Origin of the sequence: Aquincola sp. J276, from assembly GCF_024700035.1 — a bacterium.
GTDB lineage: Bacteria > Pseudomonadota > Gammaproteobacteria > Burkholderiales > Burkholderiaceae_C > Aquincola > Aquincola tertiaricarbonis.
This window is the reverse complement of the sequence record NZ_JAJONC010000001.1, coordinates 3,773,265-3,816,059: the sequence shown is the minus strand read 5'-3', so window position 1 is coordinate 3,816,059 and position 42,795 is coordinate 3,773,265. Positions and strand designations below refer to the sequence as shown.

Here is a 42,795-nt window from a genome sequence, read left to right as displayed (position 1 = left end):
CCAAGCTGGAGAAGTACGGCCTGATGCCGTCCGACGTGGCTACCGCCATCAATGCGCAGAACGCGCAGGTCTCGGCCGGCCAGCTGGGCGCGCTGCCCGCCACGCCGGGCCAGATGCTCATCGCCACCATCACCGCGCGCAAGCTGCAGACGGTGGAGCAGTTCCAGAACGGTGCTCAAGAGCAGCCCTGACGGCGCGCTGGTGCTGATGAAGGACGTGGCCCGGTGGAGTTGGGCGCCGAGAACCTCACCATCACCACGCGGCTCAATGGCCAGCCGCCCGCCGGCTTCCGCGTCATCCTTGTCCAGCGGCGCCAATGTGCTGGACGTGGCCGAGGCGGTCAAGGCCATGATCGAGGAGCTGCGGGCCCAACTTCCCGCCCGGCCTGACGCCGGTGCTCAACTACGACACCACGCCCTTCATCAGCGCTTCCATCGACGAGGTGGTCAAGGCGCTGTTCGAGGCCATGCTGCTGGTGGTGCTGGTGATGTTCGTGTTCCTGCAGAACCTGCGGGCCACGCTGATCCCGGCGATCGCGGTGCCGGTGGTGCTGCTGGGCACCTTCGGCGTGCTGGCGGCCTTCGGCTACTCGATCAACACGCTGACGATGTTCGGCCTGGTGCTGGCCATCGGCCTGCTGGTGGACGACGCCATCGTGGTGGTAGAAAACGTCGAGCGGGTGATGCGCGAGGAGGCGCCGCCCGCGCTGGAGGCCACGCGCAAGTCGATGGAAGAGATCACGCCGGCGCTGGTGGGCATTGCGCTGGTGCTGTCGGCGGTGTTCATCCCGATGGCCTTCTTCGGCGGCTCCACCGGCGTGATCTACCGCCAGTTCTCCATCACCATCGTGTCGTCCATGGTGCTGTCGGTGCTGGTGGCGCTCACGCTCACGCCGGCGCTGTGCGCCACCTTCCTCAAGCCGCATCCGCATGGCGAGGGTGGCGAAGGCACGCCGCGCCGCGGCCCGCTGGGCCTGCTGGACCGCCTGTTTGCGCGCTTCAACCGTGGCTTCGACCGCACCGCCGACAGCTACCAGCGCGGCATCGGCGGCATCATCAAGCGGCCCAAGCGCATGCTGGTGGTGTACCTGGCCATCGCCGCCGGCATGGCACTGCTGTTCGCGCGGCTGCCCACTCCTTCCTGCCCGACGAGGACCAGGGCATCCCGCGGGCGCAGATCGCGCTGCCGCCCGGCGCCACCGCCGAGCGCGTGCGCAGGCCGTGCTGCGCGAGGTGGAGGCCTATTTCGCGCAGCAGCCCGACGTACTCACCTTCGGCTCGGTCAGCGGCCTGGATGGCGACCAGGCTCCGGCCTGCGCCTTCCTGCGCCTGAAGGACTGGAGCGAGCGGCCCAAGCCCGAGCAGAGCGCCTCGGCCATCGCCCGCAAGGCCTAGCAGCGACCTGTCGCGCATCCGCGATGCGCAGATCCTCGTGGTGCTGCCGCCGGCGGTGCGCGGCCCGTTTCCAACGCCGGCTTCAACTTCTTCCTGAAGGACGTCAACGGCCTGGGGCACGAGGCGCTGCAGCGCGCACGCCAGCAGTTCGTCGACCTGGCGGCGCAGCGCAGCGAGCTCGCGCACCCGCGCCAACGGCCTGGACGACACCGCCGAGTTCGTGGTGGACATCGACGACCGCAAGGCCGGCGCGCTGAGCCTGGCCACCGCCAACATCAACAGCACCCTGTCCAGCGCCATGGGCGGCACCTACATCAACGACTTCCTGGAGAACGGCCGCGTCAAGCGCGTGTACATGCAGGGCGATGCACCCTTCCGCATGGCACCCGACGACTACCGCCAATGGACGGTGCGCAACAACGAGGGCCGCATGGTGCCCTTCAGCGCCTTCGCCAGCCACCGCTGGGGCTTCGGCTCGCCGCAGCTGCAGCGCTCACAACGGCAGCCCGGCCGAGGAGATGGTGGGCGACGCAGCGGTGGGCGTGAGCTCGGGCACCGCGATGAACATCGTCGAGGACCTGGTGAAGGAGCTGCCGCCCGGCATCGCGCTGGACTGGACCGGCGCCTCCTTCCAGGAGCGGCTGTCGAGTACGCAGGCGCCGCTGCTGGCCGCGGTGTCCATCCTGTTCGTGATTCCTGTGCCTGGCGGCGCTGTACGAGAGCTGGTCGGTGCCTTTCTCGGTGATCCTGGTGGTGCCGCTCGGGCGTGCTGGGGGCGCTGCTGTTCACCTCCGCCCGCGGGCTGACCAACGACGTGTACTTCCAGGTGGGCCTGCTCACCACGCGGTGGGCTTGTCGTGCAAGAACGCGATCCTGATCGTGGAATTTGCCAAGCAGCTGCAGGAGCAGGGCAAGTCGGTGGTGGAAGCCACGCTGGCCGCGGTGCGGCTGCGGCTGCGGCCCATCCTGATGACCTCGCTGGCCTTCGGCTTCGGCGCCCGCCGCTGGCCATCGGCACCGGCGCCGGCGCGCGGAGGCCGCCAGTCCATCGGCACCGCGGTGCTGGGCGGCATGGCGGTGGGCACGGCGCTGGGCATCTTCTTCGTGCCGCTGTTCTTCGTGTGCATCCGCAGCTTCTTCGCCAGAGCGGCTGCCCGTGCCGAAGCCACGCCGCCGGCCAAGCTGGAAGGGAGCCACGCATGGATCGGCTGACCCTGCTCCCCGCGGCCCTGGCCGCCGCGCTGCTGGCCAGCGGCTGCGCCAACCTGGCGCCGCCCTACAGCCGGCCCGCGGCACCGCCTAAGTCCAGCCGACTGGTCGGCCGCGGTGCGCCGGGCACCGTGCCGGCGGCCAGCGCCGCAGGACGTGCCTGCCGCATCGGCCCCCACATCACCCGCTGCGCCCAACCAGGCCAATGCGCCGGGGCCGACCGTGGCGGCCGATGCCGCCGCCGCGCTCGCCTGGCGCGAGTTCTTCACCGAGCCGCGGCTGCGCAGCACCATCGAGCTGGCGCTGGCCAACAACCGCGACCTGCGGGTGGCCGCGCTCAACATCGAGCGGGCGCGCGCGCAGTTCCGCATCCAGGAGGCGGCCGGCCTGCCCGCCGTCAATGCCACCGGCAGCGGCAACAACCAGCGCCAGCCGGCCAGCGTGTCAGCGAGCGGCGAGGCGCGCACCACCAGCACCTACAGCGCGCAGCTGGCCATCTCGGCCTACGAGCTGGACTTCTTCGGCCGCGTGCGCAACCTCAGCGACGCGGCGCTGCAGACCTTCTTTCCACCGAGCACAACCGCCGCACCACGCAGATCGCGCTGGTGGCCGACACCGCCACCGCCTGGCTCAACCTGGCCGCCGACCAGCAGCGGCTGCTGCTGGCCCGCCAGACGCTGAAGGCCCGGCAGGACGCCTACGACCTGACGCGCCGCGCCTACGAGCTGGGCGGCCAGTCGGGCCTGACGCTGGCACAGGCGCAGACCACGGTGGACAGCGCCCGGGTGGACGTGGCCGCCTCTCACCACGCAGGTGCAGCAGTCCCGCAATGCGCTGGAGCTGCTGGCCGCGGGCCCGGTGCCGACGGCGCTGCTGCCCGACGGCGCCATCGAGCGCCCGGTGGCCGCCCTCGTGGAGCTGCCGGCCGCGCTGCCCTCCAGCGTGCTGCAGCAGCGGCCCGACGTGATGGCCGCCGAGAGCCTGCTGCGTGGCACCCAGGCCAGCATCGGCGCGGCACGGGCGGCCTTCTTCCCGCGTATCACGCTCACGGCGGCGGCCGGCGTGGCCAGCGACGAGCTGTCGGCGCTGTTCGGTGGCGGCAACGGCGCTTGGAGCTTCGTGCCCTCGATCAGCCTGCCCATCTTCAATGCCGGCAGCAACCAGGCCAACCTGGACGTGGCCACCGCCCAGCGCGACATCCAGCTGGCCACCTACGAGAAGACGCTGCAGGTGGCCTTCCGCGAGGGTTGCCGATGCGCTGGCCCAGCGCAGCACGCTGGCCGAGCGGCTGGCCTCGCAGCAGTCGCTCACCGAGGCCACCGGCCGCACGCTGCTTTGTCTCAGGCGCTGTTCCGCAGCGGTGCCTACAGCTTCCTGGAAGTGCTGGATGCGCAGCGTTCGCTCTACACCGCGCAGCAGGCGCTGATCACGCTGCGGCTGGCCGAGCAGGCCAACCGGCTCACGCTGTACCGGGTGCTGGGCGGCGGCTGGCGGGGAGGGCACGGGCGGTTGAAGGCCACGCGCGGCGCGGGCGGTGCTTTACACCGCGCCAACCTCGGCGTTTCCGGCTTGGCTTAGCATTTCGCCCATGTTCCGCACCGCCTCATTGCGCGTCCGTCCGTTGCAGTCGTCCCCTGGTCGCGGCCCTGCTGGCCGTGGCGCTGCTGGCCAGCGGCTGCGCCGCCACGCAGAAGCAGCGCCACACCACCTACGAGACCTTCCAGTCGGACGACACGCATGCACGCCGTTTCGACGTCAGCGATGCGCAGGCCCGCGAGGCTGCGCGGCGCGCGCTGCTCAGCCAGGGCTACCTGCTGGGCCAGGCGAAGAACGACTTCGTCAACGGCCGCAAGAACTTCCAGCCCGAGCGCGAGACGCATGGGAGATCGACCTGCGGGTGGTGTGCACCCCGAGGGCGGCGACAACACGACGGCGGTGGTGTTCGTCAGCGCGCTGCAGGACCGCTACACGCTGAAGAAGAGCAGCACCTCGGCCAGCCTGGGCGTGGGCGCCATCGGCCCGCTGTCGCTGCCGTTTTCCGCCAGCGACGACTCGATGGTGAAGGTGGCCAGCCAGACCATCGCCGACGCGGTGGTTCTACGAGCGCTTCTTCGCGCTGATCGACCGCTACATCGACCGCACCGGCCCCACGCCTGCCACCGCCGCCTCGGCGGCCGCGGCCGACCACTGAAGCCGCCACCGATGCGACGCCGCCCGTTGGCCCGAGCCGCCGCCGCGCTGGCCGGGGCCCTCGGGCTGCTGGCCTTGATCCTGGCCCTGAACACCTGGCGCCAGCCCTCGCGCCAGGTGGCGGTGCTGGCCGTGGCGCTGGTGGCGGTGGATGCGTAGGCCGTGGCCGGCCGCCTGGCCGCCGCGGTGCGGCTGCGCACCGTGTCCGTCGACGGCCAGCCCGATGCAGCCGCGGCCGAGTTCCTGAAGCTGCACGACTGGCTGGCCGCCAGCTATCCGCAGGCCCACGCCGCGCTGCGCCGGGAGACCGTGGGCGGCTACAGCCTGCTCTACACCTGACGGGCACCGATGCCGGCGCGCGGCCGATGATGCTGATGGCCCACCAGGACGTGGTGCCCATCGCACCCAACACCGAGCGCGACTGGCAGGCCGAGCCCTTCGCCGGCACGGTCCGCGACGGCTTCGCGGGCCGCGGCGCCTGGGACGACAAGGGCAACCTGGTGGCGATGATGGAAGCGGTGGAGCTGCTGGCACGCCAGGGCTTCCGCCCGCGCTACACGCTGTACCTGGCCTTCGGCCATGACGAGGAGACCGGCGGCGAGCGGGGGTGCCGCGCAGATCGCCGCGCTGCTGAAGTCGCGCGGCGTGCGGCTGGACTTCGTCATCGACGAAGGCCTGCTCATCACCGACGGCGTGCTCAAGGGCCTGGATGCCCGCTGGCGCTGGTGGGCGTGGCGGAGAAGGGCTACGTCAACCTGCAGCTGACCACGCATGGCACGCCCGGGCATGCGTCGATGCCGCCGCCGGCCACGGCCATCGGCACGCTGGCGCAGGCGCTGCAGCGCATCGAATCGCAGCCGATGCCGGCCGGCATCCGCGGCGTGGCGGCGGAGATATTCGCGCGCATCGCGCCGGAGATGTCGGCGCCGATGCGGGTGGTGCTGTCCAACCCAGGGCTGTTCGGCCCGCTGGTGCGCCACCAGCTGGAGCAGGGGCCCCAGCACCAATGCGATGCTGCGCAGCACCAGCGCGCTGACGGCGGTGGCCGCCGGCAACAAGGCCAATGTGCTGCCGGGCGAGGCCACCGCCAACGTCAACGTGCGGCTGCTGCCGGGCGACACCGTGGCCGCGGCGGTGGACCATGCGCGCCAGGTGGTGGCGAATCCGGCGGTGGAGGTGGCGACGGCGCCGGGCATGCAGTCGGAAGCCTCGCCGGTCTCGCCCGTCGAGTCACCGAGCTACCGGCTGGATCGAACGCACCGTGCGCGAGCTGTTTCCGGGCACGGTGGTGGCGCCAGGGCTGATGATCGGCGCCACCGACTCACGCCACCTGCTAGGTCTGGCGGACCAGGTCTACCGCTTCTCGCCGGTGCGTGCCCGGGCCGAGGACCCGCCGCGCTTCCACGGCATTAACGAGCGCATCTCCACCAGCAACCTGGCCGAGCTGGTGGCCTTCTACCACCGGCTGCTGGTGGCCGATGCGCAGGCCGGCTTGCAGGCCGGCGTCCAACCGGTCAGGTGACCACCGTCGGCGTCTTGCGGCCGGTGATCTCGGCGATGCGGGCCACGTTGCGCGCCACTGCGATCAGCGGCGCCAGCGCGGCCTGGGTGTCCTCGCCCTGCCGGGCCACGTCGGCCTCGTAGCGCTCCAGGTACACCCGCAGCGTGGCGCCTTCGGTGCCGGTGCCCGACAGGGCGCACCACCACCCGCGAGCCATCGTCGAACAGGATGCGCACGCCCTGCTTGGCCGACTTGCTGCCGTCCACCGGATCGACGTAGCCGAAGTCGTCGGCCTGCCTCACCCGCCGGCCTTCCAGCACCTGGCCGGCCAACTGCGGCAGGGTTGCGCGCGCAGGCCGCTCATCAGCTTGTCGGCCGCGGCGGTGTCGATGCCTTCGTAGTCGTGGCGGGAGTAGTAGTTGCGGCCGTACTGCGCCCAGTGCGACCGCACCAGCTGCTCCACCGACTGGCCGGTGGCCGCCAGCACGTTGAGCCAGAACAGCACCGCCCACAGGCCGTCCTTCTCGCGCACGTGGTCGGAGCCGGTGCCGTAGCTCTCCTCGCCGCACAGCGTCACCTTGCCGGCGTCCAGCAGGTTGCCGAAGAACTTCCAGCCGGAGGGCGTCTCGTAGCAGGGCACGCCCAGCGCCGCGGCCACGCGGTCGGCGGCCATCGAGGTGGGCATGGAGCGGGCGATGCCGGCGATGCCCTCGGCATAACGCGGCGCCACCGTGGCATGCGCGGCCAGCAGGGCCAGGCTGTCCGACGGCGCCACGGGGAAGTTGCGGCCCACGATCATGTTGCGGTCGGCATCGCCGTCCGACGCAGCGCCGAAGTCGGGCGCGTCGGCCGCCGCCATGTGGGCGATCAGGTCCTCGGCATTCACCGGGTTGGGGTCGGGATGCAGGCCGCCGAAGTCCTCCTTCGGCTCGGCGTTCACCACCGTGCCGGCGGGCGCGCCCAGCACGCCTTCGATCAGCGCCCTGGCATAGGGGCCGCCCACCGCCCACATGGCGTCGTAGCGCATGCGGAAGCCGCCGGCAAACAGCTTGCGGATGGCATCGAAGTCGAAGCACTCGGCCATCAGCGCGGCATAGTCGGCCACCGGGTCGATGACCTCCACCACCATGCCTTCGATGCGCCGCTCGCCCAGGGTGTCGATGTCGATGTCGGCCGCGTCGCTGATGCGGTACTGCGTGATCTGCTGCGTGCGGGCGTGGATGCCGTCGGTGATCTTCTCGGGCGCCGGGCCGCCGTTGCCCACGTTGTACTTGATGCCGAAGTCGCCATCGGCGCCGCCCGGGTTGTGGCTGGCCGACAGCACGATGCCGCCATAGGCACCGCGGGCGCGGATCACGCAGCTGGCCGCGGGCGTGGACAGGATGCCGCCCTGCCCCAGCAGCACGCGCCCGAAGCCATGGGCCGCCGCCATGCGCAGGATGACCTGCACCGCCTGGCGGTTGTGGAAGCGGCCGTCACCCCCAGCACCAGCGTGCTGCCCTGCGCCCCCTCCAGGCCGTCGAACAGCGCCTGCACGAAGTTCTCGAGATAACGCGGCTGCTGGAAGACGGTGACCTTCTGCGCAGCCCGGGAGGTGCCCGGTTTCTGTCCGTCGAATGGTTGGGTGGTGTGGGTGACGATGGTCATGGAAGCTCCTGGACCCGGGCCTGGAATGGACTGCGTGGCGTCCGGTGTCGTCGATTGTGAGGGGGCCGCCCGGCGAAGCCTGGCTTGAGCAAACGGCAAGCCCGTGCGCGGGCAGCGGCATGGTGCGGCGGCTAGGATCGGTGCCCCTTTCCATGCCGCCTTCCTGGCCGCCACGCAGGTTACATGCTCGTATCGGATGGTCTGCCCCCGCCCGCCCGCACCCATGCCATGGCCGCCATCATCCTGGGGCTGGTGCTGGCGGTGCTGGACGGCACCATCGTCAACCTCGCGCTGCCCGGCATCGCCCGCGACCTGAACGCCACCGCCGCGCAGGCGGTGTGGGTGGTCAACGGCTACCAGCTGGCCACGCTGGCGCTGCTGCTGCCGCTGGCCACGCTGGGCGACCGCATCGGCTACCGCCGCGTGTACTTCGCCGGCGTGGCGGTGTTCACCGCCGCATCGCTGGCCTGCCTGCTTAGCGGCAGCCTGTGGGCGCTGGCGCTGGCGCGCGTGGTGCAGGGCATGGGCGCGGCCGGGATCATGAGCGTCAACACCGCGCTGGTGCGGCAGATTTACCCCAAGGCGATGCTGGGCCGCGGCGTGGCCATCAACTCGCTGACGGTGGCCGGCGCCTCGGTGGCCGGGCCGACGGTGGCGGCGGCCATCCTCTCGGTGGCGCCCTGGCCGGCGCTGTTCGTGCTGAACATCCCGCTGGGGCTGCTGGTCATCTTCCTGGGCTACCGGGTGCTGCCGCACAACCCGGCGCCCACGCCGGAACATCCCGCGCCGGCCGCGCCCGCGCCGCTGGACGTGCTGCTCAACATCGCGATGTTCAGCCTGGTGTTCCTGGGCGCCGACCTGCTGGGCGCCCGCCACGGCGCTGCCGGCGGCAGCCTGGCGCAGGGCCTGGGGCTGCTGGGGGCCGGGCTGTTGCTGGGCGCCTTCTACCTGCGCCGGCAATGGCACCAGCCGGCGCCGCTGATGCCCATCGACCTGCTGCGCATCCCGCTGTTCAGGCTGTCCATCGGCACCTCGGTGTGCGCATTCGCGGCGCAGATGCTGGCCTTCATCGCGCTGCCCTTCCTGCTGCTGGACGGCCTGGGCCGCAGCCACCTGGCGGCCGGGCTGCTCATCACCGCCTGGCCGCTGGCCATTGTGGTGGTGGCACCCATTGCCGGGCGGCTGATCGGCCGCTTCCACAACGGGCTGCTGGGCGGCATCGGCCTGGCGCTGATGGCCCTGGGCCTGGGGCTGCTGGCGGCGCTGCCGGCCGTCCCGTCGGATGCCGACATCGTCTGGCGCATGCTGCTGTGCGGCGCGGGCTTCCGGGCTGTTCCAGTCACCCAACAACCACACCATCGTCACCTCGGCGCCGCCGCGGCGCTCGGGCGCGGCCAGCGGCATGCTGGGCACCGCGCGGCTGACGGGGCAGACGCTGGGCGCGGTGCTGCTGGCTGGCATCTTCAGCCTGCTGGGCGCGCAGGACGGCCGCGGGGCAGTGGTTGCGCTAACCCTGGCGGCCGGCTTCGCGGCCGCGGCGGGACTGCTCAGCCTGCTGCGTGTGCGGCACGCCGGCTGAAGCCCGCCGCGGTTGGCGGCTTCAGTGCAGGGCCGGCTCGGGCACTGCGCGGGGCTGCGCCGGCCGGGCCCGCAGGGCCACCAGCGCCTCCACCCGGCGCAGCAGCTCGCGGTCGTTCCAGGGCTTGCGGAACAGGCCGTAGAGGCCCTGGCAGTCTCGCACATGGGCCTGCAGCTCGTCATGGCCGGTGATGGCGATGATGGGCAGGTCCTCGGTCTCCAGGCTGCCCTGCACGCTGGCGATCAGCTCCAGACCGCCCATGTTCGGCATCTCCAGGTCGGTGATCAGCAGCGAGAAGAACTCGCCCGGCAAGGCTGCCAAGGCCTGCTGTCCGTCATGGGCCAGCACCACGCGGTAGCCGGCGCCTTCCAGCAGCTTGCGCAGCTTGGCGCGCACCACGGCGGAATCGTCGACGACGAGCAGCGCGGGGGCCGGTGCGGGCGGGGCTGCCGGCGCGGGGCGCGGGGTCGCCACGAGTGGCGCGCGGCTGGCGGCCGGCGCGGCGGCATGGGGAATCACCTCCGCCGGGCGTGCCCGCCGGGCGATGCCCTCGGTGCGCGAGCCGGCGCTCGGCGGCGCATGGCCGTCGGCGCCGTCCTTGCGGCCCAGCAGCAACAGCAACACCAGCAAGGCCGCCGCGATCAGCGTGGGCACCAGGTAGGGGCCGAAGGCGTTCCAGGCCTGGGACCAGAACAGGTCGAGCGGCGGCAGTCGGACATTCATGACAACGATCCCGAAGACGGCAGGGTGGCCTGTTACTTCGGCGCGGCCAGGCCGGCGCTTGAGACGCTTCGCACATGCACCGCCGCGGTGCGCGGCAGAAGGCAATCCCCTCAAGGTCGGGGTCGACGCCCCGGTTCGCATGGCCTTCAATCGCGGGTCCGCTGCCGAAACCGCCGCCTCACGTGAAGTACGTCATTCCACGCCTCCCCGTCCGTGCCGCTGGCCGCGGTGCGGCGCTGCGCGTGCTGGCCGGCACCGTGCTGCTGGTCGCGGCCGCGGCGGCGCAGGCCATGGCCGCGTCTGGGCAGGCGGCGGCGCCGGGCGCCGACGAGGAGCTGGTGGCCATGCTGCGTGCCGACGCCCAGCGCCACGAGACCGGCAACGGCCTGCCGCGCGATCCCGGCTTCGCCGCCGCGCTGTACTGCCGCGCCGCCAAGCTGGGCGATGCCGAATCGCAGTTCCACCTCGGCTGGATGTACGCCCACGGCCGCGGCGTGGAGCGCCAGGACGGCTGGGCCGCCTGGCTGTTCGAGGCCGCCGCCGCACAGGGCATTCCGCAGGCCCCCAACCAGCTGCGGCTGCTGGGCGGCGCCGCGCCGGTGCAGCCCGAGTGCCTGAAGGACCCGCCGCCGCCGATGGTCGATCCCGCCGTGGCCGCCGCGGCGGAAGCGGCCGCGGCCTCCGCCGCCGCCATCGAGCGCCTAAAGGCCAGCTCGCCCCAGCCCATCGTCGAGATGGTGATGAAGATGGCGCCCGAGTTCGACGTCAACCCAGGGCTGGCGCTGGCCATCATCAAGGCGGAGTCCAACTTCGATGCGCAGGCGCTGTCGCCCAAGAACGCGATGGGCCTGATGCAGCTGATCCCCGAGACCGCCGAGCGCTTCCGGGTGAAGAACGCCTTCGACCCCAAGCAGAACATCCGCGGCGGGCTGGCGTACCTGCGCTGGCTGCTGGCCTACTTCGAGGGCGACGTGAGCCTGGTGGCCGCCGCCTACAACGCTGGCGAAGGCACGGTCGAGCGCTACCAGGGCGTGCCGCCCTACAACGAGACCCGCGCCTATGTGAAGCGGGTGCTGGGCGTGGTGGGCGCGCTGGCCCATCCGTTCGACGCACGGGTGACGCAGCCGTCGCCGCGGCTGCAGAAGATCCGCACCGCCGCACAGCCCTGAGCCGGCGCCGCCGCGCCGCGCCATAAGCGGGGCTTATGCCCTGCGGGCAATTCACGATGCCGCAGGTGGAACGGGGTCCCTAGCATCGGGGCTCGTTGTTCACCCGCCCCTGTCGGCACCGAAAGGATCTCCCGCATGCGCACTTCGTCCCGCCTGGCCCTTGCCATCGCCACCGCCGCCGCGTTGTGCGGCACCGCCGGTGCCCAGACCCCGCTCACGCTCGACAAGATCAAGGCCAGCGGCGCCATGACGGTGTCGTACCGCGAGTCGTCGATCCCCTTCTCCTACCTCGGCGGCGACACGCAGCCGGTAGGCTTCGGCTGGGAGATTTGCCAGCGCGTGGTGGCCGAGGTGAAGAAGGCCACCGGCCGTGCCGACCTGAAGGTCAACACCCAGGCCGTGACCTCGCAGAACCGCATTCCGCTGCTGGCCAACGGCACCATCGACATCGAGTGTGGCTCCACCACCAACAATTCGGACCGCGGCAAGCAGGTGGCCTTCGCCATCAACTACTTCTACACCGGCACGCGATTCCTGGTGAAGGCGGATTCGGGCATCAAGTCCATCGCCGACCTGAAGGGCAAGAAGGTGGTGTCCACCACCGGCACCACCAACTACCAGTTGCTGCGCCGGCTCAATACCGAGCAGAACCTGGGCTTCGAGCTGCTGGCCGCCAAGGACCATGCCGAGTCCGCGCTGATGGTGCAGAGCGGCCGCGCCGAGGCCTTCGGCATGGACGACATCCTGCTGTACGGCCTGCGTGCCGGCGCGCAGAACCCGGCCGAGCTGGCCGTGGTGGGCGAGGCGCTGCAGGTGGAGCCCTACGCCATCATGGTGCGCAAGGACGACGCGCCCTTCAAGAAGCTGGTGGACGACACCCTGGCCGGCATGATGAAGAGCGGCGAATTCGAGACGCTCTACAAGAAGTGGTTCCAGTCGCCGATCCCGCCGAAGGGCATCAACCTGGCCGCCCCGATGAGCAAGGAGCTGGCCGACAACCTCAAGGCCCTGTTGGACAAGCCGGCCCTGTGAGCGCGTGATGAGCGAAGGCCTGGGCGTGGTGGGGGTGCTGGGCGGCATGGGGCCGCTGGCCACCATCGACTTCATGCGCAAGATGATCGAGGCCACGCCCGCCACCACCGACCAGGAGCATGTGCCGGTGGTGGTGAGCAGCATCCCGCAGGTGGCCGACCGCACCGCCGCCTTCCGCGGCGAGGGCGATTCACCGCTGGCCGCGATGGTGGCCAGCGGGCGCCGCCTGGTGGATGCCGGTGCCGGCCTGGTGGTGATGCCCTGCAACACCGCCCACCTGTGGTGGGAGGCGCTGGCGCCCGCACTGGGCCTGCCGATGCTGCACCTGGTGGATGCGGCGCTGGCCGAATGCGTGCAGCGCATCGGCCGCGGCGCGCGCATCGGCCTGCTGGCCACCGACGCCACCATCGCCTCCGGCCTCTATCCCAACCGCACGCCCGAGGGCAGCGGCCTGCAGTGGCTGATGCCCACCGCAGCCGAGATGCTGCAGGGCGTGATGCCCGGCATCGGCGCGGTCAAGTCGGGCCGGCTGCCCGAAGCCCGCGCGCTGCTGCAGCCGGTGGCCGAGGCCCTGGCGCGTCGCGGTGCGCAGGCGCTGGTGCTGGGCTGCACCGAGATCCCGCTCGTGGTGGACGAACGCTCGGCACCGGTGCCGGTGATCGACGCCACCGACGCGCTGGCCCGCCAGGCCATGGCCTGGTCGATGGCCCAGCGCGTCGCCATGACCGCCTGAGGAGCCCTGCGATGACAAGCCCGACCGCCCTGGCGGGGCCGCGCCATGCCTGCGTCATCGGCGCCGGCATCGTGGGCGCGGCCACCGCCCATGCCCTGGCCGAGCGCGGCTGGCGCGTGACGCTGGTGGACGCCCATGCCCAGCCCGGCCGCGGCGAAAGCCTGGGCAACGGGGCGCAGCTGAGCTACAGCTATGTGGAGCCGCTGGCCACGCCCGACGCACTGAAGAACCTGCCCAAGTGGTTGCTGCTGCCGGACAGCCCGCTGCGCTGGCGGCCGCAGCCGCGCTTCAGCCATGCCCGCTGGCTGAGCGAGTTCGTCGCGGCCTGCCAGTGGCCCACCGTGCGCCGCACCAGCGAGCAGCTGCTGTCGCTGGCCGAGGAGAGCCGCCGCACGCTGCACCGCTGGCTGGCCGCCTTGCCGGGCAGCGCCGAGGCCACGCGCCATACGCAGACCGGCAAGCTGGTGATCTACCGCAAGCCCGAGGCGCTGGCCGGCGTGCAGCGGCAGATCGAGTGGCAGCGTGCCTGGGGCTGCGCGCAGGCCATCGTCGGCGCCGACGAAGTGCGGCGGTTGGAGCCCGCACTCGCGGCCACCGGCGGCGGGCCCATCGCCTTCGGCGTGTGGACGGCCACCGAGGAAGTGATCGACGCCGCCCGGCTGGCCGTGCTGCTGGCCCAGGCCAGCGGTGCCACGCTGCGGCTGGGCCGCCCGGTGCAGCGGCTGGTGCGTGATGCCGCCGGCCGCGTGGTGGCGGCCGAGCTGGCGGGCGGCGAGCGCATCGAGGCCGACGCCATCGTGATGGCGGCCGGCCCGGCCACGGTGCAATTGCTCAAGCCGCTGGGCGCACGGCCGCCCATCGAGCCGATCAAGGGCTACAGCGTCTCATTGCCGATCGTGGACGACGCCGCCGCGCCGCGCGTGAGCATCACCGACAACGGCCGAAAGCTCGTCCATGCCCGGCTGGGCGACCGGCTGCGCGTGGCGGGCTTTGCCGAGCTGATCGGCATGAGCCGCGTGCTGCCGCCAGCGCGCATCGAGGCGCTGTGCCAGTCGGTGCGGGAGACCTTCCCCGGCGCCTGCAGCTTCGACGATCCGCAGCCCTGGACCGGCCTGCGGCCGGCCACGCCGAGCGGCCGGCCGCAGGTGGGCGCCACCCGCTGGCCCGGGCTGTGGGTCAACGCCGGCCATGGCGCGCTGGGCCTTACCCTGTCCTGCGGCAGCGCCAGCCTGCTGGCCGATTTGATGGAGGGCCGCGAGCCGGCGGTGGATCCGACAGCGTTCCGGGTGACGGGCTGAGCGCCGTGCTCAGGCGGCCGGCTCGTCGCGCTGGATCAGCGCCCGGCTGTACCGGAGAAATTCGTCGAGGTGGTCGCGGATGATGGCCACCGTGATCGGCAACTGAAGCTTCTGGTACTCGTGCACCGCGATGTTGCGGAAGCCGACCATGCGCTTCATCGCGTCCGCCAGCGCCACATCGATATGGCCGGCCCGAGCCAGCAGGTCGAAGACCTGACGCGCACTCTGCGGCAGGCCAAGTTGGTCGCGCCGGACCAGGTGCTGCCCCATGTCCAGCGCGGCCTCGCAAGCGCGCTGGATGTTCAGGATGGCGGCGTCCTGGCGGGTGAAATCGGTGGCGAAGCTGTCTGGGCCGCGCTCGTATTCCTCCCGCGCACGGCGCACGCAGCGCTCGATCGCAGCAGCCTTGTTCAGCAGGACCTCATTGGCCATAGACGCTGCCCCGACGAAGGATGTCTGCCATCAGCGGCGCGCGCGCTTCGTCCAGCGCCAGCATCTCGTTCAGCATGGCCGCCTCCCACATCATGACGTCGTCGTCGCGCCGCCACCAGGTCACGCCCGTGGTCAGCACCTGGTGCTGCATCACGGTGGAGGCAGCACGCATGTCCAGCAGGTCGACATGGCAGCCCGCCACGTCCGCCACCTCGCTGGCCAGCGACCACAAGGCCACCGGCTCGGCATAACCCGGCACCAGCACGGCCAGGTCGAGGTCGCTGTCCGCATCGGCGGTGCCCTGGATGCGGCTGCCGAAGGCGTACACCGCCATCAGGTTGGGCAGGCGCTGGCGTAGCAGATGGACGATGGCGTCGGCATTCATGGGCCGCATTGTCGGCCCAGCCGCCGGAGCAGGCCCTGGCGCAGCCCGCTTTTCCGCCCGCCGGCCCGGCCACGGGCGGCCGATGATGCGCACCATGACCCGCGTGTTCATGCTGCGCAGCGATGCACCGACCAAGCCCGCCGCCGGCCAGCCCTGCAACGGCTGCGGCGTGTGCTGCGCGGCCGAGCCCTGCCCGGTCGGCATGCTGGTGAGCCGCCGCCGCACCGGCCGCTGCCGGGCGCTGGTGTGGCAACAGGGCCGCTACCGCTGCGGCATGGTGTCGCACACCGCACGCCACCTGCCTCCGGCCGCTGCGCTGGCTGGCACCGGTGGCCCGGCACATGGCCCTGCGCTGGATTGCCGCCGGCAGCGGCTGCGACAGCCTGGCCGAAGTGCAGCCCACCGACCGCGCCTGAAACCGCCCCGCTGAATCAGGCCGCCGCGCCCGCCGCGGCACCGAAGGCCTCGATGAAATCCGCCACCGGCTGCGGCGAGCGCAGGCCCTGCGGCAGCAGCGCACGCACCTCCACCGGTACCTCGGGCAGCAGCGTGCGCACATGCAGGCTGCGGCTGCGGCTGTCGTGCGCGGTGAAGGAATCGATGATGGCCGGTCCGAAGCCCTGCTCGGCCAGCAGCATCGCGATGTGGTGCGTCTGCACCGTGATGCCCGGCGCCGGCGTGTGGCCCAGCCGGTTCCACTGGTCGGCCAGCATGGCGCCCACCGGGTCGCGCTCGTCGATGCGGATGAAGGGCGTGCGCACCACGTCCTCCAGCGCCACCGTGGTGCGGCGGTCGGCGCGCTCGCCCTGCGGCGTGACGCACACCAGCCGGCCGGTGGCCACCCGCTCCTCATGCACCGCCGGGTGGCCCAGGCTGCCGTAGACGATGCCGACGTCGCCCTCCTGCAGCGCGATGGCGCGGGCGATCTCGCGGGTGTGCAGCGTCTGGATCGACACCGGCCGCTTCGGGTGCCGGCGCCTGAAGCGCTTGAGCGCCGCCGGCAGCACATGCACCGCCAGCGAAGGGACGATCAGGATGCGCAGCTCGCTGTCCTCGCCGCTGCCCAGCGCGGTGGCGATGCGCCGCACCGATTCCAGCTGCGACATCAGCCGCTGCACCTCCGGGTACAGCGACTGCGCCTCGTGCGTGGGCACCAGCCGGTTGCGCTGGCGGGTGAAGAGCGAATAGCCCAGCTGCAGCTCGGCATGCTGCAGCGCCTGGGTGATGGCCGGCTGCGTCACGTGCAGCAGCCGCGCCGCGGCGCTGGCACTGCCGGTGAGCATGATGGCGTTGAAGACCTCGATGTGCTTGAGCCGCATGCGTGTGTGCGCCGATGCCCGCCTCAGCGCCCCAGCTGCCGCACGCGCTGGATGGCCAGCGCGGCGGCGGCGGTGCGGGTCTCGACGCCCAGCTTCTCGTACACCCGTTCCAGGTGCTTCTTCACCGTGGCGGCGCTGGCGCCGAGGATATCGCCCACGTCGCGGTTGGTCTTGCCCTTGACGACCCAGTACAGCACCTCGGCCTCCCGTGCGGTGAGCTTGAAGGCGAGCATCATGCCTTCCAGCATCGCGGCGTCGTTGGCCTCGCGCAGCACGATCAGCCATTCGTCCTCGCCGGTGCTCTCGTGCAGCGTGAAGTGCAGCCGCCGCGCGCCCTGCACCAGCGAGCCGGCCTGCGAGGCGCTGCCCACCGCGCCGGCGGCTACCTGCTGGCGCACCCAGTCCAGCAGCGGCGGCGGTGTCCAGGGGCTGTCGCCGCCGAACCATTGCTGCAGCATCTGCCGCGCCAGCGCGGTCTGCCACACCAGCCGGCCGTCGCCCGCGCGCACCACCAGCGTGGCATGGCCGAAGGCATCGAGCGCACTGCGGGCCTGGTGCGCCTGCCGCGCGTTGTTCACATGGGCCGCCAGCCGGGCCAGCACCTCGCGCGGGCGGATGGGCTTGGTGACGTAGTCCACCCCGCCGGCGGCAAAGGCGGCCAGCACATGCTCGGTCTCGGTCAGGCCGGTCATGAAGACGATGGGGATGGCCGCCGTGGCCGGGTCGGCCTTGAGGCGGCGCGCCACCTCGAAGCCGTCCATGCCCGGCATCATCGCGTCGAGCAGCACGATGTCGGGCTGCGCCTGCGCCGCGCGCTGCAGCGCGCCTTCGCCATGGGTGGCCACCAGCACGGTGTAGCCGCTCTCGTCCAGCGCGTCGTGCAGCATCGACAGGTTGTCGGGCTGGTCGTCGACGATCAGCACCACGTCGCCGGCGGCCCGGTCGAAGGCACTCGTCTGCACTGTCATGACACGTCCGCGGGCCGGGCACCCGGCCGCTCAGAAACTTCCATCGCCAAGCCCTCCCGCACCGCAGTGTGCATGGCATCCAGCTGGAAACCTTGCGCCAGCGCACGCATGCGCGCGACGAAGCGGGCCGAGCCGGCATGCGCGGCCTCGATCTCGTCGAGCTTGCGCACGATGCCGCGCACGTAGCCCAGGCTCACCAGCTTGTCGAGTTCCTCCAGCTGCGCACGCGGCGGCAGGGGCACGCTGCCACCGTCGTCGGGCGGCGGCGCGGCCGGCGCGGCCTCCAGCACCCGCGGCACCGAAGAGGCCGCCGACACGTCGATCCACTGCAGCTGCAGCCGCCGGCCCAGCCAGTCCAGCAGCTCGCCCACCCGCACCGGCTTGACCATGAAGTCCTCGGGCGTGATGCCCACGTCGTTCTCCAGCCCCTTGTCGAAGGCATTGGCCGAGACGATGGCCGCCGGCGCCGCGCTCAGGCCCTGCGCGCGCAGCCGGCGCAGGGTCTCCCAGCCGTCGATGCCGGGCATGGCCAGGTCCATCAGGATGACGTCGGGCGCCAGGCCTTCCACCCGAGCCAGCGCTTCCTCGCCCGAGGCGGCCTGCGCCACCTCGAAGCCCAGCGGCTCCAGCACGCTGGCCAGGAAGCCGCGGTCCAGCTCCTCGTTGTCCACCACCAGCACCTTGCGGCGCGGCCCGACGTAGCCGGTGCGGCGCTGCTGCACGATGGCCGGCATCGCCAGCGCGGCGCGCATCTCCGGCAGGAACAGGCGGATGGTGAACTTGCTGCCCGCGCCCAGCTGGCTCTTGACGGTCATCTCGCCGCCCATCAGGTCGGTCAGCATCTTGGCGATGGTCAGGCCCAGGCCGGTGCCGCCGCTGGCGGACATGCCGGCGGCCGAGCCGCGCATGAAGGGCTCGAACACCCGCTCCAGCTCGGCGTCGCTCATGCCGGGGCCGGAGTCCTCGATCTCGAAGCGCGCCAGCTCCCGCGCCCAGGTCACGCGGAAGGCCACGCGGCCCTGCGCGGTGAACTTCACCGCATTGCCCAGCACGTTGATCAGGATCTGCCGCAGCCGCTTCTCGTCGGCGCGCACCACGTCGGGCAGGCTGTCGGCGATCTGCGGCTCGAAGGCGATGCCCTTGCCGGCGGCCTGCAGCTCGAACAGGCGCGACAGCTCGTGCACGCACTCGCGGAAGCGCATCGGCTGCGGGCTGAGGTTGAACTTGCCGCCCTCGATGCGCGCGATGTCCAGCGTGCCCTCGATCAGGCTCAGCAGGTGGTCGCCGCCGCGGCGGATCACGCTCACCGCACGCTTGCGGTGCTCGGGCATGGCCTCGTCCTCCTCCAGCAGCTGCGCATAGCCCAGGATGCTGTTGAGCGGCGTGCGCAGCTCATGGCTGATGGTGGTGATGTAGCGGCTCTTGGCCTGGTTGGCCGCGTCGGCCGCGCGCTTGGCCTCCTGCAGCGCGGCGTCGGTGCGGCGGTGGGATTCGGCTTCGCGCTGCAGGGCCTGCGTCTGCTCGTGCAGCGCCTGCGTCTGGCGATTGGATTCCTCCTGCGCCACCTGCCGGCTCTTGTGCGTGAGCACCAGCCACCAGGCCACGATGCCCGAGACCAGCAGCAGCGCCGCGAAGGCCTTGACGAAGCCCAGCCGCAGCGCCGGCTGCACCGCCACGCCGGCCTCGCCCAGCAGCCGCAGTTCATGTGCATAGAGCGCGCCGAACAGCAGCGCCAGCACCGGCACCACCATCAGCATGACCATCAGGTAGTGGCCCAGGCCGGAGTCGATCGAAGGCCACAGTGCCCGCGGCATGAGCTTGCGCAGCAGCGCCGCCCATTGCGCCGACAGCCGCGCATCGGGCTTGCACAGGTCGTCGCAGCGGGCGTCGAGCGAGCAGCACAGCGAGCAGATCGGCCCCTGGTAGGCGGGGCACTGCGCCATATCGGGGTGCTCGTATTCGCGCTCGCAGATGCAGCAGCGCTGCAGGCCGTAGGCGGCCAGCGCCGCCGGCCGCGACCCGGCGCTGCTGCCCTCGGGCACCAGCCGGAAGATGCGCCGCCCCGGCACCACCGGCGGTGGGGGGCCGGCGCCGTCGTGGCGTGCCAGGTAGTAGCGCCCGCCAGTGGCCCAGGCGATCAGCGGCGAGGCGACGAAGGCCGTGACCATCGCGATCACCGCCGAGAAGGCCTGCGCCAGCTCGCCGAAGGCGCCCATGTGCGCCGCCACTGACAGCACCGAGGCGATGCCCATCGCACCGACGCCCACCGGGTTCACGTCGTACAGGAATGCGCGCTTGAACTCGATGCCCTTGGGGCTCCAGCCCATCGGCTTGTTGACCACCAGGTCGGCCACCACCGCCATCATCCAGCTGATGGCCAGGTTGGAGTACAGGCCCAGCACGTGGCCGAGCGCCTGGAACACGTCCAGCTCCATCAGCATCAGCGCGATCAGCGTGTTGAACACCACCCACACCACGCGCCCCGGGTGGCTGTGCGTCAGCCGCGCGAAGAAGTTGCTCCAGGCCAGCGAGCCGGCATAGGCGTTGGTGACGTTGATCTTGAGCTGCGAGATGACGACGAACAGCGCCGTGGCCGCCACCGCCCAGCCGTAGTGCGGGAACACAAGGTTCCACGCGTTGACGTACATCTGGTTGGGGTCCACCGCCCGCTCGGCCGGCACCATGTGCGAGATGGCGATGTACGCCAGCAGCGTGCCGGCCAGCATCTTCACCACGCCCAGCACCACCCAACCCGGCCCGCCCACCAGCACGCCCGCCCACCAGCGCATGCGTGAGCGCGGCGTGGTGGGCTCGGGCATGAAGCGCAGGTAGTCGGCCTGCTCGCCCATCTGCGTGATGAGCGCGATGCCCACCGTGAGCGCGGCGCCGAAGCCCAGCAGGTTGAAGTGCGGCGTGTCGTGGCTGCCGCCGTAGCCCGACAGCTCGCTCAGCACGCCGGGATAGGCATGGAACACGTAGACGAAGGGCAGCACCAGCATCAGCAGCCACAGCGGCTGCGTCCACACCTGCAGCCGGCTGATCATCGTCACGCCGTGCGTCACCAGCGGAATGACCACCAGCGCGCAGATCAGGTAGCCCCAGGCCGGCGGGATGTCGAAGGCCAGGTCCAGCGCATAGGCCATCACCGCCGCCTCGAGCGCGAAGAAGATGAAGGTGAAGCTGGCGTAGATCAGCGAGGTGATGGTGCTGCCGATGTAGCCGAAGCCGGCGCCGCGGGTCAGCAGGTCCATGTCCACGCCGTAGCGGGCGGCGTAGATGCTGATGGGCAGGCCGGCCGCGAAGATGATGAGCCCCGTGCACAGGATGGCCCAGAAGGCGCTGGCAAAGCCGTACTGCACCAGCAGCGTGGCGCCCACCGCCTCCAGCACCAGGAAGGAGGCGGCGCCGAAGGCGGTGTTGGCCACCCGCCATTCCGACCACTTGCGGAACGAGCGCGCGGTGAAGCGCAGCGCATAGTCCTCCATGGTCTCGCTGCCGACCCAGCTGTTGTAGTCGCGCCGGACCTTGACCACCCGTTGCGGCGCGTCGCCCATGCGCTGTTGCGGCGCCGTACTGTCTTCCACCATGCCGGGAACGGATCAAGAACCGCACCAAGCCGCGGCACTGGCATCCATCCTGCTGACGGCCGGTGCATGGAACTCACGCCCCGCGAGAAGGACAAGCTCCTGATCTTCACCGCCGCCCTGCTGGCCGAGCGCCGCAAGGCCCGCGGCCTCAAGCTCAATTACCCCGAGGCGGTGGCGCTGATCAGCGCCGCCATCATGGAAGGCGCCCGCGACGGCAAGACCGTGGCCGCGCTGATGAGCGAAGGCAAGACCGTGCTGTCGCGCGCCGACGTGATGGACGGCATCGCCGAGATGATCCCGGAGATCCAGGTGGAAGCCACCTTTCCGGATGGCACCAAGTTGGTGACGGTGCACCAACCCATTGCATGAGCCGGCCAGGCGGCGCACCGTTGTGGCGCTGCCGGCCTGCCCGTTCCCATACGTTGATGAAGGACCGCCGATGACCCCTCGCCCCTGCCGCGCCGCCCTGCTGGGCCTGGCCGCCGCCTTCCCGTTGATCGCCTCGGCCCATGGCGGCAGCGACGGCGCCGCGCACCACGGCCTGCTGGCCGGGCTGCTGCATCCGTTCACCGGGCTGGACCACCTGCTGGCGATGCTGGCGGTGGGCGCCTGGGGCGCGACGGCGCTGCCGGCGGCCGATGCGCAGGCGACGTCGCCGGGCGGCCGCGTCGCGGCTGCGGCCCGGCTGCCGCTGGTCTTCGCCGCGCTGCTGCTGGCCGGTGCGCTGGCGGCGGCGGCCGGCCTGCGGCTGCCTGCCGTCGAGCCGGTGATCGCCGCCTCGCTGCTGGTGCTCGGCCTGCTCGTGGCGCTGCGCAGCCCACTGCCGGCGGCGGCGGCCTCGGCGCTGGTCGGCGGCTTCGCGCTCTTTCATGGTGCAGCGCATGGCACGGAGCTGGGCGGTGCTGCGGCGCTGGCCGGCATGGTGATGGCCACCGCGCTGCTGCATGCGGCCGGGCTGGCGCTGGGCTTCGCCTGGCGCGGCCGCGCCGCATGGATGGCGCGGCTGGCCGGCGGCGGCACCGCGCTGTTCGGCGCCGGCCTGCTGTTCTTTGCCTGACCAGGAGCCGCGCATGATCCCCGGCGAACTGTTCACCGACGACGGCGAGCATGAACTCAACCCCGGCCGCCGCACGATCACGCTGGTGGTCGAGAACGCGGGCGACCGGCCGATCCAGGTCGGCTCGCACTACCACTTCGCCGAATCCAACGGCGCGCTGACTTTCGACCGCGACGCCGCGCGCGGCATGCGGCTGAACATCGCGCCGGGCACCGCGGTGCGCTTTGAGCCGGGCCAGCAGCGCACGGTGGAACTGGTGGACTACGCCGGCAACCGCACCGTCCACGGCTTCCGTGGGCTGGTGCAAGGCCAACTCTGAAAAGGCGGCGCGACATGGCAAGAATCGGACGACGCGCCTATGCGGAGATGTTCGGCCCCACGGTGGGCGACCGCCTGCGGCTGGCAGACACCGACCTCATCATCGAGGTGGAGAAGGACTACACCCTGGCCGCAGGCGGCCATGGGGAGGAAGTGAAGTTCGGCGGCGGCAAGGTGATCCGCGACGGCATGGGGCAAAGCCAGGTGCCCAACGGGCCTGGCGCCCACGAGGCGATGGACTGCGTGATCACCAACGCGCTCATCGTCGACCACTGGGGCATCGTCAAGGCCGACATCGGCATCAAGGGCTGCCGCATCGCGGCCATCGGCAAGGCCGGCAACCCCGACGTGCAGCCGGGCGTGGACATCGTCATCGGCCCGGGCACCGAGATCATCGCCGGCGAAGGCATGGTGGTGACGGCCGGCGCCATCGACAGCCACATCCACTTCATCTGCCCGCAGCAGATCGAAGAAGCGCTGATGAGCGGCGTGACCACGATGATCGGCGGCGGCACCGGCCCGGCCACCGGCACGCTGGCCACCACCTGCACGCCCGGCCCCGCGAACATGGAGCGCATGCTGCAGGCGGCCGACGCCTTCCCGATGAACATCGGCTTCTTCGGCAAGGGCAACGCCAGCCGGCCCGAGGCCCTGCGCCAGCAGGCCGAAGCCGGCGCGGTGGGCCTGAAGCTGCACGAGGACTGGGGCACCACGCCCTCGGCCATCGATTGCTGCCTGGGCGTGGCCGAAGAGCACGACATCCAGGTGGCGATCCACTCCGACACGCTGAACGAATCGGGCTTCGTCGAGAACACCATCGCCGCCACCCAGGGCCGCACGCTGTGTGCCTTCCATACCGAAGGCGCCGGCGGCGGGCATGCGCCCGACATCCTGCGCGTCGTGGGCGAGGCCAACTTCCTGCCTTCGTCGACCAACCCGACGATGCCGTACACGGTCAACACCATCGACGAGCACCTGGACATGTTGATGGTGTGCCACCACCTCGATGCGTCCATCGCCGAGGACCTGGCCTTCGCCGAGAGCCGCATCCGCCGCGAGACCATCGCCGCCGAGGACATCCTGCACGACCTGGGCGCGATCAGCATGTTCAGCTCCGACAGCCAGGCCATGGGCCGGGTGGGCGAGGTGCCGCTGCGCTGCTGGCAGACCGCGCACAAGATGAAGCAGCAGCGCGGCACGCTGCCCGGCGACAGCGAGCGCAACGACAACACGCGGGTCAAGCGCTACATCGCCAAGCTGACGATCAACCCGGCCATCGCCCACGGCATGAGCCATGAGGTGGGCTCGATCGAGGTGGGCAAGTGGGCCGATCTGGTGCTGTGGCGGCCGGCGTTTTTCGGCGTCAAGCCCAGCCTGATCCTGAAGGGCGGCTTCATCGCCGCGGCGGCGATGGGCGACCCCAACGCCTCCATCCCCACGCCGCAGCCGGTGCACTACCGGCCGATGTTCGGCAGCTACGGCGGCGCGGTGCAGCACACGTCGCTCACCTTTGTCAGCGCGGCCTCACTGGCCAGCGGCGCGGCCGAAAGCTATGGGCTGCACAAGCCGCTGGTCGCGGTGAGGGGCTGCCGCGGCATCACGAAGGCCGACATGGTGCACAACGCGCTGACACCCGCGATGGAGATCGACGCCCAGACCTACACCGTGCGCGCCGACGGCGAACTGCTGACCTGCGAGCCCGCCAAGGTGCTGCCGATGGCGCAGCGCTACTTCCTGTTCTGACCGCCCGGCGGCAGTCAGCGGGGCCGGCTGTGCGTGCGGATCCAGGCGGCGAAGGCCGGCTCCTCGATGGCACCGGCGGCGACGTCGAGCATGGTGAGCACGCAGTCGGCGTCGGTGGCCCACAGCTCGGCGCCGTTGAGCGCCAGGAACAGCTCCACCGTCACGAAGGCCGTGCGCTTGTTGCCGTCGATGAACGGGTGGTTGCGCGCCAAGCCGTAGCCGTAGGCAGCGGCCAGGTCGGCGATGTCGGGGTCGCCGTCGTTGGCCTGGTTGCGCGGCCGGGCCAGTGCCGAGGCCAACAGACCCTCGTCGCGCGTACCCGGCGCGCCCCCGTGCTCAGCCAACTGCTCCGCATGCACAGCCGCCATCACCGCAGGGTCGAGCCAGATCCAGTCTTGCATCGTCGCCCCCGCCTACTTGGCCAGCTCGCGCAGAACGTCGCGCCGCTTCTTCATCACCCGGCGCGCCTCGGTCATCTGGCGTTCGAACTCGGTGCTGTACGGTGTGAGGGTGACGCCGTTCTCGGCCTCGGTGAGGTAGACGGTATCGCCCTTCTCCAACTTCAACCGCGCCAGCACCTCCTTGGGCAGGATGACGCCGACCGAATTGCCGATCTGGGTGAGCTTGAGTGCCGACATCGATGGCTCCGGGGTTTGTTATAACGGTTGTTATTATCCTGCTTTGCCCTCCACCTCACAAGCATGCTCACCGTCAACAAACTGATGCCCCAGGGCCGCGGCCTGGCCGCCGTGCTGCTCAAGCGTGCGGCCGGCGTGTCGCTCGACTGGGACGTGCGGCAGAAAAGTCGCTTCGACGCCACCGATTCCACCGGCCGCGGGCTGGGCGTGTTCCTGCCGCGCGGCACGGTGGTGCGCGGCGGTGACGTGCTGGTGGCCGAGGACGGTTCGCTCATCCGCGTGGAAGCCGCGCCGCAGCCGGTGCTGGTGGTGCGCCACTGCGCAGACCACGGCAGCGCCTTCGACCTGCTGCGCGCCGCCTACCACCTGGGCAACCGGCATGTGCAGCTGGAGTTGAAGGCCGACCACCTGAAGCTGGAGCCCGACCATGTGCTGGCCGACATGCTGCGGGCCATGCACCTGATCGTGACGGAAGCGAACGAGGGCTTCGAGCCGGAAGGCGGCGCATATGCGGCCGGCGGGCATGGGCACGGGCACGGGCACGGGCATGCGCACGGCGACGCGCACGGCCACGAACACGATCATGCGCATGGTCACGACCATGGGCACGGCGAACACGGCCACGGCCACGATCCCGCCACCCCGGTGGCCGCGCAGCCCGCTCGCAAGCCAATCGCCATCCCCATCGCCGTGGCTGCCCCGGCCCCGCATGTGCACGGCCCGGGCTGCGGCCACGACCACGACCACGGCCACTCGCATTGAGCACCGCCGCCCTGCCCGCCCCTGCGCTGCTGCAGCTGATCTGGCTGGCCTCGCCCGCCCTGCCGGTGGGCGGCTTCAGTTATTCCGAGGGCCTGGAAGCCGCGGTCGACGCCGGCCTCGTCACCAACGAAGCCACGGCCCGCGGCTGGCTGCTGGACCAGCTGGCGCTGGCCCTCGGCCGCGCCGACCTGCCGGTGCTGGCGCAGGCCTTCGCCGCCTGGCAATCGCACGACGGCATCCGCATCGCCGAACTCAACGACTGGGTACGCCACACCCGCGAAAGCCAGGAGCTGCGCCAGCAGGCCGAGCAGATGGGCCGCTCGCTGGTGGAATGGCTGCGCAACGGCGCCGCCCGTAACGACCCGCGGCTGGCCACGCTGGCCGCATTGCAGCCTGCGCCCACCTGGCCGGTGGCCTTCGCGCTGGCCGCCGCGCGCAGCGGCGCCCCGGCGGACGCCGCGCTGCAGGCCCATGCCTTCGGCTGGGCCGAGAACATGGTGCAGGCCGCGCTGAAGGCGGTGCCGCTGGGCCAGAGCGCCGGCCAGCGCATCCTGCAGTCGCTGCTCGAGCGCATCCCGGCCGTGGTGGAAGCCGCGCTGGCTTGCACCGACGACCAGCGCCAGGCCTTCACGCCGATGCTGGCCATCCTCTCTGCCCGGCACGAGACCCAGTACTCCCGCCTCTTCCGTTCCTGACCAAGACACGCCCACCATGAGCACCGCCCTGCACCACATCCCGCGCCGAACCAAGAAGCTGCCGCCGCTGCGCGTGGGCGTGGGCGGCCCGGTCGGCTCCGGCAAGACCACGCTGGTCGAAATGCTCTGCAAGACCATGCGCGAGCGCTGGGACCTGGTGGTCGTCACCAACGACATCTACACCAAGGAAGACCAGCGCCTGCTGACCGTGGCCGGCGCGCTGGAGCCCGAGCGCATCATGGGCGTGGAAACCGGCGGCTGCCCGCACACCGCCATCCGCGAGGACGCGTCGATCAATCTCGAGGCGGTGGACCGCATGCTCGACAAGTTCCCGGATGCCGACATCGTCTTCATCGAGTCCGGCGGCGACAACCTGGCCGCCACCTTCAGCCCGGAGCTGAGCGACCTGACGATCTACGTGATCGACGTGGCCGCCGGCGAGAAGATCCCGCGCAAGGGCGGCCCCGGCATCACCAAGAGCGACCTGTTCGTCATCAACAAGACCGACCTCGCACCCTACGTGGGCGCCGACCTGGGCGTGATGGAGGCGGACACCCGCCGCATGCGCCCCAACCGCCCCTTCGTGATGACCAACCTGCGCACCCACGCCGGCCTGGCTGAGGTGGTGGACTTCATCGAGACCAAGGGGCTGTTGCGCGGGGCATGACGCCTGTGCGCGCTTCGTGACATACGCCGCCGGGTGTATCCGTGGGGGCCACCGGGCATGGCCGGTGCCTAGCATCACCAGCCAACCAATCACGAGGAGAACCCCATGGGTCTGATGTCCTTCATCAAGGAAGCCGGCGAGAAGCTGTTCCACATCGGCGAAGCCAAGGCAGCCACGCCGACCGCGGCACCCGCGGCAGGCGCCGCACCCGCCGCCCCCGCGGTGGACGTGGCCGCGTTGAACGAGAAGGCCGGCGCGGCCATCACCAACTATGTGAAGTCGCAGAACTTGCCGACCGAAGGCATCGACATCAAGTTCGATGGCGCCAGCGGCACCGTCACGGTCAGCGGCACGGTGCCCGACCAGGCCACCAAGGAAAAGCTGCTGCTGTGCTGCGGCAACGTGCAGTACGTGGCCGGCGTGAACGACATGCTGGTGGTGGCCCAGGCCGCCGAGCCGGCATCGCAGTGGTACACCGTGGTGTCCGGCGACAACCTGTCGAAGATCGCCAAGCAGTTCTACGGCAACCCGAACAAGTACCCGGTGATCTTCGAGGCCAACAAGCCGATGCTCAGCCACCCCGACAAGATCTATCCGGGGCAGATGCTGCGCATCCCGCCCGCGGCCTGAGCGGCAGGCGCCGTCAGGCCGTCACGGCCTGGCGGTGGATGTGGATCACATGCGCCGGCGCCTGGGAGGGCGCCGCAGCCGCCACCGCCTCATCGAACACCTGGCGGGCGCAATCCTCGCAGCAGCCGCAGTTGCGTGCGATGCAGGTGTCGTCCTGCAGCATCTCGAAGTCGGCGACGCCCTCACGCACGGCGCGCTGGATGTCGCGGTCGGAAATTCGGTGGCACAGGCAAACGATCATGGCGGCAACAGCAGTGAGCTGACCGCCAGTCTACAGGAATGCGAATCCTTCTCGTTTGTAAAAACCTACGATTCAGCCGGCTTCAGCTGAGTTCACCGACGGCCAGCTGCAGGTAGTTGGGCTCGCCGATCTTGTCCACCAGTTCCAGCTGGGTCTCGATGTGGTCGATGTGCTCCTCGGTGTCCGACAGGATGTCCTCCAGCAGCTCGCGCGAAACGTAGTCGCGCACCGATTCGCAATAGGCGATGGCGTCCTTCAGCAGCCCGTGCGAGCCCTTCTCGATCTGCAGGTCGCAGCGCAGCACCTCCACCACGTTCTCGCCGATCAGCAGCTTGCCCAGGTCCTGCAGGTTCGGCAGCCCCTCCAGCACCAGGATGCGATCCATCAGCCGGTCGGCGTGCTTCATTTCCTCGATGGATTCCTCGTACTCCTTCTTGGCCAGCTTCTCGAAGCCCCAGTTCTTCAGCATGCGGTAGTGCAGGAAGTACTGGTTGATGGCGGTGAGCTCGTTCTTCAGCTGGGCATTGAGGTATTCGAGGACCTTGGGGTCGCCTTGCATGCATGTTCTCCTTGTGGGCGCAAGGAACGATTGTGCGCGCCAGCAGCCCCTGCAAGCGGTCATTCCCCCCGGGTCGCGGTCTTGCTGCGAATCATTTGCAGGGCCGCACCCCGGGCGCGGCGCTAAAGTCCCCGCCACTCGAGGAGACAGCACCCATGCTCATCAACTGTGTCGTCTACCAGGACGGCAGGAAACTGGCGGACATCACCGTCGACGACATCAGCGATTACGTGGAGCGGGAGGACTGTTTCGTCTGGGTCGCACTGCTGAATGCCACCGATGCCGAGCTGCGCCAGATGCAGAAGGAATTCGGCCTGCATGAACTGGCGGTGGAAGACGCCCGCCACGGCCACCAGCGGCCCAAGGTGGAGGAATACGGCGACATGGTGTTCGCCGTGATGCACACGGTGGAGATCGACAACGAGGGCAGCCTGCAGGTGGGCGAGATCAACGTGTTCGTCGGGCCCAACTTCGTGCTGTCGGTGCGCAACCGCAGCACGCAGGGCTTCCTCGGGGTGCGCGGCCGTGCCGAGCGGGAAGCGCATCTGCTGCGCCACGGTGCGGGCTTCGTCTTCTATGCGCTGATGGACGCGGTGGTGGACCGCTACTTCCCGGTGATCGACCAGCTGGAGACCGAGCTGGAGGAGATCGAGAGCCGCATCTTCGACCGCGGCCGCGGGCGCGCCAACATCGAGCGGCTGTACGGCCTCAAGCAGCGCATCCTGATGGTCAAGCATGCGGTGGCGCCGCTGATGGAGGCCACCGGCAAGCTCAGCAGCGGCCGCGTGCCGCGGGTGTGCGACAACACCCGCGAATACTTCCGGGACGTGTACGACCACCTCACCCGCATCAACACCACGCTGGACACGCTGCGCGACACCATCGCCACCGCCATCCAGGTGAACCTGTCGATGGTGACGATCGAGGAGTCCGAGGTGACCAAGCGCCTGGCGGCCTGGGCCGGCATCTTCGCGGTGGCCACCGCCTTCGTCGGCGTCTGGGGCATGAACTTCGAGCACATGCCCGAGCTGAAGTGGCAGTACGGCTATCCCGTGGCGCTGGGCGTGATCGTCAGCGCCTGCGGCTTCGTGGCCTGGCGCTTCCGCCGCGCGGGCTGGCTCTGAGCTTGCACGGCCCGGCCGGTGACGCCCCTACACTGCGCGCCGGCGCCCCGCCGCGCCTCCGACTTCCGCCTTCACCCCACACGCCCTTGCCAAACGCCGACCCCTCCTCCCAGCGCCGCAGCTTCACCCTCCAGGCCGGCTTGCTGGCCGGAAGCCTGGCCGGCGCCGCATCGCCCGCCCTGGCGCAGCAGGTGCCCGCCACCGCGGCCAGCACCGCGCCGGCCGTCTCCGCCCAGCGGCTGACGCTGGCCGACTGCGCGGCCATCGGCCCCGCGGCGGACCGCCTGGCCTGCTACGACGGCCTGGCCGGCCGTGCACCGGCCGATCCCACGCCCGCCAGCCCGCCGCCGCCGCCGGCCGCGGCCGAGGCGGTGCCCGCGACCTCCACGCTGGCGCCGAAGGATGCACCCCTGGCGCCGGCCAACAGCCCGGACGGCGAGCGCAGCCTGCTGTCCAAGTACTGGGAACTGGACCCGCAGGACAAGCGCGGCACCTTCAACTTCGTGGGCTACCGGCCCAACTACGTGCTGCCGGTGCGCTTCACCAACAACATCAACCGCAATCCCAGCTCGCCCACGCAGGCGGCGGTGAGCCAGCCCAATGCGCGCCGCATCGAGGCCAAGTTCCAGGTCTCGCTGCGCACCAAGGCGGCCCAGGGGCTGGTGTTCCCCAATGCGGACCTGTGGCTGGCCTTCACCCAGCAGGCCACCTGGCAGGTGTACAACGGCGCGGACTCCAAGCCCTTCCGCAACACCGACTACGAGCCCGAGGCCACCTATGTGCTGGCCACCTCCCCCGGCCTGCGCAGCCTGCCCTTCGGCTGGCAGTGGCGCTACACGCAGCTGGGCATCGCGCACCAGTCCAACGGCCAGTCCGATCCGCTGTCGCGCAGCTGGAACCGGGTGTACCTGGGCGCCGGCTTCGAACGGGGCGACTGGTCGTTCACCACCCGCTTCCTCAAGCGCATCAAGGAGTCGATCGACACCGACAACAATCCCGACCTGGTGGACTACCGTGGCCGGGGGGAATTCCAGGTCAACTGGGCGCCGGGCCTGTCCACCGCCTCGCTGCTGTACCGCACGACGCTGAAGAACGGCCACTATGGCGCGCTGCAGTTCGAGTACACCTACCCGGTACTGAAGGAGCAGCCCAACGGGCTGCGCTGGTACATGCAGGTGTTCAGCGGCTACGGCGAGACGCTGACCGACTACAACTTCCGCCAGACCAGCGTGGGCCTGGGCGTCACCTTCCTGCAGTTCTGAGCCAGCCCCCAAGCTCACTGCGCTGGTGGCCCCCGAGGGGGGCGCAGGTTCCTTGGGGCGGCCGGGCGGAACCGATGGCCCCCAGCCACCGCTGGGGGCAGGCGCTCAGCGCAGCGGGCCGAAGGCGCGCAGCGCCTTCACGGCGCCTTCGCCCATCGCCGCGCCGAAGCGCTTGGCCAGGCGCTCGGCCACGTTGTCCTTGGGCGTGTAGTCCACCACCTCCTCGGCCTTGACCACCTCGCGCGCCACGTAGTCCAGCGTGCCCATGTGGTCGGCCAGGCCCAGCTGGACGGACTGCTCGCCGTTCCAGAACAGGCCCGAGAAGATGTCCGGCGTTTCCTTCAGGCGCTGGCCGCGGCCTTCCTTGACCACCGCGATGAACTGCTGGTGGATCTGGTCGATCATCGACTGCGCCAGCGCGCGCTGGCGCTCGGACAGCGGCGAGAACGGATCGAGCATGCCCTTGTTCTCCCCGGCCGTGATCAGCCGGCGCTCCACGCCCAGCTTCTCCATCAGCCCGGTGAAGCCGAAGCCGTCCATTAGCACGCCGATGGAGCCGACGATGGAGGCCTTGTCCACGTACACCTCGTCCGCCGCCACGGCGATGTAGTAGGCGCCGGAGGCGCAGATCTCCTCCACCACCGCATACACCTTCTTGCCGTGCTTGGCCTTCAGGCGGCGGATCTCGTCGTACACCATGCCGGCCTGCACCGGGCTGCCGCCGGGCGAGTTGATGCGCAGCACCACGGCCTGCGCATTGGCGTCCTCGAACGCCGACTTGAGCGCGGCGTTGATGTTCTCGGCGCTGGCCTCGGCGTCGGCCGCGATCTCGCCGCGCACTTCCACCAGCGCGGTGTGCGGGCCTGCCGGCGCCACATGCTGCACACGCTGCACGAACAGCGCATACAGCACCGCCAGCGTGATCGCCAGCCACACGATGCGGAAGAACACGCGCCAGCGGCGCTCGCTGCGGCGCTCCCGCAGCAGGCCATCGGCCAGTTGTTCCACCGCCGACTCCAGCCCGGCGGCACGCAAGGTGGCAACGGCGGGCGCGGCGGGGCGGTGAGGGGCGGCGTCATGCGGCGGCAGCCCAGAGGCGGCCGGTGCGTCGTCGTGGGGATTCATCAGGAGGCGCTTTCGGATGTCGGCGCGTCGAAGGCAACGGGCCGGATGTCGCGTGAAGGATACCAATACACCTTGCCGTCCGACTCCTCGGTGCGGATGGGTGTCAGCCGGCCGCGGCCGCAGGGGCCGCCCACGCAGTGGCCGTCGGCCGGTTCATAGGCGGCGCCGTGGATGGAGCACAGGATCCAGCGCTTGTCCATGTCCAGGAAGTGACCCTCCTGCCAGTCCATCTCGGTGGGCACATGCACGCAACGGTTCACGTAGCCCACCACCCGGCCGTCGAAGCGCATCGCGAAGCCGCGCGCCGGGGCGCCATGCAGCAGCAGGTCGAACACCCGGGCCTGCCCGCGCTCCTGCAGCTCGGCCGCATCGCACAGCAGTTGCGCCTCGTTGGGCGGCGTTGCCGCGTTTTCAGGCATGTTGCAGCAGCCAGTCGTGCAGCTCTTTTGTCGAATGGGCCACGAACAGCGGGTCGAAGGCCTCGAAGGCCTCGCGTTCATGCGCGCCGTAGCTCACCGCCACGCTGGGCGTGCCGGCGTTGGCCGCCATCTGCAGGTCGTGGGTGGTGTCGCCGATCATCAGCGTGCGCTGCGGCTCGGTGCCGAACTCGCGCATCAGCTCGTGCAGCATCAGCGGATCGGGCTTGGAGGCGGTGCGGTCGGCGGTGCGGGTGCCGTCGAACATCTCCACCAGGCCGGAATGTGCCAGCGCCTCGTCCAACCCCCGCTTGCCCTTGCCGGTGGCAACCGTCAGCCAATGGTGACGGGCCTTCAGGTCACGCAGCATCTCCAGCGTGCCGGGAAACAGCACCACCTCGTGCTGGCGGGCGAACCAGTGGTGGCGGTAGCGCGCGCCCAGCTCGGGGTAGCGCTCGGTCGGCAGGCCGGGCACGCAGTGCTGCAGGGCGTCGTTCAGGCCAAGGCCGATCACGTAGGCCGCGTCGGCGTCGCTCGGCACCACCGCGCCGATGTCGCGCGCCGCGCCCTGGATGCACTGCACGATCAGCGCGGTGGAATCGAACAGCGTGCCGTCCCAATCGAAGGCAATCAGGTCGAAACGTCGGGGTCGGGGGGCATTCAAGGTCATAACTCCGCCAGCAACTGCTGGCATTCGGTGGGCAGGTCGGCGGCCAGCTCGATGCGCTGGCCGCTGGCGGGATGGTCGAAGGCCAGGCGACGCGCATGCAGGAACATGCGCGAAAAACGCAGCGGCCCCCGCGCCATCTCACGGTTCAGCTCGAAATCGCCGTACTTCGGATCGCCGACGATCGGATGCCCTTCGTGCTGAAGGTGCACGCGGATCTGGTGCGTGCGGCCGGTCTTGATGGTCACGTCCAGCAGCGTGAACTGGGCGTAGCTGGCCGCCACCTTCACCAGCGTGATTGAGCGCTTGCCTTCGTCCTCGCCCTCGGCAGTGCGCACCCGGCGCTCGCCGGCGGCATCGAGAAACTTGTGCAGCGGCACGTCGATCACCTTGCGGCTGGCGGGCCAGCTGCCGATCACCAGCGCCGCATAGGTCTTGCCGGTGTCGCGGGCACGGAACTGGTCCTGCAGCGCGGTGAGCGCGCTGCGCTTCTTGGCCAGCAGCAAGATGCCGGAGGTTTCCTTGTCCAGACGGTGCACCAGCTCCAGGAATCTGGCCTGCGGCCGGGCGCGGCGCAGCTGCTCGATCACGCCGAAGCTCACGCCACTGCCGCCGTGCACCGCCACGCCGGCCGGCTTGTCGATGGCCAGCAGGTGCTCGTCCTCGTACAGCAGCGGAAATTCGCGCGCCGGCGCCGGCGGCGCTTCGCTGCGGTCGGGCAGGCGCACCGGCGGCACACGCACTTCGTCCCCCAGCTCCAGCCGGGTGTCGGCGCCCGCGCGGCCCTTGTTGATGCGCACTTCGCCGGAACGGATCACGCGGTAGACGTGGGTCTTGGGAACCCCCTTCAACACCCGCAGGAGGAAATTGTCCAGCCGCTGCCCGGCCGAGTTTTCGTCGATGACCAGCCGTTGCACGGCAGGCGCGTCGGCTTTTGTTTCTATAATCCGCGCGACCACGTTGGTGCTGCAAGTGCTTGAGTCGTAAAAGTTTACCCGGGCGCCCCACCACCAACGCGGCCAGTGGGCGAAAGCCCGAAAACCAGGTGATGCAACGTAGTGCGCCCGCGGCGGGCCCGGTCCCCAAGTGACCCGGCAGCCCCGGGGGTTCCGCGGCAGAGACACCGTCGAAGAACCCACCCGCGCGCGGCCGAAGTAGGTCGTCGCAACGGCAAGAACAAGGTTTCCCGGTGCCTGGCCCTCAACGGCCAGGCCCACGCGTCCAGTGACCCAGCGCATGCTGTCGCCGTCATTCCCCTCCAGCCGCCGCCCGCGGCCCTGTGCCCTATCCGGCCGGGGCCCGTGCCATGCTGCCGCCGTGCATTGCACGGCGCGCCCGGGAACTTGCGCCGCCAGCACCTTCGCCGGAGCCTGCGACGCACGCGCCAACGCTGCACCGCTGATCGTTTTTCCGCGATCACCACCGCAGTCCAGGGCGATTCCTTCCGGTTCCAAACGAGTGCTCGTGCATCGGTGAGTCGCCTTCCTCGCGGAAGGGGACGTGTCACGTTTGGAGTGCACATGAAGCGCATGCTGATCAACGCCACGCAGCCGGAAGAGCGGCGGCTGGCCATCGTCGACGGGCAGAAACTGCTCGACTTCGAAACCGAACTCGAAGGGCGCGAACAGCGCAAGGGCAATATCTACAAGGCCGTCGTCACCCGCGTCGAGCCTTCGCTGGAAGCCTGTTTCGTTGATTACGGCGAGGACCGCCACGGTTTTCTGCCCTTCAAGGAAATCTCGCGCAGCTATTTCAAGGAAGGCGCGGACGTCAAGAACGCCCGCATCAACGAGGTCATCAAGGAAGGCCAGGAACTGCTGGTCCAGGTGGAAAAGGAAGAGCGCGGCAACAAGGGCGCCGCACTCACCACCTTCGTGTCGCTCGCCGGCCGCTACCTGGTGCTGATGCCCAACAACCCACGCGGCGGTGGCGTCAGCCGCCGCATCGAGGGCGAAGACCGCGAAGAGCTGAAGGAAAACCTCGAGCAGCTCGAGTACCCCAAGGGCATGAGCCTGATCGCCCGCACCGCCGGCATCGGCCGCTCCGCCGCCGAGCTGCAGTGGGACCTCAACTACATGCTCAAGCTGTGGACCGCCATCGACGGCGCTTCGCAGGCCGGCAAGGGCGCGTTCCTGATCTACCAGGAGTCGTCGCTGGTGATCCGCGCGATCCGCGACTACTTCACGTCGGATATTGGCGAGATCCTGATCGATACCGACGACATCTACGATCAGGCGCAGCAGTTCATGAACCACGTGATGCCGGAGACGGCCAATCGCGTGAAGCGCTACCGTGACGACGCGCCGCTGTTCAGCCGTTTCCAGATCGAGCACCAGATCGAGACGGCCTTCAGCCGCACGGTGAACCTGCCCTCGGGCGGCGCCATCGTGATCGACCACACCGAGGCGCTGGTGTCGATCGACGTCAACTCGGCGCGTGCCACCCGTGGCAGCGACATCGAGGAGACCGCCACCCGCACCAACCTGGAAGCCGCCGACGAGATCGCGCGCCAGATGCGGCTGCGCGACCTGGGCGGCCTGATCGTGGTCGACTTCATCGACATGGAGGAGAGCAAGAACCGCCGCGAGGTGGAGCAGCGGCTGCGCGATGCGCTGCGCTTCGACCGCGCGCGGGTGCAACTCAGCTCGATCAGCAAGTTCGGCCTGCTCGAGCTCAGCCGCCAGCGCCTGCGCCCGGCCCTGAGCGAAGGCAGCCACATCACCTGCCCGCGCTGCAACGGCACCGGCCACATCCGCGACACCGAAAGCTCCGCGCTGCAGATCCTGCGCATGGTGCAGGAGGAGTCGATGAAGGAGAACACCGCCGCCGTGCATGTGCAGGTGCCGGTGGAGGTGACCAGCTTCCTGCTCAACGAGAAGCGCACCGAGATCACCAAGATCGAGCTGAAGCAGCGCATCACCGTGCTGCTGGTGCCCAACAAGCACCTGGACACCCCGAACTACCGTCTGGAGCGCCTGCGCCACGACGACCCGCGCCTGGAAGGCCTGCAGGCCAGCTACACCATGGTCGAGGAGCCGGACGACGAGGTGGGCATCACCCGCCGTCGCGACGCCAACGAGAAGAAGGCCAAGCAGGAGCCGGTGATCAAGGGCATCCTGCCCGAGACACCCGCGCCGATCTCGCCGCCCAAGCCCGCGCCGGCGCCGGCCCCGGTGGCCGCGCCCGCACCCGCCCCGGCACCGGTGGTGGCCGCACCCGCGCCAGCCCCGGCCGGCGGTGGTTTCTTCTCCTTCATCAAGAAGCTGTTCGGTGCACCGGAACCCGCCCCGGCGCCCGCGCCGGTGGCCGCGCCCGTGGCCGCACCCGCCACCGCCACGCCGGCCGGCGACAAGCGCGAAGGCCGCGATGGCCGCCGCGGTGGCCGCGGCGAGCGTGGTGAACGCGGAGAACGCGGAGAACGCAGCGAGCGTGGCGGCCAACGTGGCGAGCGCCGCGAGGGCAAGCCCGCCGGTGAAGGGGCCAGCGCCCGCGGTGGGCGCGAGGAACGCGCCGAGCGCGAACCGCGCAATGGGGAAGCGCGTGGCGAAGGCCGCCGCGAGGGTCGCCGTGACGGCCGCCGTGGTGAACGTGCCGAGGGCGACGCACCGCGCAGCACCGAGGCCGTGCAGACCTTCGTGGCCGGTGAAGGCGCCGAAGCCGCCGCCCGCCCGCCGCGTGCCGAACGGGGCGAACGCGGCGAGCGTGGCGAAGGCCGCCGGGGACCGCGTGCCGAGCGCGAGGTGAGCCTGGCCCCGGCCGATGCCGCCGAGCTGCAACCGGCAACGCAGGGCTTCGTCGACAGCCAGCCGGCCGGCGAAGGCACCGAGGCGGAGAACGCCGAGCGCGACGGCCGCCGCCGCCGCCGCCGCCGTGGCGGCCGAGGCCGCGAGGAAGGTGCCGAGCTGCCCGAAGGTGCGCAGGCCGCGGAGGGCGAAGGCAATGTCGAGGCTGCCGACGCCATCACCGAGCCGGTGGTCGTCGCCGCCGCGGACGTGGTGGGCGACGTGGCCACCGCCGAGCCGCTGAGCGGTGAAGGCCGCCGCCGCCGTGGCCGCGGCGATCGCAGCCGCCGTGACGAGCGGGACGAGACGCTGGAAGCCGGCGTGGCGGCCGAACCGCCGCTGCCCAGCAGCGGTGGCGTGCAGCCGGCCGACAGCGTCGAGCCCGACAACGCCCCGGTGATGGCGTACATGCCGGCCGCCGACGCGGACCCGGTGCCTGTGGCTGCCGAAGCCCGGGTGGACGATGCGCGCCCGGCTCCCGCTTTCGCCGCTGCGCCCGTGGCCGAGGAAGCGCCTGGGCAGGTGCCTGCGGCAGCGCCCGCCGTTGCAGCACCGGTCGAGGCGCCTGCGCCGGCCCCCGTGCCTGCTGCCGAGGCCTATGAGCTGCCCACCCGTTCGCTCGCCGAGCTGGCCCAGGGTGCCGGGCTGGAATGGGTCAACTCCGACGCCGACAAGGTGCGCGCGGCCCAGGAGGCGATGGCCAATGAACCGAAGCCTTTGCATGTGCCGCGCCAGCCCAAGCCGGCGGTGGTGATCGACGAAGGCCCGCTGGTGCTGGTCGAGACGCGCAAGGACCTCTCGCAGGTGCGCATGCCGTTCGACAACGCGGGCTGATCGCCTGACCCCCTGAAAGACACAACGCGCCGAAAGGCGCGTTGTTCATTGGGAAAGCCGGTGGCTCAGGGCAGCCGCGTCAACGCATGCAGGTAGTCGGGCCAGTGCATCAGCTCGTCCCAGGGCATGGGCGCGGTCTGCGCCAGCAGGGCCAGGCGGCGGTCGTCGCTGGCGGCATCGGGCTCCCAGCGGCCCTGTTCCTGCGCGTCGAGCAGGCCGTCCAGCAGCGCATCCACCGGCGCGCCGCCGTCGACGATGCTCTGGTTGCACAGCAGCAGCAGGTCGCAGCCGGCGTTCAGCGCGGCGATACCACCTTCCAGCGCGCTGCCGGCGATGCGGGCGCCTTCCATGCTCAGGTCGTCACAGCAGATCGCGCCCTGGAAGCCCAGCTGCCCGCGCAAGATGTCCTGCAGCCAGCGGCGCGAAAAGCCGGCCGGCTGGCTGTCCACCTTCGGGAAGGTGACGTGCGCCGGCATCACGCTGCTCAGGCTGGTGGACAGCCAGTCGTACGGCTTGGCGTCGTCGGCCAGGATGGCCTTGAGCGAGCGCTTGTCGATGGCCGCCGACAGGTGCGAATCGGCCTGGGCATAACCGTGCGCCGGAAAGTGCTTGCCGCAGTTGGCCATGCCGGCGCGCAGCAGGCCGTGCATCAGGCTCTTGGCCAGCAGCGCCACCACACGCGGGTCGCGGTGGAAGGCGCGGTCGCCGATGACGGCGCTCTGGCCGTGGTCCAGGTCGAGCACGGGCGTGAAGCTGAGGTCGACGCCGCAGGCGCGCAACTCGGCGCCCAGCACGTAGCCGCAGGCGGTGGCCGCATCGGTGGCGCGCATGGCATCGCGCATCCACAGCTCGCCCAGCGCGCGCATCGGCGGCAGGTGGGTGAAGCCATCGGTGCGGAAACGCTGCACGCGGCCGCCTTCATGGTCCACCGCGATCAGCAGGTCGGGCCGGATGGACTTGGCCTCGGTGGCCATGGCGGTGAGCTGGCGGCGGTCCTGCCAGTTGCGGCCGAAAAGATCAGCCCGCCGGTCAGCGGATGCTGCAGCCGGCGGCGGTCGTCGGCGGTGAGTTCGGTGCCGGCCACGTCGAGGATGACCGGTGCATGGAGTTGAGGACTGTGCATCCGACGATTGTCGGGGAGCCGCCCGGCGTTTTCAGCCGCCCGAGCGCTCCACCACCACGAAGGCGGCTGCGTAGTCGGTTTCGTCGGTGATGCTCACGTGCGCCCTCAGGCCACGCGCCGCGAACCAGGCGGCCAGTTCGCCGTGCAGCCGGATCTCCGGCTTGCCGCTGGGGGCCTTCACCACCTCGCAGGCACGCCAGGTCATCGGCATGCGCATGCCCAGGCCGATGGCCTTGGAGAAGGCCTCCTTGGCCGAGAAGCGCGTGGCCAGGTAGCTGATGCCACGGGCCTCCACCCGGGCAAAGCGGCTGCGGAACACCTCGATCTCGTGCGGGCCAAGCACCTTCTCGGCAAAGCGCTGGCTCTTGCGGTCAAGCGTGCGGGCGATGCGGCGCACATCGCAGATGTCGGTGCCGATGCCGTAGATCACCGGCTGTACGCCTGCTGGATGCAGCGTTGGTAGTCGCGGATGGTGGCGGTGTAGCCCAGCTCCAGCGCATCGGCGATCAGCGCATGGCCGATCGACACCTCCTGCACGCCGGGCACGGCGCGCAGGAAGTCGGCCAGGTTGTCGCGATTCAGGTCATGGCCGGCGTTGAGGCCCAGGCCCACCGCCAGTGCGGCCTCGGCCGTGGCGGTGAAGGCGGCCAGCACCTCGGCCTGGCGCGGCGTGCCCCAGGCGCTGGCATAGGTCTCGGTATACAGCTCCACCCGGTCGGCACCCACCTCGCGCGCCAGGCGCATGGCTTCGGGAATCGGGTCCATGAACAGGCTGACGCGCACGCCCAGCGCCTTCGTCTCGGCGATCACCGGCGCCAGGCGCTCGATGTCGGCCGGCAGCTGCCAGCCGTGGTCGGAGGTGAACTGGCCCTCCGCGTCCGGCACGAAGGTGGCCTGGTGCGGCCGCACCGCCCGCACGAAGTCCATCAGGTTGTGGAACGGGTTGCCTTCAATGTTGTATTCGATGTGCGGCCAGTCGCGCCTGAGCAGCTCGGCCAGCTCGTGCACGTCGGTGCCGCGGATGTGGCGCTCGTCCGGCCGCGGGTGCACGGTGATGCCGTTGGCACCCGCCTGCAGCACGATGCCGGCCGCCTTGGTCACGCTGGGAATGCCCAGGTGCCGCGTGTTGCGCAGCAGGGCCACCTTGTTCAGGTTGACCGACAGCGCGGTATGGGCGTGTCGGCCGGCGGCGTCAGGGGCGATCAGCGGATTCATCGTGGGGCGCGGGTGCTGTCGACGAGCTTCTGCACATCGAGCATCACCTGGCGCGTGCGGAGTTGAGGTGTGCCCAGATGATAGTGAAGCAGGCCGCGCAACGCGGTACGCAGCGGCCCCAGGGGCGCAGCGCAGGCCTGCTGCAGCGCCTGCAGGCTGCCGTGCTCCAGCGCGGCCTGCAGGCCGATGAGCTGTGGCCCGCGGAAGGGCCCGTCGGCCAGCGCGATCACGCCGGCCTCGGGCTGCAGGGCATAACGCTCAGCGGCCTGTACGGCGGCCTGGGTGTGCGTGACCAGCGCCAGGTCGGGCAGCAGGCCGATCTGCTGCAGCAGCGTCAGCTCGAAGGCCCGCAGCGCAGCCTGTGCGCGCTGGTCGTCCGGGCCGGCCACGGCCTGCAGCGTTTCGGCATAGGCGTCGAACAGCCGCGGATGCGGATCATGGCGGGCCAGCAGCTTCAGCAGCAGCTCATTCAGGTAGAACCCGCTGAACAGCGCGTCGCCGCGCAGCACCGCAGCCGGGCCGGCCCATTCGGCGCCGCGCAGGTTCTGGATGTCGGACGCCTCTTCGTTCTTTGGCGGCTTGCCCAGGCCGATGTTCAGCCGCTGGAAGGGCAGCAGCACGGGCCGCAGCTGCGAATACGGCCGCTTGGCGCCCTTGGCCGCCACCACCACGCGGCCGAGGTCGCGGGTGAACAGGTCCACGATCAGGCTGGATTCGCTCCAGTCGTACTGGTGCAGGACGTAGGCGGCGTGGGTTTTCAAACTGCGGCCGACACGCTCACTCGTAGCCGTAGGAGCGCAGGTGTTCCTCGCTGTCGGCCCAGCCGGAGCGCACCTTCACCCACAGCTCCAGGAACACCTTGCAGTCCATCAGCCGTTCCAGCTCCTGCCGCGCTTCGCTGCCGATGCGCTTCAGGCGCTCGCCACCGTCGCCGATGATCATGCCCTTGTGCGCATCGCGCTCCACGATGATGGTGGCAGCGATGCGGCGCAGGTGGCCCTCTTCCTCGAACTTGTCGATCACGACGGTGGAGGTGTAGGGCAGCTCGTCCCCGGTCAGGCGGAACAGCTTCTCGCGGATGAGTTCGGCGGCCAGGAAGCGGTCGGTGCGGTCGGTGAGCGCATCCTCTTCGTAGAACCAAGGCTGCTCGGGCAGGTAGGGCCGCACGATGCCCAGCAGGCGCTCCACGTCGGGCATCTTCTGCGCCGTCATGGGCACGAACTCGGCGAAGTTGCGCCGCTCCTGCATGCCCTTCAGCCACGGCATCATCTCGGCGCGGCGGGTGACGGCATCGAGCTTGTTAGCGATCAGCAGCACCGGCTTGTCCTCGGGCAGCAGGGCCAGCACCTTGGCATCGTCCAGCCCGAACCGGCCCGCCTCCACCACGAACAGCACCACGTCCACGTCGGACAGCGCGCCCTGCACCGTGCGGTTGAGCGTGCGGTTGAGCGCCGTGCTGTGCCGCGTCTGGAAGCCGGGCGTGTCGACGAACACGAACTGCGCCTCGTCCACCGTGCGGATGCCGGTGATGCGGTGGCGGGTGGTCTGCGCCTTCTTGGAGGTGATGCTCACCTTTTGGCCCACCAGCGCGTTCATCAGCGTGCTCTTGCCCACGTTGGGGCGGCCGACGATGGCGACGAGGCCGCAGCGTTGACCCGCCGGGTCGCGTTGTTCGCCGCCCTCGCCTTCGGATGCGCCTTCAGGCGTTGCAGCGGTGTCGTTCATCATGTCTTTCTAGGATCGGAGCGGACCGCCGGGGCGGTCGGACGCTTTCAGGGCCTCGAGCATGCGGCGCGCCGCTTCCTGCTCGGCGGTGCGGCGCGACTTGCCCTCGCCCTGCTCGGTGAGGCCCAGCGCGGGCACGCCGCACTCGACCTCGAAGGTTTGTGCATGCGCCTGCCCGCGGGTGGCGACGATGCGGTAGGCCGGCACGGGCAGCTTGCGCGCCTGCAGCCATTCCTGGAGCTCGGTCTTGGCGTCCTTGCTCCAGCTGTCGATCTCGGTGTTGGCGATGACGTCGCCGAACAGCCGGCGCACCAGCGCCTGCGCCGGCTCGAAGCCGCCGTCCAGGAACGAGGCACCGATCACCGCCTCCAGCGCGTCGGCCAGGATGGAGGCGCGCTGGGCGCCGCCGCCGCGGGCTTCGCCGTCGGACAAGCGGATCACGTCGGGCAGGCCGAGCGACAGGGCCACGCGGTGCAGGCTTTCCTCGCGCACCAGGTGAGCCCGCACGCGGGTCAGGTCGCCCTCATCGGAATCGCCGAAACGCTCGTAGAGCATGGCCGACACCGCCGTGCTCAGCACCGCGTCACCCAGGAACTCCAGGCGTTCGTTGTGGTCGGCCCCGGCGCTGCGGTGCGTGAGCGCACGGCTCAGCAGCTTCTGCTGCGTGAAGCGATATCCCAGGCGCTGCTGCAGCGCGTCGAATCGTGCATCGCCCATATGGCGTCCTCAGTTCGAGCGGCCCTCGTACTTGATCAGCAGGTACACGGGCTCCACCAGTTCGATCTGCTTGTCGTAGGCAAACCGGATTACGATGCGCTCGTTTTCCTTCGTGATGTCGAGGTCCTTGCCACTGATCGTGGAGATGGAGTACTCGATCTCCTTCTGCTTGTCGAAAGCGGCGCGCAGCTCGGGCACGGTGGTGGCGCCGCTGTCGACGATCTTGTTGACGGCCTTCTTGATGGTCCAGTACTCGTTGACCGTCGGGAACACCCGCATGACGACCAACGCGCCGAAGCCGATCACGATAGCCCAGAACAGCAAACCGA

General features: G+C 70.4%; 44 protein-coding genes and 9 pseudogenes (1 of these 53 cut by a window edge). 31 read left to right on the top strand and 22 right to left on the bottom strand.

The genetic code is table 11. The features are described 5' to 3' along the window. The 14 genes and pseudogenes from LRS14_RS17865 to LRS14_RS17800 form a co-directional block, all read left to right on the top strand. On the top strand, positions 1–191 hold a 191-nt coding region (locus tag LRS14_RS17865), incomplete at its 5' end, for a hypothetical protein (protein ID WP_257800374.1). A gap of 203 nt (positions 192–394) precedes the next feature. Next, positions 395–1,651 (top strand): efflux RND transporter permease subunit, encoded by a 1,257-nt coding sequence (locus LRS14_RS17860; protein ID WP_257800373.1) that lies wholly within the window; start codon positions 395–397, stop codon positions 1,649–1,651. After that, positions 1,615–1,839 (top strand): annotated as a pseudogene (locus tag LRS14_RS17855) (efflux RND transporter permease subunit); the annotation flags it as partial. The gene LRS14_RS17860 and the pseudogene LRS14_RS17855, both read left to right, overlap by 37 nt. A gap of 76 nt (positions 1,840–1,915) precedes the next feature. Next, complete coding sequence (locus tag LRS14_RS17850) at positions 1,916–2,200, top strand: efflux RND transporter permease subunit (RefSeq protein ID WP_257800372.1); 285 nt, start codon at positions 1,916–1,918, stop codon at positions 2,198–2,200. After that, positions 2,124–2,606, top strand: coding sequence for an efflux RND transporter permease subunit (locus LRS14_RS17845; RefSeq protein WP_310740844.1), 483 nt, complete (start codon positions 2,124–2,126; stop codon positions 2,604–2,606). The genes LRS14_RS17850 and LRS14_RS17845 overlap by 77 nt, the downstream gene beginning before the upstream one ends. 114 nt (positions 2,607–2,720) lie before the next feature. Further along, a pseudogene (locus tag LRS14_RS30340) lies at positions 2,721–3,005 on the top strand (hypothetical protein); the annotation flags it as partial. Between the two features lie 194 nt (positions 3,006–3,199). Continuing rightward, positions 3,200–3,343: pseudogene (locus LRS14_RS17835) on the top strand (TolC family protein); the annotation flags it as partial. Between the two features lie 73 nt (positions 3,344–3,416). Further along, on the top strand, positions 3,417–4,181 hold the full coding sequence (locus LRS14_RS17830) for a TolC family protein (RefSeq protein ID WP_257800371.1): 765 nt from the start codon (positions 3,417–3,419) through the stop codon (positions 4,179–4,181). 77 nt (positions 4,182–4,258) lie between these two features. Then, a pseudogene (locus LRS14_RS30720) lies at positions 4,259–4,435 on the top strand (DUF2242 domain-containing protein); the annotation flags it as partial. Positions 4,436–4,481: 46 nt separating this feature from the next. Beyond that, positions 4,482–4,952 (top strand): DUF2242 domain-containing protein, encoded by a 471-nt coding sequence (locus LRS14_RS17820; RefSeq protein WP_257800369.1) that lies wholly within the window; start codon positions 4,482–4,484, stop codon positions 4,950–4,952. Between the two features lie 3 nt (positions 4,953–4,955). Next, on the top strand, positions 4,956–5,132 hold the full coding sequence (locus LRS14_RS17815) for a hypothetical protein (RefSeq protein WP_257800368.1): 177 nt from the start codon (positions 4,956–4,958) through the stop codon (positions 5,130–5,132). A gap of 26 nt (positions 5,133–5,158) precedes the next feature. Next, positions 5,159–5,527 (top strand): annotated as a pseudogene (locus LRS14_RS17810) (M20/M25/M40 family metallo-hydrolase); the annotation flags it as partial. Between the two features lie 37 nt (positions 5,528–5,564). Beyond that, positions 5,565–5,909, top strand: a pseudogene (locus LRS14_RS30335) (peptidase dimerization domain-containing protein); the annotation flags it as partial. A gap of 145 nt (positions 5,910–6,054) precedes the next feature. Beyond that, positions 6,055–6,315, top strand: a complete 261-nt coding sequence (locus LRS14_RS17800) for a hypothetical protein (RefSeq protein WP_257800367.1) — start codon at positions 6,055–6,057, stop codon at positions 6,313–6,315. On the opposite strand, the pseudogene LRS14_RS17795 reads toward LRS14_RS17800, so the two are convergent. Continuing rightward, positions 6,308–7,941, bottom strand: a pseudogene (locus tag LRS14_RS17795) (alpha-D-glucose phosphate-specific phosphoglucomutase). The gene LRS14_RS17800 and the pseudogene LRS14_RS17795 sit on opposite strands and share 8 nt — an antisense overlap. 183 nt (positions 7,942–8,124) lie before the next feature. Here LRS14_RS17795 and LRS14_RS17790 point away from each other — a divergent pair. Beyond that, a pseudogene (locus tag LRS14_RS17790) lies at positions 8,125–9,520 on the top strand (MFS transporter). Between the two features lie 21 nt (positions 9,521–9,541). On the opposite strand, the gene LRS14_RS17785 reads toward LRS14_RS17790, so the two are convergent. Further along, the gene (locus tag LRS14_RS17785) at positions 9,542–10,243 is read right to left on the bottom strand and encodes a response regulator (RefSeq protein WP_257800366.1); all 702 of its coding nucleotides are present in this window, start codon (positions 10,241–10,243) and stop codon (positions 9,542–9,544) included. Positions 10,244–10,425: 182 nt separating this feature from the next. On the opposite strand from LRS14_RS17785, the gene LRS14_RS17780 reads away from it, so the two are divergent. From LRS14_RS17780 to LRS14_RS17765, 4 genes are all read left to right on the top strand, one after another. Then, complete coding sequence (locus tag LRS14_RS17780) at positions 10,426–11,412, top strand: transglycosylase SLT domain-containing protein (RefSeq protein WP_257798135.1); 987 nt, start codon at positions 10,426–10,428, stop codon at positions 11,410–11,412. A gap of 135 nt (positions 11,413–11,547) precedes the next feature. Then, a complete protein-coding gene (locus tag LRS14_RS17775) occupies positions 11,548–12,444 on the top strand; it encodes an amino acid ABC transporter substrate-binding protein (RefSeq protein ID WP_257798134.1) in 897 nt (298 codons plus the stop codon). Positions 12,445–12,451: 7 nt separating this feature from the next. Continuing rightward, positions 12,452–13,177 carry an aspartate/glutamate racemase family protein gene (locus tag LRS14_RS17770; protein WP_257800365.1) on the top strand — a complete coding sequence of 242 codons (726 nt, stop codon included), beginning with the start codon at positions 12,452–12,454 and terminating at the stop codon, positions 13,175–13,177. Between the two features lie 11 nt (positions 13,178–13,188). Next, a complete protein-coding gene (locus tag LRS14_RS17765; RefSeq protein WP_257800364.1) occupies positions 13,189–14,475 on the top strand; it encodes an FAD-dependent oxidoreductase in 1,287 nt (428 codons plus the stop codon). A gap of 9 nt (positions 14,476–14,484) precedes the next feature. Here the strand turns inward: LRS14_RS17765 and LRS14_RS17760 are convergent, their stop codons facing one another. Next, the gene (locus tag LRS14_RS17760; RefSeq protein WP_046114635.1) at positions 14,485–14,907 is read right to left on the bottom strand and encodes a type VII toxin-antitoxin system HepT family RNase toxin; all 423 of its coding nucleotides are present in this window, start codon (positions 14,905–14,907) and stop codon (positions 14,485–14,487) included. Then, on the bottom strand, positions 14,897–15,292 hold the full coding sequence (locus LRS14_RS17755) for a type VII toxin-antitoxin system MntA family adenylyltransferase antitoxin (RefSeq protein WP_046114636.1): 396 nt from the start codon (positions 15,290–15,292) through the stop codon (positions 14,897–14,899). The genes LRS14_RS17760 and LRS14_RS17755 overlap by 11 nt, the downstream gene beginning before the upstream one ends. Positions 15,293–15,386: 94 nt before the next feature. On the opposite strand from LRS14_RS17755, the gene LRS14_RS17750 reads away from it, so the two are divergent. Continuing rightward, positions 15,387–15,722, top strand: a complete 336-nt coding sequence (locus tag LRS14_RS17750) for a hypothetical protein (RefSeq protein WP_310740843.1) — start codon at positions 15,387–15,389, stop codon at positions 15,720–15,722. 1 nt (position 15,723) lies between these two features. Here LRS14_RS17750 and LRS14_RS17745 read toward each other — a convergent pair whose 3' ends face one another. Genes LRS14_RS17745 through LRS14_RS17735 form a run of 3 tightly spaced genes read right to left on the bottom strand, consistent with a single transcriptional unit; the run spans position 15,724 to position 21,166 of the window. Next, positions 15,724–16,611, bottom strand: coding sequence for a LysR family transcriptional regulator (locus LRS14_RS17745; protein WP_046114637.1), 888 nt, complete (start codon positions 16,609–16,611; stop codon positions 15,724–15,726). 23 nt (positions 16,612–16,634) lie between these two features. Then, on the bottom strand, positions 16,635–17,579 hold the full coding sequence (locus LRS14_RS17740; RefSeq protein WP_257800363.1) for a response regulator transcription factor: 945 nt from the start codon (positions 17,577–17,579) through the stop codon (positions 16,635–16,637). Next, positions 17,576–21,166, bottom strand: coding sequence for an ATP-binding protein (locus LRS14_RS17735; RefSeq protein ID WP_257800362.1), 3,591 nt, complete (start codon positions 21,164–21,166; stop codon positions 17,576–17,578). The genes LRS14_RS17740 and LRS14_RS17735 overlap by 4 nt, the downstream gene beginning before the upstream one ends. 66 nt (positions 21,167–21,232) lie before the next feature. Between LRS14_RS17735 and ureA the strand changes: the two genes are divergently transcribed. From ureA to ureC, 4 genes are all read left to right on the top strand, one after another. Then, the gene (gene ureA, locus LRS14_RS17730) at positions 21,233–21,535 is read left to right on the top strand and encodes an urease subunit gamma (RefSeq protein ID WP_046114640.1); all 303 of its coding nucleotides are present in this window, start codon (positions 21,233–21,235) and stop codon (positions 21,533–21,535) included. Between the two features lie 70 nt (positions 21,536–21,605). Next, positions 21,606–22,223, top strand: coding sequence for a HupE/UreJ family protein (locus LRS14_RS17725; protein WP_257800361.1), 618 nt, complete (start codon positions 21,606–21,608; stop codon positions 22,221–22,223). 13 nt (positions 22,224–22,236) lie between these two features. Then, positions 22,237–22,542 (top strand): urease subunit beta, encoded by a 306-nt coding sequence (locus LRS14_RS17720; protein WP_257800360.1) that lies wholly within the window; start codon positions 22,237–22,239, stop codon positions 22,540–22,542. A gap of 14 nt (positions 22,543–22,556) precedes the next feature. After that, a complete protein-coding gene (gene ureC, locus LRS14_RS17715; protein ID WP_257800359.1) occupies positions 22,557–24,284 on the top strand; it encodes an urease subunit alpha in 1,728 nt (575 codons plus the stop codon). Between the two features lie 14 nt (positions 24,285–24,298). Here the strand turns inward: ureC and LRS14_RS17710 are convergent, their stop codons facing one another. Both LRS14_RS17710 and LRS14_RS17705 read right to left on the bottom strand, forming a co-directional pair. Next, positions 24,299–24,685 carry a type II toxin-antitoxin system death-on-curing family toxin gene (locus LRS14_RS17710; protein WP_257800358.1) on the bottom strand — a complete coding sequence of 129 codons (387 nt, stop codon included), beginning with the start codon at positions 24,683–24,685 and terminating at the stop codon, positions 24,299–24,301. Between the two features lie 12 nt (positions 24,686–24,697). Then, positions 24,698–24,922 (bottom strand): AbrB/MazE/SpoVT family DNA-binding domain-containing protein, encoded by a 225-nt coding sequence (locus tag LRS14_RS17705; RefSeq protein ID WP_046114645.1) that lies wholly within the window; start codon positions 24,920–24,922, stop codon positions 24,698–24,700. A 63-nt stretch (positions 24,923–24,985) separates the two neighbouring features. On the opposite strand from LRS14_RS17705, the gene ureE reads away from it, so the two are divergent. The 4 genes from ureE (at position 24,986) to lysM (ending at position 27,676) form a co-directional block, all read left to right on the top strand. Continuing rightward, positions 24,986–25,684, top strand: coding sequence for an urease accessory protein UreE (ureE, locus tag LRS14_RS17700; protein ID WP_257800357.1), 699 nt, complete (start codon positions 24,986–24,988; stop codon positions 25,682–25,684). Then, positions 25,681–26,379 carry an urease accessory protein UreF gene (locus LRS14_RS17695; RefSeq protein WP_257800356.1) on the top strand — a complete coding sequence of 233 codons (699 nt, stop codon included), beginning with the start codon at positions 25,681–25,683 and terminating at the stop codon, positions 26,377–26,379. The genes ureE and LRS14_RS17695 overlap by 4 nt, the downstream gene beginning before the upstream one ends. A 16-nt stretch (positions 26,380–26,395) precedes the next feature. Next, on the top strand, positions 26,396–27,046 hold the full coding sequence (gene ureG, locus LRS14_RS17690; protein ID WP_257800355.1) for an urease accessory protein UreG: 651 nt from the start codon (positions 26,396–26,398) through the stop codon (positions 27,044–27,046). 105 nt (positions 27,047–27,151) lie between these two features. Then, entirely contained in the window at positions 27,152–27,676 is a 525-nt protein-coding gene (gene lysM, locus LRS14_RS17685; RefSeq protein ID WP_257800354.1) for a peptidoglycan-binding protein LysM, read from the top strand. 13 nt (positions 27,677–27,689) lie between these two features. On the opposite strand, the gene LRS14_RS17680 is transcribed toward lysM, so the two are convergent. Beyond that, on the bottom strand, positions 27,690–27,917 hold the full coding sequence (locus LRS14_RS17680; protein ID WP_046114650.1) for a bacterioferritin-associated ferredoxin: 228 nt from the start codon (positions 27,915–27,917) through the stop codon (positions 27,690–27,692). A gap of 82 nt (positions 27,918–27,999) precedes the next feature. Next, entirely contained in the window at positions 28,000–28,476 is a 477-nt protein-coding gene (bfr, locus tag LRS14_RS17675) for a bacterioferritin (RefSeq protein ID WP_046114651.1), read from the bottom strand. 155 nt (positions 28,477–28,631) lie between these two features. Here bfr and corA point away from each other — a divergent pair, with 155 nt between their 5' ends. Then, the gene (gene corA / locus LRS14_RS17670) at positions 28,632–29,600 is read left to right on the top strand and encodes a magnesium/cobalt transporter CorA (protein ID WP_257800353.1); all 969 of its coding nucleotides are present in this window, start codon (positions 28,632–28,634) and stop codon (positions 29,598–29,600) included. Between the two features lie 86 nt (positions 29,601–29,686). Continuing rightward, positions 29,687–30,862, top strand: coding sequence for a phospholipase A (locus tag LRS14_RS17665; protein ID WP_257800352.1), 1,176 nt, complete (start codon positions 29,687–29,689; stop codon positions 30,860–30,862). A gap of 105 nt (positions 30,863–30,967) precedes the next feature. On the opposite strand, the gene sppA is transcribed toward LRS14_RS17665, so the two are convergent. Genes sppA through LRS14_RS17645 form a run of 4 tightly spaced genes read right to left on the bottom strand, consistent with a single transcriptional unit; the run spans position 30,968 to position 33,987 of the window. Beyond that, positions 30,968–31,987: a signal peptide peptidase SppA gene (gene sppA / locus LRS14_RS17660; protein ID WP_257800351.1), complete on the bottom strand. Its 1,020-nt coding sequence runs from the start codon at positions 31,985–31,987 to the stop codon at positions 30,968–30,970. Beyond that, positions 31,987–32,406, bottom strand: coding sequence for a Rieske 2Fe-2S domain-containing protein (locus LRS14_RS17655; RefSeq protein WP_257800350.1), 420 nt, complete (start codon positions 32,404–32,406; stop codon positions 31,987–31,989). The genes sppA and LRS14_RS17655 overlap by 1 nt, the downstream gene beginning before the upstream one ends. Further along, on the bottom strand, positions 32,399–33,073 hold the full coding sequence (locus LRS14_RS17650; RefSeq protein ID WP_157039658.1) for an HAD family hydrolase: 675 nt from the start codon (positions 33,071–33,073) through the stop codon (positions 32,399–32,401). Before LRS14_RS17650 ends, LRS14_RS17655 begins: the two co-directional genes overlap by 8 nt. Then, on the bottom strand, positions 33,070–33,987 hold the full coding sequence (locus tag LRS14_RS17645; RefSeq protein ID WP_257800349.1) for an RluA family pseudouridine synthase: 918 nt from the start codon (positions 33,985–33,987) through the stop codon (positions 33,070–33,072). Before LRS14_RS17645 ends, LRS14_RS17650 begins: the two co-directional genes overlap by 4 nt. Positions 33,988–34,590: 603 nt before the next feature. On the opposite strand from LRS14_RS17645, the gene LRS14_RS17640 reads away from it, so the two are divergent. Continuing rightward, the gene (locus tag LRS14_RS17640; protein WP_257800348.1) at positions 34,591–37,686 is read left to right on the top strand and encodes an Rne/Rng family ribonuclease; all 3,096 of its coding nucleotides are present in this window, start codon (positions 34,591–34,593) and stop codon (positions 37,684–37,686) included. A gap of 65 nt (positions 37,687–37,751) precedes the next feature. Here the strand turns inward: LRS14_RS17640 and nagZ are convergent. The 7 genes and pseudogenes from nagZ to LRS14_RS17605 all read right to left on the bottom strand — a co-directional run. Then, positions 37,752–38,809, bottom strand: a pseudogene (nagZ, locus tag LRS14_RS17635) (beta-N-acetylhexosaminidase). Positions 38,810–38,840: 31 nt separating this feature from the next. After that, entirely contained in the window at positions 38,841–39,239 is a 399-nt protein-coding gene (acpS, locus tag LRS14_RS17630; protein ID WP_257800347.1) for a holo-ACP synthase, read from the bottom strand. Then, positions 39,236–40,024 (bottom strand): pyridoxine 5'-phosphate synthase, encoded by a 789-nt coding sequence (locus tag LRS14_RS17625; protein WP_257800346.1) that lies wholly within the window; start codon positions 40,022–40,024, stop codon positions 39,236–39,238. Before LRS14_RS17625 ends, acpS begins: the two co-directional genes overlap by 4 nt. After that, a complete protein-coding gene (gene recO / locus LRS14_RS17620; RefSeq protein WP_257800345.1) occupies positions 40,021–40,785 on the bottom strand; it encodes a DNA repair protein RecO in 765 nt (254 codons plus the stop codon). Before recO ends, LRS14_RS17625 begins: the two co-directional genes overlap by 4 nt. A gap of 16 nt (positions 40,786–40,801) precedes the next feature. Next, entirely contained in the window at positions 40,802–41,749 is a 948-nt protein-coding gene (era, locus tag LRS14_RS17615) for a GTPase Era (protein WP_257800344.1), read from the bottom strand. 9 nt (positions 41,750–41,758) lie between these two features. Then, on the bottom strand, positions 41,759–42,466 hold the full coding sequence (gene rnc, locus LRS14_RS17610) for a ribonuclease III (protein ID WP_046114662.1): 708 nt from the start codon (positions 42,464–42,466) through the stop codon (positions 41,759–41,761). 9 nt (positions 42,467–42,475) lie between these two features. After that, a protein-coding gene (locus tag LRS14_RS17605; protein ID WP_046114663.1) for a DUF4845 domain-containing protein crosses the window boundary here: on the bottom strand, positions 42,476–42,795 show its 3' portion. 49 nt of this gene lie beyond the right edge of the window; 320 of the gene's 369 nt are visible here — the last part of the coding sequence; its start codon lies off the right edge, out of view; the stop codon is at positions 42,476–42,478.

Coding starts and splice junctions, on each gene's coding strand:
- era (WP_257800344.1), bottom strand. CDS start 41,749: ATGAACGACACCGCTGCAACGCCTGAAGGCGCATCCGAAGGCGAGGGC.
- LRS14_RS17785 (WP_257800366.1), bottom strand. CDS start 10,243: ATGAATGTCCGACTGCCGCCGCTCGACCTGTTCTGGTCCCAGGCCTGG.
- LRS14_RS17650 (WP_157039658.1), bottom strand. CDS start 33,073: ATGACCTTGAATGCCCCCCGACCCCGACGTTTCGACCTGATTGCCTTC.
- LRS14_RS17735 (WP_257800362.1), bottom strand. CDS start 21,166: ATGGTGGAAGACAGTACGGCGCCGCAACAGCGCATGGGCGACGCGCCG.
- LRS14_RS17760 (WP_046114635.1), bottom strand. CDS start 14,907: ATGGCCAATGAGGTCCTGCTGAACAAGGCTGCTGCGATCGAGCGCTGC.
- corA (WP_257800353.1), top strand. CDS start 28,632: ATGCTCATCAACTGTGTCGTCTACCAGGACGGCAGGAAACTGGCGGAC.
- rnc (WP_046114662.1), bottom strand. CDS start 42,466: ATGGGCGATGCACGATTCGACGCGCTGCAGCAGCGCCTGGGATATCGC.
- LRS14_RS17750 (WP_310740843.1), top strand. CDS start 15,387: ATGACCCGCGTGTTCATGCTGCGCAGCGATGCACCGACCAAGCCCGCC.
- LRS14_RS17640 (WP_257800348.1), top strand. CDS start 34,591: ATGAAGCGCATGCTGATCAACGCCACGCAGCCGGAAGAGCGGCGGCTG.
- LRS14_RS17655 (WP_257800350.1), bottom strand. CDS start 32,406: ATGCCTGAAAACGCGGCAACGCCGCCCAACGAGGCGCAACTGCTGTGC.
- LRS14_RS17770 (WP_257800365.1), top strand. CDS start 12,452: ATGAGCGAAGGCCTGGGCGTGGTGGGGGTGCTGGGCGGCATGGGGCCG.
- lysM (WP_257800354.1), top strand. CDS start 27,152: ATGGGTCTGATGTCCTTCATCAAGGAAGCCGGCGAGAAGCTGTTCCAC.
- bfr (WP_046114651.1), bottom strand. CDS start 28,476: ATGCAAGGCGACCCCAAGGTCCTCGAATACCTCAATGCCCAGCTGAAG.
- LRS14_RS17710 (WP_257800358.1), bottom strand. CDS start 24,685: ATGCAAGACTGGATCTGGCTCGACCCTGCGGTGATGGCGGCTGTGCAT.
- ureG (WP_257800355.1), top strand. CDS start 26,396: ATGAGCACCGCCCTGCACCACATCCCGCGCCGAACCAAGAAGCTGCCG.
- LRS14_RS17705 (WP_046114645.1), bottom strand. CDS start 24,922: ATGTCGGCACTCAAGCTCACCCAGATCGGCAATTCGGTCGGCGTCATC.
- LRS14_RS17740 (WP_257800363.1), bottom strand. CDS start 17,579: ATGACAGTGCAGACGAGTGCCTTCGACCGGGCCGCCGGCGACGTGGTG.
- LRS14_RS17725 (WP_257800361.1), top strand. CDS start 21,606: ATGACCCCTCGCCCCTGCCGCGCCGCCCTGCTGGGCCTGGCCGCCGCC.
- LRS14_RS17765 (WP_257800364.1), top strand. CDS start 13,189: ATGACAAGCCCGACCGCCCTGGCGGGGCCGCGCCATGCCTGCGTCATC.
- LRS14_RS17775 (WP_257798134.1), top strand. CDS start 11,548: ATGCGCACTTCGTCCCGCCTGGCCCTTGCCATCGCCACCGCCGCCGCG.
- ureA (WP_046114640.1), top strand. CDS start 21,233: ATGGAACTCACGCCCCGCGAGAAGGACAAGCTCCTGATCTTCACCGCC.
- LRS14_RS17820 (WP_257800369.1), top strand. CDS start 4,482: ATGGGAGATCGACCTGCGGGTGGTGTGCACCCCGAGGGCGGCGACAAC.
- ureC (WP_257800359.1), top strand. CDS start 22,557: ATGGCAAGAATCGGACGACGCGCCTATGCGGAGATGTTCGGCCCCACG.
- LRS14_RS17625 (WP_257800346.1), bottom strand. CDS start 40,024: ATGAATCCGCTGATCGCCCCTGACGCCGCCGGCCGACACGCCCATACC.
- LRS14_RS17755 (WP_046114636.1), bottom strand. CDS start 15,292: ATGAATGCCGACGCCATCGTCCATCTGCTACGCCAGCGCCTGCCCAAC.
- LRS14_RS17745 (WP_046114637.1), bottom strand. CDS start 16,611: ATGCGGCTCAAGCACATCGAGGTCTTCAACGCCATCATGCTCACCGGC.
- ureE (WP_257800357.1), top strand. CDS start 24,986: ATGCTCACCGTCAACAAACTGATGCCCCAGGGCCGCGGCCTGGCCGCC.
- LRS14_RS17680 (WP_046114650.1), bottom strand. CDS start 27,917: ATGATCGTTTGCCTGTGCCACCGAATTTCCGACCGCGACATCCAGCGC.
- LRS14_RS17720 (WP_257800360.1), top strand. CDS start 22,237: ATGATCCCCGGCGAACTGTTCACCGACGACGGCGAGCATGAACTCAAC.
- sppA (WP_257800351.1), bottom strand. CDS start 31,987: ATGAATCCCCACGACGACGCACCGGCCGCCTCTGGGCTGCCGCCGCAT.